At 39.1% G+C, this 49,001-nt stretch carries 42 protein-coding genes; 22 read left to right on the top strand and 20 right to left on the bottom strand.

Annotated features, from left to right (window positions below):
• Positions 1-218 precede the first annotated feature (218 nt).
• Complete coding sequence (gene istA, locus IQ31_RS24650) at positions 219-1,796, top strand: IS21 family transposase (protein WP_232475728.1); 1,578 nt, start codon at positions 219-221, stop codon at positions 1,794-1,796.
• A gap of 39 nt (positions 1,797-1,835) precedes the next feature.
• A complete protein-coding gene (gene istB, locus IQ31_RS24645) occupies positions 1,836-2,552 on the top strand; it encodes an IS21-like element helper ATPase IstB (RefSeq protein ID WP_120333812.1) in 717 nt (238 codons plus the stop codon).
• A gap of 79 nt (positions 2,553-2,631) precedes the next feature.
• Here istB and IQ31_RS24640 read toward each other — a convergent pair whose 3' ends face one another.
• From IQ31_RS24640 to IQ31_RS24630, 3 genes are all read right to left on the bottom strand, one after another.
• The gene (locus IQ31_RS24640) at positions 2,632-3,279 is read right to left on the bottom strand and encodes a hypothetical protein (protein ID WP_145330801.1); all 648 of its coding nucleotides are present in this window, start codon (positions 3,277-3,279) and stop codon (positions 2,632-2,634) included.
• A 6-nt stretch (positions 3,280-3,285) separates the two neighbouring features.
• Positions 3,286-4,449 carry a PepSY-associated TM helix domain-containing protein gene (locus IQ31_RS24635; protein WP_145330799.1) on the bottom strand — a complete coding sequence of 388 codons (1,164 nt, stop codon included), beginning with the start codon at positions 4,447-4,449 and terminating at the stop codon, positions 3,286-3,288.
• 248 nt (positions 4,450-4,697) lie between these two features.
• Positions 4,698-5,273, bottom strand: coding sequence for a GNAT family N-acetyltransferase (locus IQ31_RS24630; RefSeq protein ID WP_145330797.1), 576 nt, complete (start codon positions 5,271-5,273; stop codon positions 4,698-4,700).
• Positions 5,274-5,635: 362 nt separating this feature from the next.
• Here IQ31_RS24630 and IQ31_RS24625 point away from each other — a divergent pair, with 362 nt between their 5' ends.
• Positions 5,636-7,165: a DUF2931 family protein gene (locus tag IQ31_RS24625; RefSeq protein ID WP_145330795.1), complete on the top strand. Its 1,530-nt coding sequence runs from the start codon at positions 5,636-5,638 to the stop codon at positions 7,163-7,165.
• Positions 7,166-7,180: 15 nt separating this feature from the next.
• Here IQ31_RS24625 and IQ31_RS24620 read toward each other — a convergent pair whose 3' ends face one another.
• Positions 7,181-7,672: a GNAT family N-acetyltransferase gene (locus IQ31_RS24620; protein WP_145330793.1), complete on the bottom strand. Its 492-nt coding sequence runs from the start codon at positions 7,670-7,672 to the stop codon at positions 7,181-7,183.
• Positions 7,673-7,952: 280 nt separating this feature from the next.
• Here IQ31_RS24620 and IQ31_RS24615 point away from each other — a divergent pair, with 280 nt between their 5' ends.
• Complete coding sequence (locus IQ31_RS24615; RefSeq protein ID WP_145330791.1) at positions 7,953-9,683, top strand: tetratricopeptide repeat protein; 1,731 nt, start codon at positions 7,953-7,955, stop codon at positions 9,681-9,683.
• A gap of 449 nt (positions 9,684-10,132) precedes the next feature.
• Positions 10,133-10,810, top strand: coding sequence for an ATP-binding cassette domain-containing protein (locus IQ31_RS24610; protein ID WP_145330788.1), 678 nt, complete (start codon positions 10,133-10,135; stop codon positions 10,808-10,810).
• A gap of 58 nt (positions 10,811-10,868) precedes the next feature.
• On the opposite strand, the gene IQ31_RS24605 is transcribed toward IQ31_RS24610, so the two are convergent.
• Complete coding sequence (locus tag IQ31_RS24605) at positions 10,869-11,552, bottom strand: YceI family protein (protein WP_115050093.1); 684 nt, start codon at positions 11,550-11,552, stop codon at positions 10,869-10,871.
• A 308-nt stretch (positions 11,553-11,860) separates the two neighbouring features.
• Between IQ31_RS24605 and IQ31_RS24600 the strand changes: the two genes are divergently transcribed.
• The 3 genes from IQ31_RS24600 (at position 11,861) to IQ31_RS24590 (ending at position 15,616) form a co-directional block, all read left to right on the top strand.
• Positions 11,861-12,244 carry a winged helix-turn-helix transcriptional regulator gene (locus tag IQ31_RS24600; RefSeq protein ID WP_145330786.1) on the top strand — a complete coding sequence of 128 codons (384 nt, stop codon included), beginning with the start codon at positions 11,861-11,863 and terminating at the stop codon, positions 12,242-12,244.
• Between the two features lie 158 nt (positions 12,245-12,402).
• The gene (gene acpA / locus IQ31_RS24595; protein WP_115050095.1) at positions 12,403-13,749 is read left to right on the top strand and encodes an acid phosphatase; all 1,347 of its coding nucleotides are present in this window, start codon (positions 12,403-12,405) and stop codon (positions 13,747-13,749) included.
• A gap of 34 nt (positions 13,750-13,783) precedes the next feature.
• On the top strand, positions 13,784-15,616 hold the full coding sequence (locus IQ31_RS24590; protein WP_145330784.1) for a cytochrome-c peroxidase: 1,833 nt from the start codon (positions 13,784-13,786) through the stop codon (positions 15,614-15,616).
• A 51-nt stretch (positions 15,617-15,667) separates the two neighbouring features.
• Here the strand turns inward: IQ31_RS24590 and IQ31_RS24585 are convergent, their stop codons facing one another.
• The 3 genes from IQ31_RS24585 to IQ31_RS24575 all read right to left on the bottom strand — a co-directional run bounded on the left by IQ31_RS24585 (position 15,668) and on the right by IQ31_RS24575 (position 17,542).
• Positions 15,668-16,252 (bottom strand): hypothetical protein, encoded by a 585-nt coding sequence (locus IQ31_RS24585; protein WP_145330782.1) that lies wholly within the window; start codon positions 16,250-16,252, stop codon positions 15,668-15,670.
• 130 nt (positions 16,253-16,382) lie between these two features.
• The gene (locus IQ31_RS24580) at positions 16,383-16,895 is read right to left on the bottom strand and encodes a GNAT family N-acetyltransferase (protein ID WP_145330780.1); all 513 of its coding nucleotides are present in this window, start codon (positions 16,893-16,895) and stop codon (positions 16,383-16,385) included.
• A gap of 287 nt (positions 16,896-17,182) precedes the next feature.
• Positions 17,183-17,542: a response regulator gene (locus IQ31_RS24575; RefSeq protein WP_115050104.1), complete on the bottom strand. Its 360-nt coding sequence runs from the start codon at positions 17,540-17,542 to the stop codon at positions 17,183-17,185.
• A 210-nt stretch (positions 17,543-17,752) separates the two neighbouring features.
• Between IQ31_RS24575 and IQ31_RS24570 the strand changes: the two genes are divergently transcribed.
• Entirely contained in the window at positions 17,753-18,544 is a 792-nt protein-coding gene (locus IQ31_RS24570) for an NIPSNAP family protein (protein ID WP_145330778.1), read from the top strand.
• 13 nt (positions 18,545-18,557) lie between these two features.
• Here IQ31_RS24570 and IQ31_RS24565 read toward each other — a convergent pair whose 3' ends face one another.
• The 4 genes from IQ31_RS24565 to IQ31_RS24550 all read right to left on the bottom strand — a co-directional run bounded on the left by IQ31_RS24565 (position 18,558) and on the right by IQ31_RS24550 (position 22,418).
• The gene (locus IQ31_RS24565; protein WP_145330776.1) at positions 18,558-18,959 is read right to left on the bottom strand and encodes a hypothetical protein; all 402 of its coding nucleotides are present in this window, start codon (positions 18,957-18,959) and stop codon (positions 18,558-18,560) included.
• Positions 18,960-19,162: 203 nt separating this feature from the next.
• Positions 19,163-20,017, bottom strand: coding sequence for an AraC family transcriptional regulator (locus IQ31_RS24560; RefSeq protein WP_145330774.1), 855 nt, complete (start codon positions 20,015-20,017; stop codon positions 19,163-19,165).
• A gap of 138 nt (positions 20,018-20,155) precedes the next feature.
• Complete coding sequence (locus tag IQ31_RS24555; protein WP_145330772.1) at positions 20,156-20,713, bottom strand: hypothetical protein; 558 nt, start codon at positions 20,711-20,713, stop codon at positions 20,156-20,158.
• 166 nt (positions 20,714-20,879) lie between these two features.
• Complete coding sequence (locus IQ31_RS24550; RefSeq protein WP_145330770.1) at positions 20,880-22,418, bottom strand: ArnT family glycosyltransferase; 1,539 nt, start codon at positions 22,416-22,418, stop codon at positions 20,880-20,882.
• 168 nt (positions 22,419-22,586) lie between these two features.
• On the opposite strand from IQ31_RS24550, the gene IQ31_RS24545 reads away from it, so the two are divergent.
• From IQ31_RS24545 to IQ31_RS24535, 3 genes are all read left to right on the top strand, one after another.
• A complete protein-coding gene (locus IQ31_RS24545) occupies positions 22,587-23,513 on the top strand; it encodes a 2-hydroxyacid dehydrogenase (protein WP_145330767.1) in 927 nt (308 codons plus the stop codon).
• Positions 23,514-23,665: 152 nt separating this feature from the next.
• Positions 23,666-25,735 carry a M48 family metallopeptidase gene (locus IQ31_RS24540; protein WP_145330765.1) on the top strand — a complete coding sequence of 690 codons (2,070 nt, stop codon included), beginning with the start codon at positions 23,666-23,668 and terminating at the stop codon, positions 25,733-25,735.
• Positions 25,736-25,853: 118 nt separating this feature from the next.
• On the top strand, positions 25,854-26,444 hold the full coding sequence (locus IQ31_RS24535) for a dihydrofolate reductase family protein (protein ID WP_145330763.1): 591 nt from the start codon (positions 25,854-25,856) through the stop codon (positions 26,442-26,444).
• Between the two features lie 105 nt (positions 26,445-26,549).
• Here IQ31_RS24535 and IQ31_RS24530 read toward each other — a convergent pair whose 3' ends face one another.
• Positions 26,550-27,047 carry a DinB family protein gene (locus tag IQ31_RS24530; RefSeq protein WP_145330761.1) on the bottom strand — a complete coding sequence of 166 codons (498 nt, stop codon included), beginning with the start codon at positions 27,045-27,047 and terminating at the stop codon, positions 26,550-26,552.
• 370 nt (positions 27,048-27,417) lie between these two features.
• Here IQ31_RS24530 and IQ31_RS24525 point away from each other — a divergent pair, with 370 nt between their 5' ends.
• Positions 27,418-27,990 (top strand): hypothetical protein, encoded by a 573-nt coding sequence (locus IQ31_RS24525; protein WP_115050120.1) that lies wholly within the window; start codon positions 27,418-27,420, stop codon positions 27,988-27,990.
• A 137-nt stretch (positions 27,991-28,127) separates the two neighbouring features.
• Positions 28,128-33,542 (top strand): alpha-2-macroglobulin family protein, encoded by a 5,415-nt coding sequence (locus IQ31_RS24520; protein ID WP_145330759.1) that lies wholly within the window; start codon positions 28,128-28,130, stop codon positions 33,540-33,542.
• Between the two features lie 73 nt (positions 33,543-33,615).
• Here IQ31_RS24520 and IQ31_RS24515 read toward each other — a convergent pair whose 3' ends face one another.
• From IQ31_RS24515 to IQ31_RS24495, 5 genes are all read right to left on the bottom strand, one after another.
• Positions 33,616-35,055 carry a TolC family protein gene (locus IQ31_RS24515; RefSeq protein WP_145330757.1) on the bottom strand — a complete coding sequence of 480 codons (1,440 nt, stop codon included), beginning with the start codon at positions 35,053-35,055 and terminating at the stop codon, positions 33,616-33,618.
• Positions 35,048-38,209 carry an efflux RND transporter permease subunit gene (locus IQ31_RS24510; RefSeq protein WP_088162530.1) on the bottom strand — a complete coding sequence of 1,054 codons (3,162 nt, stop codon included), beginning with the start codon at positions 38,207-38,209 and terminating at the stop codon, positions 35,048-35,050. Before IQ31_RS24510 ends, IQ31_RS24515 begins: the two co-directional genes overlap by 8 nt.
• Before the next feature lie 16 nt (positions 38,210-38,225).
• Complete coding sequence (locus IQ31_RS24505; protein ID WP_145330755.1) at positions 38,226-39,311, bottom strand: efflux RND transporter periplasmic adaptor subunit; 1,086 nt, start codon at positions 39,309-39,311, stop codon at positions 38,226-38,228.
• A 105-nt stretch (positions 39,312-39,416) separates the two neighbouring features.
• Entirely contained in the window at positions 39,417-39,839 is a 423-nt protein-coding gene (locus tag IQ31_RS24500) for a hypothetical protein (protein ID WP_070566908.1), read from the bottom strand.
• 346 nt (positions 39,840-40,185) lie between these two features.
• On the bottom strand, positions 40,186-40,410 hold the full coding sequence (locus tag IQ31_RS24495) for a YdeI/OmpD-associated family protein (protein ID WP_145330753.1): 225 nt from the start codon (positions 40,408-40,410) through the stop codon (positions 40,186-40,188).
• 219 nt (positions 40,411-40,629) lie between these two features.
• Between IQ31_RS24495 and IQ31_RS24490 the strand changes: the two genes are divergently transcribed.
• From IQ31_RS24490 to IQ31_RS24460, 8 genes are all read left to right on the top strand, one after another.
• A complete protein-coding gene (locus IQ31_RS24490) occupies positions 40,630-41,481 on the top strand; it encodes an alcohol dehydrogenase catalytic domain-containing protein (RefSeq protein ID WP_208734384.1) in 852 nt (283 codons plus the stop codon).
• Positions 41,482-41,483: 2 nt separating this feature from the next.
• Positions 41,484-41,657, top strand: coding sequence for a hypothetical protein (locus tag IQ31_RS27760; protein ID WP_208734383.1), 174 nt, complete (start codon positions 41,484-41,486; stop codon positions 41,655-41,657).
• A 223-nt stretch (positions 41,658-41,880) separates the two neighbouring features.
• Entirely contained in the window at positions 41,881-42,732 is an 852-nt protein-coding gene (locus tag IQ31_RS24485) for a universal stress protein (protein ID WP_145330751.1), read from the top strand.
• Positions 42,733-42,929: 197 nt separating this feature from the next.
• Positions 42,930-43,742 carry a glycoside hydrolase family 16 protein gene (locus IQ31_RS24480; RefSeq protein WP_145330749.1) on the top strand — a complete coding sequence of 271 codons (813 nt, stop codon included), beginning with the start codon at positions 42,930-42,932 and terminating at the stop codon, positions 43,740-43,742.
• A gap of 49 nt (positions 43,743-43,791) precedes the next feature.
• Positions 43,792-44,526, top strand: a complete 735-nt coding sequence (locus tag IQ31_RS24475; protein ID WP_145330747.1) for a YoaK family protein — start codon at positions 43,792-43,794, stop codon at positions 44,524-44,526.
• Positions 44,527-44,558: 32 nt separating this feature from the next.
• Positions 44,559-45,398: a helix-turn-helix domain-containing protein gene (locus IQ31_RS24470; RefSeq protein WP_145330745.1), complete on the top strand. Its 840-nt coding sequence runs from the start codon at positions 44,559-44,561 to the stop codon at positions 45,396-45,398.
• A 67-nt stretch (positions 45,399-45,465) separates the two neighbouring features.
• Entirely contained in the window at positions 45,466-46,080 is a 615-nt protein-coding gene (locus tag IQ31_RS24465) for a DUF417 family protein (protein ID WP_145330743.1), read from the top strand.
• A 166-nt stretch (positions 46,081-46,246) separates the two neighbouring features.
• Positions 46,247-46,654 (top strand): hypothetical protein, encoded by a 408-nt coding sequence (locus IQ31_RS24460; protein WP_139145018.1) that lies wholly within the window; start codon positions 46,247-46,249, stop codon positions 46,652-46,654.
• A 51-nt stretch (positions 46,655-46,705) separates the two neighbouring features.
• Here the strand turns inward: IQ31_RS24460 and IQ31_RS24455 are convergent, their stop codons facing one another.
• A complete protein-coding gene (locus IQ31_RS24455; protein WP_145330741.1) occupies positions 46,706-46,888 on the bottom strand; it encodes a DUF6496 domain-containing protein in 183 nt (60 codons plus the stop codon).
• A gap of 110 nt (positions 46,889-46,998) precedes the next feature.
• A complete protein-coding gene (locus IQ31_RS24450; RefSeq protein ID WP_145330739.1) occupies positions 46,999-48,807 on the bottom strand; it encodes a glycoside hydrolase family 2 protein in 1,809 nt (602 codons plus the stop codon).
• Positions 48,808-49,001 lie beyond the last annotated feature (194 nt).

The following is a 49,001-nucleotide window of genomic DNA, read 5'->3' as shown; positions in this document are numbered from 1 at the left end:
TGGATATACTTGAACAAGCTGACCCCTCAAAATTGAAATAGAATTAGGGATGCGTAGTGCGTTTAAAGCTGTTATTCAACTGCCATACTGGCTGATGTTGACCCCCTAATTTATTTTTTCAGTTCATTGCGCTGGAGCATGCTGACCCCTTAGCAAGTAGTTTTTGTTACTTAGTGATCAAACAATTCGGATCACTGATGGCTGGAAAACCAAAACGAATGAGTCAGATAAAGCAATTAATCAGATTGTACCAGAGCGGTAGCGGGATAAAAACAATCGCCCGCATCCTTGGTATGAGCAAGAATACGGTGAAGTCCTATCTCAAAAAGATGGCCGACGGCGGTTTCAATACGGAAGAACTTCTTAAACAGGAGGACCCCCTGTTGGAAAAGTCGTTCTACGCAGGGAATCCTGCTTACAAGGCAGACAAGTTTGAGTACCTAAAAAGCCGTCTTGACTATTATGAAAAAGAACTTAAGCGTACCGGAGTTACCAAGCTGCTGCTCTGGCAGGAATATATAGAAAGTGATCCCACCGGTTATAGCTATCCACAGTTCAACTATCATTTAAGGCAACAGCTTGTCTCGCGCAAGGGCAGCATGGTGCTTGAACATACCGCCGGCGATAAATTATATATTGACTTTTCCGGAAAAAAGCTCCATTATATTGACAGGTCCACTGGGGAGCTGGTCGCCTGTGAAGTATTTGTGGCCTGCCTGCCCTTTTCAGACTATGCGTTTGCAATCGCTGTACCATCTCAGCAGACCCCTGACTTTTTTTATGCACTGAGCAGCTGCCTGGAGTCTCTTGGCGGTGTACCAAAGGCCATTGTCCCCGACAATCTCAAAGCAGCGGTCATCAAGGCCGATAAATATGAGCCGGTCCTGAACCAGTCCATGGAAGACTTTGCCAATCACTACGGCACAGCTGTGGTTCCAGCACGTGCAGGCCGCCCAAAAGACAAATCATTGGTAGAAAATCAGGTAAAAATGATCTATACCCGTGTTTTTGCACCACTGAGAAACAGGCAGTTCTTTGATATCCATACGCTCAATGAAGCCATAAAGGTCTGTATGTTAAAGCACAACCAGACCCGGATGCAGCAAAAGCCATACTGCCGGGAAGAGCGGTTCTTAAGTTCCGAAAAATCAACATTGGGCGAACTTCCCAAAGAACGCTTCGAGCTGAAGAGCTACGCTGAACTCAAAGTTGGAGATAACGGACATATCTACCTGCAGCGCAATAAACACTATTACAGCGTACCCTTCGCTTATATCGGAACAAAGGTAAAGATCATTTACACACGCAATATGCTCTGGATCTATTGTCGGGGCAAACAGATTGCCTCGCACATACGCAGTTACAGGGAAAATGCGTACACCACTCTGGCGACACATTTAAAGTCCGAACATCAGGCGTATAAGAACCGCTCGCATGAAACGTACCTGACAAGGGCAAAAGCACACTCTGCGGAGTTCGCCAGACTTCTGGAGATACTCTTTGAGCGGGCGCATTATCCCGAGCAGTTATTCCGTACCTGTGACGGACTGTTCAGGCTAAAACGGGACTTCCCGGCAGAACAGTTTGACAAAGCATGTAGTTACGTACTAAAAAATAAGCTATATACCTACTACTACTTTAGGAATGTACTTGAAAATGGAACAGCAAACAGTCAGCAGGAAACTTCCGTAAAAAGCTCCCTGCCAGAGCATGCCAATATCAGGGGAAGAGGGTATTATGCAGGCAGCCAGCCGACACTGTTTGATCAGTCAAACGATGGATCCGCAATACAGTGATGAATAGAATAGAATAAAATAAACAAATAATAAAATAAGATGAATATTGAAACACAGATGAGAGCGTTGCGCTTACATGGTATGGAGCGTAACTGGAAAGCATTGAATGAAACCCGCCGCAGTACAGAACTCACCCTTTCCGAAGGACTGTCCCTATTGCTGCAGGCAGAATCAGATGAACGGGATGAAAAAAGGTTTGAGCGTCTCAAACAGAATGCCGGGTTCCGCTATCAGGCTTCCATAGAGGAAATAAACATGGTCGCTACCAGAGGTTTGGACAAGGGATTGATCACTACGCTGGCTACCGGCGAGTACATCAAAAAAGGAGATCCGATACTCATCAGCGGTGCTACGGGCTGTGGGAAGAGCTTCCTCTCTTCAGCATTGGGCCATCATGCCTGCGCACAGGGGTATAAAGTCCTGTACTTTAACCTGCAAAAACTACTTCTAAAGACTAAAATGGCCCGCCTTGAAGGTACACTGCACAAGCTGATGGACAGGATATCAAAAGCAGACCTACTTATTGTCGATGACTTCGGCCTGGTAAATCTAGACCAGCAGCAAAGGCTGGATCTGATGGAAATAATTGAAGATAGACACGCTAAGGCCTCGACAATAATTGCCAGTCAGTTACCTGTGGCCAGCTGGTATGATGTAATCGGTGAAGATACAATTGCAGACGCAATACTCGATAGACTGATCCATGGATCTTACAGAATCGAACTTAAAGGCGAAAGTCTAAGAAAAAAGAAGTAATATTGTCAGGTCATCAGTTGGACTGAAAAAAGCCTTGTTAGAGGGGTCAGTATGTCCAGCGGAGGGGTCAACTTCAACATTATATCCACCAATCTAGCCGGATCATATACATGCCTTTTTGAGTTGCCCGAAAAACTATATTTGCAGCGGTGTCAACTGGAATATTTTTCTCCCAATTCTCCGGGTTAAAGATTCGGATAGTAGACTCTTTCGTCGGGTGTTTACCATAGATGTAAGGTAATATCTGATAAGAATCTTTTTGTGGTATGAGTTGGATATATGGACCTTCCGCTATGATAGGTAAGGTACCCGGCGTGCTGGAGCGTCCATATTCACCGTAAAGATATTCAATGGAACGGATGTTTTTACTGGAATCCTTTGCATTTCTAACGATGACGGGTAACTTGGTATTGATTCCAATAACCTGATAAAATGTGTTTGCTTTGGCGGAAAATGTCCCCTCCCAGCAATCCACTTTTTTTACCAATAACAATGGTGATTCTTGGCCTGAGGTTGCTCGTATTTTGAAGTCAAACAATTTTATGGACTCGAATTCGGTGCCACTTGTACGATGTCTTACACTAAGGTCATCAATATAACCGTAACACACGCGGACTGTTACCAATGAACTGTTTTTAGCAGCTGGTATCACCTCCATCCAAAAGGCACTGGCTTGGCTTTCTGCTCGACTTATCAGAAAGATGAGAAAAATAAGGATAATACGCATGGTAGGCTATGCTATGGTTTGAAGTTGAATTGCTTTCTTCTTTTGGCTTTTTGACGGTTTCTTTTTCTTTCTTTTGTTCAGCCATATCCATATCCCTGTGATGGGGAGAGACGCTGCTAGTGTAACGGCTAAGAATGCAATAATTTTAGAGGGTAGTCCAAATATCGATCCCATATGGATGGGTTTCATCATCCGTTGAACCTGCTGAGCCAATGGTAACTTTTCTAAGGGGTTATTTTTAAGCAGTTGTCCGGATTTGCTGTCAAAGAACGCTTGGTTGATCTGTAATATTGAATTTGAAAAATTTTCCTTGGTTAGGGCAAAAGCTAAATCCTTCTTTTCAGGAAATGTGACAATTATATTTCCTGAGGTAGGATATAGGTTGTTTAGCTGCTGATAGATCGTATCCAGCACGAGGTAATCTGAAAAAGCCAGTTTGTTGGTGTTGCTGATCTTCTCTTTTGTTGATTTTTGGGTTGAACCCAATACTTTATAGAATTGTTTATTGTACCAATCGAAACTCCAGGTCAATCCTGTTAAGGTAAAAATAATTAAAAACAAAGATGCGTAGAAACCGCCGACTGCGTGAAAATCCCAGACCTTTCTTTTGAGAGAGGCTGCCATTTTCATCGTTACACGTTGTCTGAGCATGGATTTATTTTTGGGCCACCAAAGGTAAATACCACTTAGGGCAAGAAAGAGAGCCGCTAGAGCTGAGATTCCCGTTAGGGTACTTCCGATTTTTTCGACGAGAAGAAAACGATGGATATCTAAAGTCTTTTGAAAAAAACGGTCACTCTGCCGACCTTTGGATAATAGTTCTCCAGTATAAGGATTCATATATGCATACCAATATCCGGTCTTTTTTTGCCCATACTGTATGCGGACACTACGGGAAGGGTCTGCTGGAATTTCGATGCGAAACAACTTTTTGTCCGGAAATATGACTTCGGCTTTTTGGGAAATATGTGCAAGGGAAAGACGATTGGTTTGTACGGTTACCTTCTGTTCTTTCGGCCATAAAAGTGGGGTAAGCTCTTTTTCAAAACTCAATAACATTCCTGTAACGCAAACAGCAAAAAAGATTACACCAAATAATAAGCCGAAATAAAGATGGAGTTTTCCAAGTATATTTTTTAGAATATTTTGTTTAGCTCTTTTATTTGTCATAGATGCGCTGTCAATAGGATGAACAGCGCAAAAATACAGTATTATCAGTAATTATTCTAAATAAACGTAAAAAGTTTGATCATGTTGTTAATCGTCCAATCTTCATTATCAGCGTAATACTTCTTCACCTCTTCTGTCAAGAGGTACATCTTTGACCACACGGATTGCGGTATTTCCTAATTCGGAATTTTGTTTTAAGTGGACTGATTATAAGGCCTGAATGGCGATAAATAAGCTAAACACTGTATTTAATCAAGGGAAATATACATGTGGTAATATTCGCCTCCTGCGAAAGGAGTTTTTTTACCAAGCTTAAAACCAATCCTTTCATAGAGCTTTTGCGCATTGGGATTCTTTAGGTCAACGAGCAGACCAACTTGTTTAAAACCATGTTGCTTGGCATGTGTAATCGCATACTGTAAAAGTTGTGTTCCGATACCTTTACCTCGTGCAATGGGAGCAACAGCAATTGAATCGATATAAAATTCGTCACCAGCTGTTTCGGCTTCTGGAATCAAATTATTGTTGTACTGCTCCTTCATGTGATCCAAAATAGGCTGTCTTAATTCAACAAACTGATCAGCATTGTACCCGGTTAAAGAGCCTACAATACGTTCATTATCGTCAATTGCGACAAATGTATGCTCATAACTATAGAGATTACCTTTTTGCCTAAAAAGCTGGGTTAGAAAAAGTACTGCCTCAGTTGGATCTTCTTTTTGAATAAAACGAAATATAATGTCTCCCATCGCCTGGAGCATAATTTCAGGTACAACATGCGAATCACTTTCTTTGGCTTTTCTAATTTTATTATGTTTATCCATGATTTGAAGAATAAAAACGAAGTTAGTAAACTTGATCGACTTTCCTTAGAGGACCTTTGATTGGAGTGTTTTCGAAGAAAATTTGCTATAACGAACGATCTCTTGTTGGAGAGGGGGGAAAGCTGGCCCTTTATTGACTGTGTTTGAAATGGCTCAGGATATCGATCCCGGCGAAAACCGATAAAAGTTAATTAAATACATTCTTGTGAAAAAAATATATTGTCTGCTTTGTGTCGAATATTTGATCAATGTAGTTGAATATCGATCGGCTTATATTCCTAAAACATTTCTTGTTATTTTTGATACCTGTTGGTATCGGTTAGGCGAAATCAACAGAATTTTTTGATTAAAAACATATCACAATGATTTTAAGAGCTACAGTTTCTGCTTTTTTGGTTGCTATCATCAGCCTAATCGCGAGCCTACTTGTACATAATGCAGATTTAAATTTGGTTTATGCTGCATTTTGCTGTTCGCCTTATTTTATTGTTATCACCTTGGTTTATTTCCATTTTAATTTCTTTCGGAAAAAGTTAAAGGTCTTAGAGAAACCAAAATTCGCTTTTGAACTTGGCTATGGTTTTCTTTTTTATTGCTTGTTTTCTTTATTGCTTCCGGTACTTCTTTTTTTATCAACCTTGGGTGATGAATACGAGCATCGGCTTTATGCAGATCTAGGGGGAGTGATTAAGGAAATGTTTCCCTTGATTTTAACACTCAGTATTTTCCTGACATTTTTTAGCGGCGTGATTATTACATGGGCCGTAAAATCCTGGAAATATTTGGTTCCGACTTTCCTTGGATATCTTATTTTGCTACCAATTATATTCGCGTTCTCAACGACAATACGTGAGTTTAATGAACTCAGGGAAGAACGCCTCACGCAAGAAGATAATATCAGAGAAGGACGCTATAAATGGTTCTGTGCGATGAGTAATCCAACAGCTTATCCCGTTCAGTTGTATAAAGGGCGCTTTATCTTTCCGAGAGATGAGGATTACGAGTTTACATTTAGTGGGGGGAATATCGTGAACTATAATGCGGTGTGGGGGCAAGCTGGGGGTGGTACATATGAGCAAGTGATGTCATTGCCTAAGGCATTGGACATTACTTGGTATTCATTTGCTGAAGATGTTTTTTATCGCATGAACGGTCCGATCGATTATGGTAAATTGCGGACGTTATTCAGTACGCCATACCAAGAAAAAGGGGCGACGAAAACTGTTGATGAACATTATAATAAGATTATTTTGGGCTTTGCTCCGGAGGGTGTAGTTGTGATATGGGCCACTGGAACAGGACGTCGTCAGGTCGAAATTGGTCGTTATCAAGCAGAAAAAGTAGTGATCCATGCTACGGATACATCCAAGGATAATGGAGCGTACGGTAATATCTTTAATCAGAAATGGCGCGAACAGGTATTGTCCGATACATCGATTATTCCTTCGGATGTTCAACAAGCTATTGCAAATAAACCTATTCCCTATGGTTATTGGGATAAATTGCGCGCACGGTATTCTTTACAGCCAAAACTTGTTCTGTCTGCCGATATTAAAACATTCGACGCAGACTTTGAATTTTATAATGTAGAGCGTTTTGTCTTTGATGAGGGGCTTCGGGATATGGACATGGCATTTCGAGGTATTCCCAAAGATGTTTATATCAAATGGTATGATCAGCATAATAACCGATGTGCTGTGCGGTTTTTGTTTGATGAAATTGAGACTTTTAAAAACTTTGCCTCATTTTTTTATGACAAAAAGAACATTGGGGCTGTGCTGGAGTTCAATGTTGATACAAAGACTAAAATAGCAACAACGACATTAAGGAATGATACTGAAAGTAAGCTGATTTTGAAAACTGAAGTAATCGACTATGGGGAGCATTTCTAAAATTCGGAAGTAAATCTAAAGATCTTTTTTCATGTTATAGTTTGGTATTTCGACTTCAGTTCGTATTTGGATCTGCTCAGCGATAACTTTAAATCCATTGGCTTCAAAAAAAGGTTTTGCTGTTTTGCTTACGTCTGCGGTTAAAAAAGTGTTTTTATGTTTGGTAGCTTCGGTTTCCAGTGCATTATAAAGTTTTTGTGCAATTCCTTGGCGTTGAAAATCTTTATGGACATACAAGACGTCAATATAATCGCCATGATATAAGGAGGCAAAACCAACAATCTTCTGATTGAGCACAGCTACAATAAAATACTGATCTTCGATTAGCCGATGCCAACGGTCATGATTATTGATGGATGATATCCATGCTACAATTTGCTCGTTATTATAATCATCTGCACACACAGTCTCAATCGTTCCAGAAAATAGGATTAATATTTCTTGTAGATCTTGCAATATTCCTTTTCGGAGAGTTAATCCTATTGTTTTTGTTTGAATTTTGTTCATCTTTTGGGAAAAGTGTTAAATAAAAGACCTGATATTCCAAATCTAGTGGGTTGCAGTGTTGTCAAAAGAAGGCGAAATTTTAATAAAAATGTATAATTATGTTAAAGTTATAAATATTATATTTATAACCGCAAGTAGACGTATCGATTTGTGAGCAATATGTCAGTATTAACCATTTTCTTGGAGTATTTTTCGTGTTAATTTTTAAGAATTATTGAAAATTAATTTGTCGGTTATGCCAATAGGGGAGACGGAGCGCTGAAATTCACCTTTTTTAAGCATGAAAACCATTTTATTTTATTTTTTTGTACTCGTTTCTTTGGTGTTGTCATGCAACCTTAATCATGTACGTGGGCAATCTGTAGCGGAAATATCTGCTATCGAAAACCCTGTTGTCCAACTAGAAGCTGCCCTTCAGTTGCCCATTAGGTTTGACGGTGATACGATAAAGTTGAAAAATGCCTTGGCCCCAATTTTGGAATTGGCAGACAAAAAAAGGAGTGTTGCTTTAAAATGGGTCTATTATATGCGTATGGCCGATGGTTTCTCTATTGCGTTTGATCGTATAAATTTATCATCTGAACGGTATTATCGTTTGGCTGAGCAGTTGCTACGTGTACATCCAGACGCTGAATTAGAAATGTTGGGTTGTGCGCGTGAAGGGTATTACAATTTTATCTATAGACGGGTAAAAGAAGCATTTCCGTTCTTTCTACGAGCGAATGATTTAAAATCTAAAGTTAATATCAAAAAAATCCCCTTGGTAGTCAAGCATTACCAATTTATGGCGAGTTTCTACAGTTATATAGGTGATCAGGCAAATGCTGTTGTTTATTTAGAAGAAGCTCTACCTTTTACCAAGCAGGCTTCACGAGAACGTATCGATCTGATCAATTCAATTGCTGTATATTTGGCAAAGGACTCGCTCAATCACCAAGCTTTTACCTATTTGAATCGCGCAATGGATGAGGCTAAATTGGCAAAAGATTCGGTTTGGATCGGTATTATTTCAGGGAATCTAGCGGATCATGCATGGCGAAAAGGTGAAAAGGAAAAAGCTATTGCGTTGGTCAAGAAAAATATTGAGCTCTCTGTGCGTTATAATGAGCGTAGAGATGCAATGCGGGCAAATCTCAATTTAGCAAGTTGGTATATCGAACGAAAAGAATGGAAATTGGCTGAGCAGTATGTGATGGCCAGTGAGCGTTTAATGGAAGATAAGCCCTATTTTTTAAAATATAAAATGGAATTAGCAAAAACCAAATCCAACATCATGCGGGGATTGGGACGTGGAGGGGATGAGCTAAAGCAATTGCATTTGTATCTGATGCTGAAAGATTCGTTGGAAAAAAGGATGAATGATAAAGAGATCCAGAAAATGCTCTGGCAAAGAGAATCTGAAAAATACAATCGGACTATCCAGGCGACGGAAGAAAAACGGATTCGGACAAAACGGATGTATCAGTTTATAGGCATTGTTCTTATCTTGATTTTTGCCATAGTTGTATTGTTAGTCAATAAGTCGAAAATTAAAATTAAGATGCGGAATACACTGTTGGAGAGAGACCAACTTGCGCTTGCTTATGAAAAACAATTGCTAGATCAGGAGCTACTGATGCTAAGAAATTCTTTGACTGAAACTACCGATAGGATCCGTCAGAACGATGCAACTATTCAGCAGCTCAGAGCGGAGCTTGTAAAGATTTCTGAAACTGATCCGGCATATATGACACAAGTTACGGATAATTTAAATGCGCTTTTGCAATATCACATTATGACAGATGAGCGATGGCAAAAGTTTAAACATGTTTTTAACAAAGTTTATCCAGCTTATCTGACACAAATGAGGCAAACCTATCTAAAGGTTACCGAGAATGACCTCAAGATATTAGCACTGCTCAAATTGGATTTAAGTAATGCGAGTATGAGTGAACTTTTATGTGTTTCGGTAGAAGCAGTTCGTAAGGCAAAACAGCGATTGAAGAAAAAATTGGAGCAAACTGAAGAGTGAGGATATAGAGGTGCTATTCGGTGCATCCGCTGAAGTTAAGGAATGTTAAAAATAATGTTGGGTCATTTCTTTTGGCTATATTCATTTCAGCGTTTAAAACCTGTTTATTACGATAAAGCCAATTATAAAGTAGCTAATATATTTCCCATTGAATTCCATCAAGACGATACGGTTGAGTATAAAATTTTTTAGATTCATTATCCTCTTTAATTTATTTGTGACAGGCTGCATTCTTTTGCAATCGCCACGTTTTATGCTGAATTCCATCGGTATGATATCATTTTATATGTTCATTTTTTGGTTTAAAGTCATTGGTTCTATTATTTCTTTTATTGCCGAATATATTTTTCATCTTCCTAAGAAAGAAGTATTTCTAAAAAATTTGCATATATCTCCCATAAGTCTGCTGATAAGGCTTACTGTAATAGACTTTTTGTTATTTATAATTTATGTTGGAGTCTGAAAATTTATCTAATGAGCTGTTATACATAGATAGTTTATCGTTTAGTCGTGGTGGCGGGAGCATTCTTTCGGGGCTTTATTTGACATGTGCGCAGCATGAAGTAGTCGGAATTTTGGGTAGAAATGGTAGTGGGAAATCTACCCTGATGAACGTCATATTTGGACGTATTAAAGCTGATTTTGCTTTCATGCGTTGCAAAGGTGTCAAATTTGAAAAAGGCTACCAGACAGGAGAGATTACCTATCTCCCTCAGGAAGGTTTTTTGCCTAGAAATTTGCTGCTTTCTGAAGCCCTTCAATTTTTTCAAATAGATGATGTTAATTTACTGGAGATCCCATTGATTCAAGAGAATTTAAATAGGCGATTGAGTAGCCTATCTTTGGGCATGATTCGTTTGTTTGAAACGCTATTGATCATTTATACCAAAGAATCCATCACTTTACTTGATGAGCCCTTTGTCGGTCTTAGCCCTATTTATATTGAACTCATTAAAGAACATATTAAGCTAGTAAAACATCGAAAAGGAATATTGATATCAGATCATTATTTTAGGCAGGTAATGGATTTAAGTGACCGATTATATCTCCTAAAAGATTCACACTTGACCCAGGTCCTGAATGAAGATGAGCTCGTATTTGGAGGTTATTTAAATCAAATAGATTAATCAAGTAGAACCTACTCGATTAATCTATTTACTATAAGCGACTAAACGCTATTGAAAACTATTTCGCATTTTTTGCAGTGACATTAAGTTCAATGTCAACATTTTGTGCAATCATCCAATCTTGTGGATTACCTTCTGTACCGTAAGAAAGACCCCAATCTTGTCTTTGGATCGTAAATTTAGAATAGAATGTTACTTCGTCACCATTGAACGTGATTTTGGCAGGGAAAGTTACATTCACCGTTTTATCTTTGATAGTTAAGTTACCACTCACCGTATTTGTCGCATCAGCAACAACACTTTTTCCTTGCGCTGCATCGAATGGACCAACTTTGGTGATTTCGAATTTTGCAGTTGGATATTTTGCTACGTCAAAGAAATCAGCACTTTTTAAATGTGCATCCAAATCTGATGATTTTTTGCCACCGGATGTTGCAGGATCTACAGAAGCTGTATCTGTCAGAATAGAATTGACATCGATTGTGAAAGTACCACCAGTAACTGCGTTATTTTCAGCTGAAAGTGTTCCTTCACTTTTCAAAACACCATATCTTGGGTTTAAACCGCCTTTATGGTAACCAGTCCATTTTAATGAGCTTTTATCTGCTTCAACAGTGTAAGTCTGTCCTTTTTGTTCAGTTACTTCCTGAGCAGTTGTTGTTGTTGCTTTGTCGCCATTTGTGTTTTGACAAGAAGCTAACAACAGGATAAGGGCTAAACCCGAGATTAATTGTTTTTTCATTTTTAATCGTTTTATTTTTTATATGTTATTTACACTTTACATTTTGCAGCATCAACTGTGCCAATTTGCACCTTCTGATGTTGCCGATACAAAGGTAGATGATAGATAGTTTATTTTTGGTATCAGTTTCCTTAAAGAAACTACTTTCCAAAAAGATAGTGGTCTGTAACTTTATAAATGCGTATTTTTGTAAGAATAAAGAAATCATGTCAGTGGTCCAAGCTTTGCTTGTGTGTTCATTTATCGTTGATCGTATAGGGATAAGGAAGCCTGTGAGGGTGGACAATACATGAATAAAAAATAGTGAAATGAAAAAGGAAGCAACTTTAACGTCGTCAGGTGCATGCAAAACACGCGTGTTGGCCATTAACGATACCATGGAGATTTTGGCAGGAAAATGGAAATTTCATATTATAGGTACCTTATTGTTGGTCGAAAAATTGCGCTTTATGGAACTGCTGCGCGAAGTTGAGGGGATAGGTGCGAAGATGCTGTCTAAAGAACTGCAGGATTTGGAAATGAACCAGCTGATCAGGAGAACAGTATTAAATACCAAACCCCTGACGGTAGAGTATGAGTTGACCGAATGCGGAAAAACTTTGGGTCCAATCATCGATGAGATTACCAAGTGGGGTATAACCTACAGGAGTAAACTTTATACCAAGAATGAGGAAGTGGAAGCTGCGACCTAGTATGTAAACACGCCTTTGTTTTTAGTGATAAGAGGGTGGATGCCTGTAAAGAACCTGATACGTTGGTCGCAAATCCCTTTGATTATAGGTTATGAAAACGATAATAATTGTAAGTTTGTTCTAGAAATTACAGTCTAACCTACTAAAAAGAAGACAGGATGCGGTTACAACACTTACTTTATTTGTCTCTTGGAGTTTTGAGTATCAGCAGTTGCGGAATTACCAAAAACGCCCGACACCAAGAGATTACCTTTGATGAAGGGATCAAAAAGATTAACCATGTGGTTGTTATTTATATGGAAAACCATAGTTTTGACAATCTTTATGGCGAATTCAAGGGAGCAAATGGCATAGCGAATGTCAAAAAGGGGGATTTTTTACAGGTAGACGAGAATGGTAAAGCCTATCAATACCTCCCCGAAATTCCACGTAATAATTCCTTTCCAACCAATCTACCCAATCAATTTTTTAATATAGACCAGTATGTACCTTCGGATAAGGCGACGCCCGATGTTACACACCGTTTTTATCATAATCAATTGCAGATCAATGGTGGAAAAATGGATAAATTTGCACTCTATAATGATTCCAAAGGTTTAGCGATGGGTTATTACAATACAGAGAAGCTACCTTTGTATCCGTTTGCCAAAGCGTATACATTGTGTGATAATTTCTTTCAGAGTGTATTTGGCGGATCCTATTTAAATCATATTTATATGATTTCCGCAGCTATTCCTGTTTGGCCTGATGCACCAAGCTCAATGGTTGCTAAACTCGATGCAAATGGAAAGATGATTAAGGATGGTGTGGTTACGCCAGACGGTTATGCGATCAATCATGTGCTTTCTCGCAACAAACCTTATCCCGCGAAATCTGATACTTCCAAACTATTACCTTCTCAGACCATGCCGACCATTGGCGATCGCCTGACAGCGAAAAATGTAAGTTGGGCTTGGTATTCAGAAGGCTGGGATGATGCTGTTGCCGAACGTAAAAATAATTTTGCTTACAATCATGAGCCTTTTTTATATTTTGCTAATTATGAGGATGGTAAGGAAGGGCGAAAACACATGAAGGATCAAAACGATTTTATTAAAGCCGCAAAAGAAGGAACGCTTCCTAGTGTATCTTTTGTTAAACCAGGTGGAGGCAATGATGAGCATCCTGGAAGTTCGGCGGTCTATTCATCAGAACAACTTGCCGTTAATTTGATCAATGCTGTATTGGAGGGACCGAATGCAAAAGATGCGTTGGTGATTTTGACCTACGATGAATTTGGAGGTTTTTTTGACCACGTTAACCCACCCGTCGTTGACCGCTGGGGACCTGGTAGCCGTATCCCGGCAATTGTCATTGGACCATTTGCTAAGCGTGGTGTAGTGGATCATACGCCGTATGAAACAGTGAGCATCCTTTCATTTATAGAAAAACGCTGGGGAATAGAGCCTCTTGCTGAAAGAGATAGAAAGGCAAATCCCTTTAGAAATGCGCTCGTTTTCAAATAGACGGTTTTTATATCGAGAGATAGGAAATTGAACTATGTGTACAAAGGTTGTCGTTTTTATCTTATTGGTTGTAATAGTATTTACCCTCGGATTTACTACAGGGCAGCCTGTTTATACAAAACAAAAAGAGGGCAATGCCCGTGAGCATCTGATTCAGAAAGAAGTACTGGGTCAGATGCTTTCTTTTAGGACATATATCAAGGATACACTGAATGCCGAAGTGCAGAGAGGTACAGTGGATACGTTACGGCTCAGAAGAGCCTTTTTGAAAACAAGGCTACTTTTTAAAAAGTTTGAATGGGCTTCGGAGTATTTTACTGCAGATCTATCCAGAAGGTTAAATGGACCTCCGGTGGAGGAAGTTGAAAATGCGGATTTGTTGGATCCCTCTTTGGCTAGAGGAGTGGAGCCTATTGGATTGCAGGTGATTGAAGAGCTTATCTATCCCACTTTCGATAATAGCAATAGGCAAAAGCTAATTCGTGAAATCGAACATTTGATAACCAATACGGATTACTTGATTTCCTATTTTGAAGATCATCAATTGGAAGACTGGCGTATTTTAGATGCGACGAAATTGGAGGTGTTTCGGATTATTTCCTTAGGAATTACTGGTTTTGATAATGCGCTTTCTCGAAATAGTATGATCGAGTCTTCCATTGCATTAGGCAGTTTACAGCAAATTCTTTTGCAATATGAAGGTAGAAAAGAAACGCTGGCTTTGATGCTTACAGAGGCGATCAAATACCTGCAACAACACGCGGAATTTGAATCGTTCGATAGGGCACAATTCATTACCCAATTTGCCAACAACATCAGTACGGAGATAGCACAGTTGGAACGTAATCTTCCGGGCCCTAAAATCAGATACAATCGGATGCTTCGGCAAGACGTCAATACGATGTTTGATCTGAATGCATTTAATGTAGATGCCTTTAGCCCGGGGCCTAAATTTCACTTCAGTAATGAAAAGGCCGTATTGGGCGAGAAATTGTTTTATGATGTTGCTTTGTCGGGGACACATACGAGAAGTTGCGCTTCATGCCATCATCCTGATCGCGCATTTACAGATGGGTTGAACTTGCAAGTGGACATTCATGGTTCGGGACGTTTGCTCAAACGCAATACGCCTACTTTGCTCAATGCAGCATTACAGTCCAACTACTTCTATGATATGCGTTCGTTGACGTTGGAAGATCAGATACACGATGTCATTGGTAATAAGCAGGAAATGGACGGCTCGGTAACGGATATCGTTCAATACGTTTCTTCGGATAAAATCTATCGATCATTATTTAATAAAGCATTCAATACAGCGGATGGCCCGATCTCAGCTGAGCAGGTAAGCAATGCACTTGCTTCTTATATTCGTGGCCTGACCAAAATCAATAGCCGATTTGATGATTATATGCGTGGGGATAAGAACGCATTGTCCAAATCGGAAGTGGATGGGTTTAATTTATTTACGGGCAAGGGAAAATGTGCGACCTGTCATTTCCTACCTTTATTCAACGGTGTTACACCGCCCAAATTTATTCAGAGCGAAGTAGAAGTCCTGGGGGTACCAAAATCCCTGAAAGATTCTGTGCTGGATTCAGATTTAGGGTACTATGATATCATTGGTGTTGATTCATATAAATATGCCTTTAAAATACCTTCTGTCCGGAATGTAAAGAAAACTGCTCCCTATATGCACAATGGGATCTATCAGACCTTGGATGAGGTCATGGAATTTTATAATAATGGGGGAGGGGCAGGATTGGGAATCAAATTATCCAATCAGACATTGTCAGATGAAAATTTGCATCTGAGTGAAAAGGAAATGAAAGATATTATTGCGTTTATGGAAAGTCTCGAAAGCCAATAAAATGGCTGGTGGGCTATCTCTTTTAGAATAGTATCGATTGTTTTTGCTGGGCTAAGGAGTTTTATTGAGCCTAAATGAGGGGGCATCAAATTGATTGAGCTCTTGCAGTAACGGTAAGGGATTAATTCTTATCGTAGTTTTTCTTTCTTGTAGATTCTCTTCGGACCCTAGCGCTTTTACCTGTTCAGTTTTTATTCCAGTCAACAAGTTGAATTGGGTTTCAGTCGTTGTATTTTTTCCATCCCAGGTTCCTTTTTCTAGGTAGATCAATTCAAAATTTCCATTGTTGCAACGAAAAGTATAGTTGGCATGTCCATCTGTGATATCGGCTAATATATGAAGCTGACCATTTTCAATAGCGAAGTTGGGCAGCGGAAAATGGGGTTGGATCATCGTCGTTGAAGAGAGGGCCAATCGTAGCTTTCCGTTGGGTTTGGACAGAAATACCTGCGTTTTAATTGGTGTTGCTGTATTTGAAGTGTCCATGGCAAGAACAATTTTATCTGGATAACCATCATGATTTATATCGCCTTCTAGCTCTTGAATTTTTGCTGTAAAACTGTCTTTTGGTACCTTTTTTTGGCCATATAAGGCTAAACTACTTAAAAAGAATATGCTCAAGATTAGTTTTTTCATCCAGTATAAACACAGCATTAAATAAAACATAAATCGATTCAATATACGCATTCAGGATGGAAAAGCTATTATTTTACCCCATCTTGGTTTCTCGGAATTGATTAACAACCAAGTTAGTTTGCCTTACTGACTATAGGAATAGACTATAATACATGGAGTAGCCACTTGTTCCATCGAGCCATTGTACAAGTTCTTTATGACTATAATGAAAACCGGCTTTTTGGATAGCCGCTTTTGAAATTATATTTATTTCACGATGGCTTATAGTCAGTTTTCTTAATTGATTCGCGGAGGCCCACCCTATTCTTATTTTATACAAAAGACTCGATAGACCTAATTTTCTATACTGTGGCTGTATGAAAGACTGACCAAAGTAGGCTTCTTCTTTATTCAGCAACAGCATGCTGGTTATCCCAATCATTTTTTCACTTTCGAAAAGACCAAAAACAATGCGTGGGTATCTTATGCGTTCTGCCCAATCCATATCAGATAGTTCTATTTCAGGAGGAGTACTCCGTCGAAAAAGCGTAGGTTCGGTTTGAATTGACTCGATACGCATCGCTTTATAAAGTGGGGACTCGCGCTCTGTCAGCTGACGTATATGGAATGAACCTGATTGAAATGTTAAAACGGACTCAAACATAGCGTAGTTAATGCTGTCTTAATGATTATTTCTAATACTATAATGCGAAAGTATGTATTATTATTTATACTTCAAATGTGGTATTGCATTCATTCCAAATTGCTGATTCCCGATGATTATGCCGCGACAACTATGCCAATATATGGCTGCAATTGAGTAAGCCACAATTGTATTAAAATAACACATGATCCTATTCGTTTCAATGTGGCCTTATGCGCAAGTAGGGTATCAAAATATAAGTTTCACAAGTAGCATTTCCGTAATGGTACTGAAATATAAGAATAGAACTACAATAGTTCAGCTATTCTATTTTCTAAATCTTCTAGATCAAAAGGCTTGGCGAGATAGCTGTCTGCTCCCGCTTGCAGGGCTAGTGTTTCGATGTCGGTATTAGCGGATAGATAAATTACAGGGATATTGCGATATAAGGGGTGATTTTTGAGCAACCGTGTGGCTTCTACTCCGCCTATTTTGGGTATCCAATTGTCCATCAAAATTAAATCAGGATGTACCTCTTCTACTTTCTCGATAATATCATGAGAAGTTTCAGAGACGGCCATATTATAGCCATTTGTTTCGAGGATTATTGTGCATATTTCAAGGACATGTTTATCATCGTCCAACATCAGTATTGTTTTATTTGACATGTTGCAGCTTTAAAAAAGGTGGAGCTAAATTAAATAAAAAGCCTTAGCAGGAGCATGGGTAAAATACCGATTCTAGTAAGTAGAAATCCCCATTTTTAGGCTTAATGGAAGATAGTTTTTTGTCATGAGACGAATCGTCCGAAGTTTGAACTTTCAAAATTAGTATTATCTTTATGGTATAATCAATAACCCATTTTCATCTTATTGCTCATGAAAAAGAATGCCTTTAACCTATATCGACCTTTCATCTTAGTTTTATTGCTTGTTGCTGTGGGAAGCTATGTAGCTGCGTTTGAGAAAGTAAATCAGGACTATTTTCAGTTGAAAGTGTATCATTATGAAACTGATGAACAGGAGAAAGCCATTGATCAATATCTTGAAATGGCCTATTTACCTACAGTACATCAGATGGGATTTGAGAAAGTTGGTGTCTTTAAACCTGTTGAATATGTTGCTGGTAAAGAAAGACTGGTGTATGTTTTTCTTAGCGCTTCCGATCTGGGGCAATTGGTCGATTTGGAACTGCGTTTGGCTAAAGACCAAAGATTTCAGGACCTGGGTAAGGTTTATCTGGAAGCAAATTACAGCAGGCCACCATTTACGCGGGTGGAGACAATATTGATGAAAGCATTTGCTGCGATGCCTAAAGCAAAGCTGCCTAAATTGTCTGCTGAGAAAAATAAGCGGATTTACGAATTACGGAGCTATGAGGCTGCAACCGAGAAACTGTCAATGAATAAGATAGACATGTTTAACAACGGTGAAATCGATATTTTTAATAAGTTAAATTTTAATGCTGTTTTCTATGGACAAGTAATTGCCGGTAGTACGATGCCCAACCTGATGTATTTGACAGCTTTCGAAAATATGGAAGACAGGAATACACATTGGAAAGATTTTGGACCTTTATACAAACCAATGCAGGATTTACCTCAATACCAGAATAACGTATCTAAAAGTATAAAGGTGCTATTGTTTCCTACGGCATATTCCGATATTTAGAATTCGATTTAATTTATTTTTTTCTAACAAATAAATTAAATCTTTTGCACCAGTCAAAGAAGCTGGACAAAGCCTGTGTATCTAATTTTTCAAAATTGTAAATCTTATGCGGATAAGGCAGAGCATTGGTATAGATGCCTGTGTTTGCTAAAACAAGCATAGGGCCATCGCTGTCAATTTGATCAAAATATTTGCTGATGATTTTATAATGTGTATTAAAAAGTGATTCTACAGCTTCATTGTTCGGAACGAGGGAGATGGTATAGTCGTAATCTGCATGTTGCATCTTTTGGCAATTGCAGATAATATTTTCTCCAAGGGAAACCTCATTTCCACTATCCCAAAGAAAATTGGCGACCTCAAAAAATAAATCGTTTTTAACTTGCCCGACAGGCTCGGCGATGAAATATCTCATTAGCTTTCTCTTTTATTTGCTTTACCTTTTAGAATTCAGTTGATTACAGTAGTTTTATTCCAGTGAAAATCTGCAATTCCTCAAAAAAGATTTTATGCCTTTTGATATTGATGAATTAAGGAACTGGGTTCACTGTATTTTATATTACAAAGAAATATCAATCCAGTGGGGTTTAAAAGAGATAAAAGGTGGTAAGTATTGGACTATTCGAGGTTTTTGTTTCGAAATGTAAGGGCTGTCATACCTGTTACTTTTGAAAATAAGCGCGAAAAATAAGGATAATCATCGTAGCCGAGTGTGGCAGCAACCTCCTTAACGGATTTACTTGAATGGTAGAGCAGCCGTTTTGCTTCCAATACGATACGTTGCTGAATATGGTAGGTAACGGGCTTTCCCGTTGCTTTTTTGATACATTCATTGAGATAAGCCGTTGATATTTTTAATTTTTCGGCATATATTTTTGGCTGTTTGTTTGTGATAAAATCTTTATCCAATAACGCATTGAATTGTTTTGTAATATGCTCTGCTCTGGACTGTGCGTCACTTTTTTTTGATTGTACTAAATACTGCGAAATAATTAGGGCTGCGATCGTATTGCAGCTGTCTTTCATTAACGCAGGATACAGTTTTTCGTGTTTTCTTTCGTTGAGCTTTAAACAGATATCTACCGTTTTCGATAAGATAGTGCATGTTTCTTGGTCAATGTTGATTGGAGCAATCGTATCAATATCTTTCAATGCATTGATGTAATCCGAATTCAGGTTTTCTACACTGATCATTAGGACACTAAACACACTGTAGTCCATTGCGATGCCACGATGCACTTGATAGGGCTGAATGATCATGACAGAAGAAGGACCCAGTTGGTGTTGCTGAAAATCTATTTCGAAGATTCCATTTCCCTCCTCGAGTATAAAAAACAGGTAGAAATCATCGCGATGCGCCTGACTTATTTGGGCTAGTTCTAAATTTTTAACAGCATTCTTTTTTATCAGTATTCCTAAATTAAAATCATTCGGAAATGAATTTAGCGGTATAGTGTTACTTTTTTGCTGCATTTTTCTTGATAATTGATATGTAATGGGTGATCCAACAACTGCATGTCTTAAAAAGATAGTGCTTGTTAAGTAATTGTTATTGCTAAAAGGCTTCCTGTATTTCAACGCCGATTAGTGGATTGGAAAGCATCGTCAAATTTACGCATTTGTCAAGATAGCGAGTATGTTTTTTCTGTATTCGGGATCTTTTTCTCGAAGCTCCAGGATATTGTTTTTTAAATCCAAATTGACATACCACTCGGCATAGAGGTTCTTTTCATTGGCACCGTCGAAGAAAACTTTCGCTTTAATATATTCCTCGTCAAAATGCTCTGGACGACCACTGACAATCAATGCGGTGGAGCCGACACTATCAAGCATCTTAAATGTAGTACTCTCTATTTGAAACAGGCTATTTAAGGCTTTGGTAAAATTGTCGCTCAGTTTACCTATCGAATAAAAATTAACCCCTTCACGATAAAATCTTTTTTTATCAACTTCAGAGTCTACAATTCCCAATTTCATATCCGGGCGAAAGGCAATTGCTAAACCTACCGTCTCTCTCCCCCAAAGCCCCTTTGCCTGAATGATATGATGTTCGTCGTCGTCTTTCCAATATTTTGTTACTTTCAATTGCAAATCCACAAAATCATCGTCTTCGCTGACGTCGATTTGTTTCAAATTACCCTGTCCCTTCAAAAAATTCAAAAATCGCATAAATATCCTATTAATATGGTGTTAAGCTCCCTGTAGTCGCTATGGTGCTGACGGTATATGACGAGCATGACGAAGATGAAAGCTTTGGCTAAGTATATTAAAGATAATAAATATTTCAGATAAAAGAAGCGCCCAGTTAACCTTAAAAGCGTAAAAAATAACTAACTTATAAAGGAAGATTTTTTTCTCTTTTTTCTGATTCTACTTCATTTGAGACTCGTTCATTGATATTAATTTTAGCATTGATAAAAGAGAAGATCGTTGTTCCATGTTCCCGGGCATAGCTATTTGTAATGGAGTCTGCTGCCATTGATCGTGTAAAGAAGGGACTGGTTGTTTTTAGTTCAGTTTCACGCTCCCAACGGTTCTTGACCCGGATCAAATTGCGGTATTTTTTACTCAGATCAAACCAATTGATATAATCGGCATTGAAAGAAACAGCCCTAATCCCCAGTTTGGAATAGTAATTTATAGCACCTGCCTGTCCATAATTGTCGCAAAGAACGAGTGTATTTTGAGGTTGGGGGATCTGACGATAAACGCTATCTACTTTGTGGGCAAGTTCTTTCCAACCTAACATATCGGCAAAGTCTTGTGGAAGTGGGTGTTCTTCACCATCTTCCCAAGTTAACATGCCATATTTACGGTATTTTTCAGGATGTTCTATAAAGTACGATGGATTGTGATTGGGAAAGGCAATGTTGTAGATCGGTAGAAACAAGATGCCTGTTAAAACGATGAAGATAGGCTTAAGAATTTTACCAGTTTTGTTTTCCAGTAGTGATGCAATATAAACCGCTCCGAAGGCAAAATAAATGGGATAAATACCTATCGCATAATAATCCTTGGCTCTTAACAATAAGAAAATACCAATGGTAATAAAAAATGACCAGAAGAATAGGCGATAAGGTTTAAATGGGGGATATTTCAACAAGGCATATAAACCGAAAATTATAACAAGAAAAGTCCCGAAGAAAAACAAAAACTGAGAACGGAAAAAGCTCCACCGATTGACGTGGACGAGTTGCGTTGCCTGAAGCTCTTTAAAATGAGAGAATACCGGAAAATTATTTTGATACTGCCATATTAAATTCGGCAAGATGATAAGTATGGCGATGAGTAAACTACCATATAATTTTCGTTCCGTAAACACTTTCCGTTCGGGCACGAGTGCAAGGGCTGGAACTAAACCTAGAATAAGAAATACGACGTTATATTTATTCAAAAAACCGATAGCAAATACAACAGCAATATAAATTAGCCACTTCGATTGTTGGCTGTCCAAATATCGTATAATGAGGTAGTATATGGAAGTCCAGCACAATACATCCAAAGAATTTGGCTGATATAAGCCATTCAGACGGAAGAGAACGGAAAACATAATACTGCAACTGCCAAATACAAGTGCAAAAAGGTTTCCTTTCAACGCTTCTATAGTTTTCCAGACAATTAGAATTGTTAAGGCTCCGTACAATGCGGGGAAAAATTTGATCCAGAATTCGGAATTTCCGGTTATTTTGATCAGATAGGAGGTCCAGGAGGTCAGAGGCGGAACAGAGAGATAGCCCCAAGCCAGATGATTCGCTTGATCGAGATGTAGAAATTCGTCACGTTGCAATTCGTAAATCGGACTAATCAACTGATATTGAATGATGAATTTTAACAGGATGAGACCAATTAGGATAAATCGATGTTTAAGTGCCATCTAATGTTTGATTATGGTTGTCTTCCGCCAATTTACGATTAAAATAAATTCAAATTAAGTTATTTTAATAATCATCTATTGCTGCGGATCTATGGGGATCGGAGATTTCTGTGAAGAAATCAAATGCTGGCCCATTCTAAAATGTTATTTTCGTATAAAAAAGAGATTATGAGCATAGCTTTGCTGCTGAATACTGCTAGGGCAGAAGAATGGAAGGTCGAGATCACTAAACATTTACCTGATGTTAAGGTGGAGATATATCCCGAAATAGAAAATTATGATGCGGTAGAATTTGCACTTTGTTGGAAGCCTGATGCTAATTACTTTACTCATTTTCCTAATTTAAAAGTTATTCAGTCGGGAGGAGCGGGGATAGATCATTTATTCCCAAATAAGATTCCTTCAACGCTCCATATCTGTAGGATAATAGATCCAATGCTGAAAAGCGATATGTTTGAGCATATTTTGACCTGTTTGATGCATGCAATGAAGAATTTTTCGATGTATGCTACAGCGAAGGAACAACAGCATTGGCAACCACTAGTATATAAATCCATTGGTGAAACCAGTGTAACAATTTTAGGCTTAGGTGAGATTGGAGGCTATGTTGCCGAGAGGCTGGTTCAGTTGGGGTTTCTAGTAAAAGGATGGTCCAATTCCCCTAAAGCGCTTCCAGGGGTAGTTTCTTTCTCGGGACAGGAAGGACTTAGGGCGGCTGTGGAAAATAGTGATTTTGTTGTCAATATTTTACCCCTGACCGATGCCACAAGAGGAATTCTGGATCGTAATCTTTTTGAATTGTGTACGAATGAAACTGTCCTCATAAACGTTGGTAGAGGTGGGCATCTCGTTGAAAATGAGCTACTGGAGGCTATTGATAAAGGGCAGATTGCCCAAGCTTACCTCGATGTCTTTCACCTGGAACCGCTGCCAAAAGATCATCCATTTTGGTCCTGTTCTTCTATTTTTATAACACCGCATGTCGCAAGTCGAACCAATATCAGTTCGTCGGTTTTACAGGTAGTAGACAATTATAAACGAATGATTCGGGGGGAGGCTTTACTGAATGAAGTTTCTTTGGAAAAAGGTTATTAATGATAATATCCCCTTTAAGGGGCTAATGATAATGTACTCTGATGTGTAAATTGGGTATGTTTTTTTGTTTTTGATTTTTTGTAAACTTATAGGCAAATGGATTTTATTTTTTAGATTTATATAGTCAATTATCCTTGCTTTATTAACGGTTTATGAACGTACAAGTATCTACAAACTTTAGAAAACACGCGCGTAAAACAATTTTATCTATTGTTGTTTTTGCGGTTACTTATGTTATTCTGCTACTCTTGGCAATAGGTATTACTGTTGGTTTTACTTTATTGGGACTATTGATGTTCACTGCCAAGCCCATGTTTTTAACCGCAGTATTATGTTTGGGCCTACTCGCTACAGGTCTGACTATACTATTCTTTTTATTAAAATTTGTTTTTGCGTCAACAAAAGTTGATACGGGGCATCTTACACAGATATATGAGAGCGACGAACCACAGTTATTCGCACTTATTCATGAGGTGGTAAAGGAAGTTGACACAAGCTTTCCAAAGAAAATTTTTCTATCGCATGATGTCAATGCATCTGTATTCTATGACTCTAGTTTTTGGAGCATGTTTTTACCCATTAAGAAAAATCTTCAGATTGGTGTGGGGATGGTGAATGCAGTTACTCAACAGGAACTAAAGGCTATTCTTGCACACGAGTTTGGCCACTTCTCACAAAAAAGCATGAAAGTGGGTAGCTATGTTTACCATGTTAATCAGATTATCTACAATATGCTGTATAAGAATGAATCGCTGGATAATATGTTTGGTAAATGGGGTAACATCAGTGGGTACTCTGCTATTTTTATTGGTATATCGATGTTTATTATTCAACAGATTCAGCATATTTTGAAGCATCTTTATGAATATGTAAATCTCAATTATTTGGCGTTATCAAGAGAGATGGAATTTCATGCGGATGAAATTGCGGCACATGTTGCTGGTTCCCAGGCTTTGGCTGACTCGCTCTTACGTTTGGGGTTTGCAAACCATGCACTAAATAATGTACTTACTTTCTATGATAACAAATTTTCTGAAAATATCCGTAGTCGTAATATTTATCCAGAGCATCGTTGTGTCATGCTCTTGTTTGCGGAACGCAATAGATATCAAGTGCGAAATGGCTTTCCCCAGATCGAATTGGCGACTTTAAAAAAATATGATAAATCGAAGTTATATCTTGAAGATCAATGGTCGTCTCATCCATCGGATGAAGATCGGGTAAAAGCATTACAGAAACTTAATATTGTCAAGCAAGAAGCCAACAACGCACCTGCTATTGAATTACTAGCTAATCGTGCTGCCGTAGCAAACCAAATTTCGGATAAGTTGTTTGCGCAGTTACAGTATCAACAGCCCCCATCACTGTTAGAAATAACGTCTTTCAGTGATGATTTTGAAAGTCGAATGAACAAGTATGCTGTTGATCAAAGATTCAATGATTTCTATGACTACAATCATCCTGTGCGAAAAGGTGAAACTCCAATTTTTCAGGAACAGTCAAAGCCGACTTTTGATGAGTTGTTTGCCGATAGTAGAGTTGATACACTGTATGAACTTAATAGTCTAAAAAATGACAAATATGTCGTTGAAGCAATCAGCAAAGGAGAATTAAAATTAAAGTCCTTTGACTATGACGGTATAAAATATCGAGCTGCAGACGCTATCGAATTACTAAAAAAAATTGAAGACACTATTGCAGCTACGGAGCATAAAATTACCGACTACAACCAGCAGATCCATTATTATTTTGCACACTTGGCTGATACGCAGGGGATGTGTGAAGAGTTTGAACGAAGATATGATGATTTTGCTTTTTTCGACAAGAATTATGAGGAGGCACAAGAACTTTATGCTCACATGACGGAGAATACCCGGTTTATATTTCAGACTTTGCCCTTCGCTGATATTGAGGCAAGGTTGCAAGACGTCAAACGTAGGGAAGGAGAATTAAAAAAGAAACTGGCAACGCTTTTGGCACTTCCCGGAAGCAAGGATGAATTGGATGATACGTTGCTTACTTCATTGGACACGTATATCAACAGGGATTTAATATATTTTAATGTAGATCATTATAACGAGGATAATCTTCAAATCCTTTTTAATGCGATATCGGCCTATAAAAAGTTATTGGATGACCAGCATTTCGCGAAGAAAAAGCACTATTTGAATTTTATGCTTACCCTTGAGGAAGGTAAAGGACAGAAAAAAGAACTGTCGTAAATGCCCTTGTATATTGACGGTTTGTCCCCGCTGTACGTCGATTGAAATGGTTTATTTTTGATAGACAGTAACCCAGTTTTGAATTGGATTTGTTTTATTAAATATTAAACTTTTTGTTATGCGGAAATTAATAATGAAAATGTCTATTTCTATCGATGGATTTGTTGCAGGAATCAATGGAGAGACTGACTGGATGTTTAAAAGTGGCGACGATCATTCTAGCGCATGGGTTTTAAATATTTGTGAATCTGCCGGCGTTCATCTAATGGGTCGAAAGACCTTTGAAGTAATGGCTTCCTATTGGCCTGCTTCAACAAATCCTTTTGCGGCAGCAATGAATGAAATCCCTAAAGCTGTCTTTACAAAAAAGGGCTATCATCCCAAAACAGAAGATTTTGCTCACAATGCTAAGCTTCCTGCGAATTCCTCTTGGATGAATGCCCGTGTTTTTGATGCAGGTCTCATTGAAGGAATAAAAGCGCTCAAAGCAGAGGACGGAAGCCCTATCTTGGCACACGGAGGTGCTGAGTTTATGCGAAACCTCATCGAAACGGGCTTAATTGATGAATATCATCTAGTTACACATCCGGTCGCATTGGGAACTGGCTTATCCATATTCAATAGACTTTCTGAATGTCTTGATCTAAAGCTTGTGGATGTTCAAGTTTTTCCTGGGGGTGTGGTTGCACATAGCTATTGTCCAGTGTAAAAAAACTACAAAAGCTGTAAAATAACCCAGCTGTATTGATACCAGATAAAGAATATCATGAAGAAGTGTTATGATATTCTTTACCTTGTATATTCTATTAAGGGCTTAAAAATTCTGCGAATCTGCAGAAGGTCCATAACTCGCTGGCAACGGGATATCATTGAGTCTATAGTAAACACCTAATTGTGCCCTGTGATGTGTAATCTGGTTTAATGAGTGACGAATAGCACCGTATTTGCTCCAGCTTGCCAGTTTATGGCCATCATTTTTAATGGTCCAGCTTGGAATTAAGTCTTCCTCCTTAGCTGTTTCTAAAGCATTTTTTCCGGCTTCGTAATCTTCGTCCAATTTTTTTAAGAGATCATCCCGAGTCACTAGACTTGTTGGCACATAAGCACTTTTGGCAAAGTCAAGTTCTGAAGTCTTTAAAATGGTACTTGGCCATTCGAAAACTTCGACTAAGTGGGTTGCCAGACGCATCATTTTCATACTTTTTTCATGTGGGACATATTCATTCTTGCCTTCAGGGAAAAGTGCAATGAAGTTTTTTGTAATTTGATATTCATTCGCTAATTCTTCTTTTAATTGTGGTAATGTTTCCATGTTTTTTTACTGTAATAATTTAAAATTCGATTAGTTATCCTACTAATAGCTTTTGCTCTGGAATTGTTTTTTCGTTTAGTATTTGTTTTCCTGCTAAGGTTAAACAAAGATATAACCACTATGTGACAGCTATGTGTCAGTATGAATTGGATGAATCATCATTTATGATAAAAATAAAATAGTGGCAGCTCCTGTTATCTCATGTTGTTGAAAACTTGGACTGCAAAGGTTCGAGTATTTGTTTTTTTATAACGTTTATTTAAGCAAGCGCTGCAAATAATAAAGCAGGTCAAGCGAATTGTAAAAAGGGTGAAAATGAGCATATAGACTAAGTATATTTGATTGGTAATTAATTAAATAAAATTGAACGATGGGAAATAAGAAAGCAATATTCACTTTTGTAGGCCTGGTATTGGTTGCAGTACTTGGTATCGGTATATGGGCTTACCGTCTTCTGGGAAATATGGAGGCGGATCAGGAAAAAACAGAACAATTATCTTCCCGAATTTTAGCTGGTTTTGGCGATCATACCGCTATTTATAAATATCCAGTACAATTGTCCGCAGTCGACTGGGGGAAGAGCTGTCTAATTCTTGAAAATGGCGGTGCCGGTGATTTGGGAATAACTTATAAGGAAAAATGGAACGAGGCATTGGGAACAGTAGATAATTATCCCGGTGATGCTGTCAAAGGCATTGTTATGATAGCGATGGACATGCAGGAAAAAGGAGAGTACGTCAATAAGATCGGTCAAAAAGATAAAGCGTATCAGCGCAATTATATTATTAGCTATGTAGATCTCGAAAAGAAGGTAGTCATCGCCCGCGATACCCTATATGGTGAGGAGCCGCCTTTGGTCAATCGTTCCAGCGGTTCGGGAGCTGGTGACTTTCCCTCGGACACTGAAGTTGTAGATTCAATCAAAGGTAGATTGAAATTGTAATTTTTTTTTCTCCGTTTATGGAATTTTGATATTCTTCGCATCCCTGCACGAAAGTTGAAGTGCCGGATGGAAAAATCTAGTACTTGGCTTTAGGTAAATTTATCTATTTTTAAAAGAATTTAGCCAGTATCTTAAACATGAAATGGAAATCAATTGTTGTCTGCTTTTTAGCTGTTCTGTATTCTGTGGTCCTTTGTGGGCAATCGACCTTATTCAATAGTCCGCGTGGATCTTCTGACTATTATATTTATAAACTGAGCCCAGAAGTTTTAAGAAAAATTCACTTGGGAGAGAAGAAATTCGATGAAACTATGCTCAGCGATTTTTTTCTCAAGTATAAGGCCGGAAGTCCACAGCCGACTTTACCTCCTGGTAATTATGTCCAGGTCCGCGCCAGTGGAGCTGATCTCATTTATCAGGAATTGATTAGTGATAACCTATATGTCAAGATTATTCCGGCAGAAATTTTTGCGATTTGTCTATACGATTCTCTGGGAACGATTATAAAAGATGCCCAAGTAAAAGTGAAGGGACGTCGCATGTCATTCGATAAGAAGTTTCATTATTATAAAGCTGCCAATGCAAATAGTGACGATGTCGTCAGTATTGAACATAAGGGTGTCTATCATTACCTGAGTGTAGAACGGAGTTGGCCTTACAAAGACAGGGTTCCATTATGGAAAGGGATCAAAAATAGCTGGCTTAGAACAAAGTTTAAGATTAAGAGACTCTTTCATAAACAAGAAACTGAACAGACAGAAAGCTTTATGGTTTTTAACAAGCCAATGTATAAGCCAAATGAGCAGGTTAAATTTAAAGCTTATCTTGAGGAAGAAAAATGGAAACCTTACCGTGATTCTATTACCGTACGTCTGACAGGTGGATATGGATATGCCAAAGATACCGTTTTGGCTCGACTTGCTCCCTATCGTCCGGGAATGTACAACTTTGCATTTGATTTGAAGGGGCTTGGTCTCATCCTTGATAGGGATTATGGGATTTCTTTGGAATCTACGAAAGCCAAAGACGTCTTGCATCAACAGTCTTTCCGATATGAAGACTATGAGTTAAAAAGCCTAAGCTTTAATATGACGTCCGAAAAGACGAAATATGCTAAAGGAGACAGTGTGCGACTGAAACTAAAAGCTTTAAATGAAAATGAAATGCCCATATATGATGGGAAAGTAGATGTGCGTGTTGTGACAAGTCCACTTTATACACTTGATATAAAATCCAATAAGGTCAATTTTATTCCAGATACATTATGGCAAACGAGCATTTCGCTTGCAGATGTGGCGGAAAAGGAAATTGTATTACCCGATTCAATCTTTCCGGCTGACATAGGTCTTACATTTCGGGTTATTGGCACCTATCTAAGTTCGGATAATGAAAGAATTGAGCGAAGTCTCGACCTTAATATACTCAACAGCGAAAAGGAAATTCGTATTGCTGTAAAAGACGGGCATGCAGAGCTGAAGTATTTCGAAAAAGGTGTTGCGATGCCAACAACTGCTCAGCTAATGATATTAGGTGAACATCGTGAAGTGCTGAAGACTGAAAATTTGAGTTTACCTAATTTGGTTTCTATACCTTGGCAGGCCGAAGAAATTGTTGTCAAGTCGAATGGATTCAGTAAAAACGTTTATCTGGAGGATCAAGAGCAGGCACAACTGAATTATCGGTTTTATCGAACTACGGATTCGGTGATATTGCATGTCAATAATCCCGCTATGATTCCATTTTGGTATCGTGTCTATCGTGCTGGTCGTACGATTGCTTCGGGTTATAATACCAAATTAAAAGGTACATTTTTAGCTCGGGGAAAAGACGGGTATAGCATGGAAATCACCTATCTTTTTGGAGGAAAATCAAAAGTTATCCAGGAAGAATTACCCTATGTGGAGAAGAATTTAAATTTGGCAGTCAACACGGCGACGACAGTTTATCCGGGGCAGAAGGCTGATGTAGAACTTTCGGTTACGGATAAGAATGGTAAACCGTTGAAGGATGTTGATATTACGGCCTATGGTTTTACCTCAAAATTTAGGTCAGCAACCACTCCAAATATTACGATGGGTGGTCTGATGCGAAGGGCAAGAGTCTCACAAAATCTTAATTTCCAGACAGCAGGAGATCTCTACTACCTCAATCCCGTAAGAAAAACCGTTTACGATAACCGGTTGCGGACACAGGTTCCCGTAACCCTGATGGTGGGACCATTTCCAAGGACAGAAATGTATAACGGTGTGTCCAAAATAGGCACGCTCATGGTTGACACAGCGAAAATCGGACGTTTTGAAATTGAGGGAGGCTATCAATACAGTATCTATAAAAATTACCAAAAACAAAAAAGCTGGGATGGCAATCCTTTGCGGATTGATCTGTATGATTTTACGCCAAAGTTAGATTTTCAGGAGAGGGTATGGACCTTGGAGGATATCAAGGCAAACGTAGAACGTACTTTCCAAGAGACGATGCAAAATAGCACGGGACTTGCGCAATTTGCTACGGTGAAGAAAGGAAAAAAAGACGCTATTTTTAAATTGAATTTAATTTTGGGCAATGATGCTGCACAAAAAGGCATTCGACCTGCATTGATCTTTATTGAACCGACGAATGTCGAGGAGAGAATGTATTTTAGACTGTTTTACGGCGGACATCGAAGTTTTGGAGATCTTCCGGTCGGCGATGTTACTTTGCATATTGTAAAGGATGATTCAACTTCTTTTAGTTTACCAATCAAACTCAAAGCCAATGGGATGAATTATCTCAGACTGGATTCTATTCAATGGAGCGATGCATCCCAAGCGGCGAGATTGGCTTACAAACTTGTACGCGATGAAATTATTGTGCGTACCGTGGAAAATCCATTGCAGGATTCTATAAGGCATGGGCAGGAGATTGATCCGCGGTTCTTAAAAATAGACCAGGAAGGTTTTAGAGCGAAAAGAAATAATAATAAGGTCGCCCGGATCTTAGTTTATGATGGTGATACGCCATTAATTGGGGCTAAAGTAAGTGTTTCGGATACAAAAAAACGATATTTCACAAGCTTTGACGGTAGTTTGGAACTTGAGCTCTCCGATGACAAAAATGCTGTTCTTGAGATTGCTGCTTTAGGGTACAATACAGCTACAGTCAAAGTCTCCAGTGGCAAAGATTATTTCGTTGAGTTAAAGCCAAGCGAAAATCAATTGGATGAAGTGGTTGTTGTGGGGTATGGCGTCCAAAAAAGGCAATCATTGACTGCGGCAGTGAAATCGATCAATGCTAGGACGGATGGGGTGACTACGGCTATGCTGCAGGGGGCTGTAGCAGGGATTCGTATTCGTGGCGCTGCTAGTCTGGCCCCCAATGAAAAACCATTGATTTTAGTAGACGGAGTCCCCTTTGAAGGTGATATTTCAAGTCTTGATCCATCGACTATCGCGTCATTGAATGTGATTAAAGATCAATCTATGCTGGGATTATACGGTGCTCGGGCCGCCAACGGCGTGGTGATGGTTCAGATGAAAGCTGGAGCTTCTGCGGCATCGACAGGTGCTGTGGATATGCCCTATTTGGAATCTGGAAATACGATGCGCGTGAACTTCCGCGATGATGCATTTTGGCAGCCAAAGCTAACCACCGATGCTCAGGGAAAAGCTAATTTTGAAGCGACCTATCCGGATGATATTACCAATTGGCGAACATTCTTTATTGCTAAAGGAAGTAAAAATTTCGCCGACATAAAAGAGCTAAATGTCAAATCTTTTAAAGCTGTTTCGGCACATTTGGCGACTCCCCGATTTGCCATCAGGGGTGATCAGTTTTCTGCCATGGGACGGGTTGTCAATTATCTTAGCGACAGCTTACAGCTCTCGCGTACCATCAATAATGGACTAACAACGCAGGAGGCAAAGTTGAAAATTGCGAAGTCCTATCGGGATCCTATATCGGTTATTGCCGATAAGGGGGACAGCATCCAACTTGCTTATTCGATCGGATTGTCAAATGGATATTTTGATGGTGAAAAACGTAGCATTCCGATTTTTGAAAAGGGGCTTGAACAACATGAAGGAGATTTTAAAGTGCTTAACAGTACCGCAGAGTATTTGCTAAAAACTTCTCCTGCGCTAGGCGAAATCACCTTGCATGCCGAAGCAAATTCGCTGGAATTCTTACAACGGGAAATCGAATCTATTGATCGTTACAAATTTCTATGCAATGAGCAGATGGCTTCCAAATTGAGTGCATTACTTTCTAAAAAAGAGCTTACAAAATTGATCGGAAAGCCCTTTACAGAGGATAAGAAAATAAAGGATCTTTTGAAGGAGTTACAGAAAAACAAAAATTCCAATCAGGGCTGGGGCTGGTGGAACAAAAGTGAAACTGTGACCTGGATCAGCAACTATGTGATCGGGGTACTGTTGGATGCCCGAGAAGCAGGATACCAGGTTGAGATCGATACGGAGATCTATGCAGAACGTGAAAAGACCATGTTGAAAAGCAGCTTGGCTTCGCTGGATCTTCTATTGGATAAAGATAAGCTTCACGGGGCCAAAGAGAATTTGTTTGGCTCCCTGATATATCTGCTCCGGCTAGATCCGAAAACCGATTACAAAGATTATTTCTTCGAAATTGATACAAAACTGAAAAGTAAAACCATTAAGGATAAACTGTTGAAATATCTATTGATTTCAAAACTGGGTCTTAAAGATTCACATGCTGCAGACACTGTTCTTAAATATTCCTCAAAGGCTGTCTTAGGTGGGCTTTATTGGACTTCTGGAACTATAACAGATCAGAAAGGCAGATCTTTTATGCGACCTACGGAAACCAATACCGAGAATACACTGTTGGCTTACGGTGTCTTAAAATCAATTGGTGGTCATGATTCGGATTTAGAAAATATCCGTAATTACTTTTTTGCGCAGCGGCAGCAAAACCAATGGTATAATATCTACGAATCTTCGCGTATCATACGAAGTATTCTTCCTGATTTACTGAAAGAGGGTGAGTCTTTCCAGGCACCGGTTATGGTCATCAATGGCAAACGCGTCACTACATTTCCGTATACGCAAAGCTTTAAGTCGGATGAACAGATTAAAGTGAGGAAAGAAGGGACGGGGCCGGCTTTTGTGACAGCCTATCAAAATTTTTGGAATCCAAATCCTGTCATAGAAAAAGAAAAGGGGCTTGCTGTGGCAACTCGATTTAAGGACAATGGTGCTACGGTAGCGGCGCTGAAGGAAGGGAATCCTGTAAAACTTGAAGCAAGCGTAACCTTAACTGGTGAAGCTGAGTATGTGCAGATCGAAGTTCCTATACCGGCGGGATGTTCTTATGAAACCAAAACCAATGGATACTATAGAACCGAGGCGCACCGGGAGCATTTCAAAGATCGTGTAGTCATTTTTTGCAACAAACTGGGGAAAGGTACACATACCTTTGAGATCGAACTTTTACCTCGTTATACCGGGACTTATACAGTCAACCCAGCGAAGGCTGAATTAATGTATTTCCCGACATACTATGGAAACGAGAAAATGAAAGAAATCGTGGTGGAATAAATATGCTTTTACAAAAAAAGGGACTTATCACATGATAAGTCCCCAACATATAAAAACTAAAATTGAAAGTGTGCTATTGATGATCCCATCCACCACCTAGGGATCTGTATATCGCTACGCTTGCTTTGAGTTGGTTGACCTTCTTCTCAACGAGCTCAAATTTGGATTCCAGGGCATCGCGTTGTGTCAGCAGAACCTCCATATAATCTGCGCGGGCGTATTTAAAAAGGTCGTTGGAAATACCGATAGACTCATTTAATGCATCGACTTCCTTGGTCTTAATTTGTAGGCCATTCTCCAGATTTTTAATTTTGGAGAGCTGGTTTGCAACTTCAATATAAGCAGCCAATATAGTCTGCTCATAATGGTAAACAGCCTGAACCTGTCGTGCATTTGCGCTATAATACGCGGCTTTAATTGCCCGTTTGTTGATCAAAGGGGCGGTGAGTTCACCAACGAGGGAAGAGAGAAAGGCTTCCGGTTTGATGAGATAAGTCGGATCAAAAGCTTGAAAACCTACTCCCGCCGCAATGTCCAAAGAAGGGTAAAAGCGGGCTTTGGCCGATTTGATGTCCAGTTTGGACGCTGCAAGTTCATATTCAGCCTGCTTTATATCAGGTCTGTTTTCCAGGAGGTCGGCCGGGATGCCGGCATAAACGGTTTGCGGAACAAGCTTATCAAATGATTGTTGATCCCTTTGAACCGGCTGCGGGAATCTTCCAACAAGGTAGTTTATTCTATTTTCTGTTTCTGTGATCTTCTGCTTGATATCATATTGCATACCTTGGGTTTTCAATATCTGGGCTTCAAATCTTTTGACGGCAAGTTTATTGGATCGCGCATTTTTCTTCAAGTCATTTACGACGACCAATGCATCGTTTTGAATCTTTACATTCTCATTGATAACCAGAAGTTCGTTATCGAGCGCCAGGAGTTCATAATAAGAATCTGCAATTTCAGCGATCAGGTGAGTTACCATAAAGTTTTTGCCTTCCACGCTGGCAAAATACCGTTGCAGCTGCGCTTTGGTCGCATTGTGGAGTTTACCCCAGATATCTGTTTCCCATTGTGCCTGTACACCAACTCCAAAATCAAATAGCGGTTCAGGCATTTCGCGTCCGGGTTCGATTTCTGTATTCTTTTCCATCGCTCCAATGTTTGTGTAGCGACTTACTTTGTCGACCCCCGCACCAACTTTTACACCTACGGAAGGTAGATATTCACCTTTTTTGGCGCTTACCTCATTTTTGGCTATTTCAATTTCCTGAAGCATAATATGTAGCTCCTGGTTGTTTGCTAGTGCCTGACCGATCAGTCCTTGTAGATTGGGATCGCTGAAATAGCTGTTCCATTTGATTTTTCCTGTATTCACGGTGTCGCTGTCAGCATCCCCATAGTTTCCGGGAACGGTTCTATTTTCGGCACGTTGTTTTATTTCCAGTGGTTTGCAGGCTGCAAGACTAAGCAAGAAAAATGCGAAACCTGTATAGTGATATAATCTGTTCTTATTCATAATGTATCATGTCTTCGCTTAATGGTGATTCGTCTTCGGCTTGGATCATTTTTCTTCCGTCAGCCAATTTTGCAAAAATGTAGTAGAGTCCGGGAATGACAATAACGCCAAAGATAGTTCCGACGAGCATACCTCCCAGCGCTGAGGCACCTATGGTATGGTTACCGATAGCTCCGGCACCACTGGCAAAGACAAGTGGTACAAGTCCAGCGATAAATGCAAATGAGGTCATGAGGATAGGTCTGAAACGTGCTCGTGAGCCCTCAATAGCTGCTTCTAATATGCTATCGCCAGCTTGGCGCCTTTTCACGGCAAATTCTACGATAAGCACCGCATTTTTACCCAATAAACCAATAATCATGATCAGTCCGACCTGTGCATAGATGTCATTTTCCAGTCCCATAGCTTTTAATAGGAAGAATGATCCAAATACACCAACTGGTAGCGACAACAATACCGCAAACGGAATGATAAAGCTTTCGTACTGTGCAGCAAGTACAAGATATACGAAGACTAAGACGACTAAAAAGACATAAACGGCTTCGTTTCCACGTTGGGCCTCATCATAGGACAAGCCCTCCCAGGCAACTTTATAGCCATGTGGTAATGTTTGAAGTGCAGTTTCGTTGATTGCCTGAATAGCGTCAGCCGTTGTATACCCATTTGCCGGAAGTCCACGGATGGCGGCCGAATTGTACATGTTGTAGCGCGTGATTTCGTTTGGTCCCTGTGTTTTTTTTAAGGTCATAAAGGCCGAATAAGGAACCATTTGGTCATGATCGTTTTTGACGTAAAGGTTCATGATATCGGAAGGTAGCCTTCTAAATTCTGGTGAAGATTGTACATAGACTTTGAAGAACTGACCGAAACGGATAAAACCCTGCTCATAGGTACTACCGATAAGGATATTGAGGTTGTCCATGGCTTTACCAATGGAAACGCCTTTTTGCATGGCGGCGTTATTGTCAAATACCAATTCGTATTGTGGGTAATTGGCGGCAAAGAATGTAAAGACTCCGGTGAGTTCCTTACGTTTCTTTAGATTAGCGATAAATGCTTTATTTACTTTATCGAAATCTTGGTAATCGGTGGTCCTATTGAGGTCCAGCAGGCGCATGGAGAAACCTCCTGAAGAACCAAACCCTGGAACAGCGGGAGGTTCGAAGAATTCAACCGTTGCACCTAGATTTTTTGATTTTTCTTCAAGTTCTTCCATGATCTCTTTAACGGAGTGTTCACGTTCACCCCAGGTTTTGAGGTTGATAAGACAGGTTCCTGCATTCGATCCACGGCCTTCCGTCATGATTTCATAACCCGCCAGTGATGAGACAGATTCTACCCCATCTACCCCTTGACAGATCTTTTGGAGCTCTCTGGAAAGCTTATTGGTCTGTTCCAATGTTGATCCTGGAGGAGTCTGAATAATGGCATATATTGTGCCTTGGTCCTCGCTCGGTATAAAACCTCCTGGAAGCGTTTTGTTAATGACGAAAATTCCGACACAGAATGCTATTAAGATACCCCATGTAATTACTTTTCGGCTGGCAATTTTACGAAGTAAGGAGGCATACTTGCCCGTTATTTTATCAAAAGTACGGTTAAAAAGGTCGAGCGATTTAGTGAATACATTTGATTTTTTTGGTTTACCATGGTTATTTTTCAGGAGCATCGCGGCAAGCACAGGAGTAAGGGTTAATGCGACTACTGCAGATATCACGATGGAACTCGCCATGGTAATTGAAAACTGACGGTAAAATGTTCCGACAGGGCCTGTCATAAATGAAATGGGGATAAAAACGGCCACCATAACAGCTGTAATAGCGATAATAGCACCTGCGATTTCGCCCATGACTTCTTTTACAGCGCTGTATGGCGATATGGCACTTTCTTCCATTTTGGCATGTACTGCTTCAATGACCACAATGGCATTGTCCACGACAATCCCGATAGCAAGCACCAATGCAAACAAGGTCACTAAGTTGATCGACATACCGAACCATTGGATGACGAAGAATGTACCTATCAGCGAAACGGGCACGGCGATGATTGGAATCAACGTCGAACGCCAATCGCCAAGGAAAATAAACACAACAATGGCAACTAAAATAAAAGCATCGCGTAGGGTATGCATCACCTGTTCGATAGAAGCATCCAAGAATTGGGATACGTCATAACTGATTTTATAGTCTATCCCTGGAGGAAAGTTACCTTTCATCTCAGCAAGTTTTGCCTTCACATCTTTAATAACGTCATTGGCATTACTACCATAATTCTGTTTCAACACAATTGAAGCCGAGGGATGCCCGTCTAAATTGGAATAGATGTCAAAGAACTCACTACCCAATTCGACTTTAGCTACGTCTTTTAACTTGATGTTTTCACCGTCGCCGTTTGCGCGAACGATAATATTGTCGTATTCTTCAGGTGTATTGTATTGCCCTTTATAAGTTAGGACATATTCGAGGGATTGCGCTGCAATACCCGAGCTTTGTCCCAGTCGACCGGGACGGCCGATAATACTTTGTTCTCCTATCGCTTTCATCACTTCATCAACTGATAAGCTATAGGCGCGCATACGATCGGGATTTAACCAGACGCGCATGGCATATCTACGGCTACCTAAGATTTGTGATTTGGCTATACCATGAATACGATTGATTTCAGGAATGATATTTACCGTTGCATAGTTGTACAAGAACTTTTCATCCATGCTTTTATTTGTACTGTAAAGATTCACGTACATCAGCATACTAGGCTGAATTGGATTGACGACGACTCCTTCCTTTTGAACAAGTTCAGGCAATAGTGGCATGACTTGATCCACCCGGGTTTTGACCAGTACTACGGCATCGTTAGGATCTGTTCCAGGATCAAATACGACGTTTACAGTTGCTTCACCGGCACTGGTCGCATCTGTTGCGATATAGCGCATTCCCTGTACACCGTTGATTGCATTCTCCAGTGTAATCAGTGAGGATTTTACAAGTACATCAGCGCTTGCACCAGGATAGGCAATGGAGACCGCCACTGTAGTCGGTGCGATTTTTGGAAATTGCTCAGTAGGAAGTTGCTTTATGGCCAAACCTCCGATAAATAGGATTACAACCGATATGACAATAGCAAATACCGGTCGATGTATTACTTTTTTAAACATAATGCTGCTTTTTTAATTACTCTGCATATAAATCTAAGTTTGACATGACTTTCTCCGGAGTCTGATATTTGGATTCAATAGTCTGGTTTTCCTGTACCATGCGAAGTCCATTCAGCAGAATTTTTTCGTCCTTGCCCAATCCGGAAGAAACAACATAGATATGCGGCAGTTCTGCAGCAACTTTTATTTCTCTTGCTTTTACTTTATTATCTTTTGTAATAACGTAAACATATTTTTTTTCAAGCTCCTCGAATGTAGCTTTCTGAGGTATCATAAGCGCGTTATTATAGGGCGATGTAATGACGATATTGCCTGTCTCGCCATAACGCAATAATCCCTTTGGATTTGGAAAAGTCGCTCTGTAGGCAATATTTCCAGTTTCATTATTGAAGTCTGATTCAATTGTTTCAACAATACCCTCATGACCGAATTCTTTTCCATTGGCCATGTTTAACCGTACATGCAGCGGGTTATTGTCTTGTTTTGCGTCCATTTGATTGAGGTATTCAACTTCGGGTACATTGAAGTAAACCCACATTTTACTGTTGTCGGACAGCTCTGTGATCAACTCACCTTCATCGACAAGACTTCCTTTACGGACATGAAGCTTACCAACGATTCCTGAAAACGGTGCTACGATATCAGTAAATTTGAGATGGGTATTCATAGCGGCTAACTCAGCTTTGGCTTTTTCATATTTTGCTTTTGCCATTTCAGTTTCCTGCGGAGCGACAATATCTTTTTCGGACAGATTTTTGGTGTTCTGATATTCGATTTCAGCATATTTTACCTCTGCTTTAGCACGATTTACATCGGACTCATAGAGGTTGGGCATGATTTTAAAGAGGGGTTGTCCTTTTTGTACAAATTGACCTTCATCGACAAATATCGATTGAATGTAGCCTTTTTCCTGTGCGCGCAATTCAATATGGTTGATCGAACGGATTTGGGCTACATAATCTTTATTGACAATTGTATCTTTGACCAAAGGAGTAGTGACATTGAAAACTGCAGCTTCTTTTTTGTCTTTTTTTTCTGACTGACAGCTTGTCGATAGAATAATAAGGCACAGGCTTATATACATAAAGCTTCTCATGACCATAATAATAGTTTTTTAATTATTTTCGAAAAATTGAACAATAGTGTGACCTGCTTCCAAATGGTTTTGAAAGCTATTTTGATGTTTTTTTAAGAAATTATTAAAAAATCACAGCCTGAATACACTGTAATGGATATATAGGGCGTTTTTTCGTGAAGTAAGCTGGTTGGAATTTGCAAGCGAAACTGCTGTGCGTGTATTGTGAAATTCGGGATGGATATAAGAGACTAGATTTCCAAAACCATCGCCTTTAAGTGCGAATAAGTTAGGGCTATTGGAATCGCTTCCCGTGTCGTCGTTTTCATTATCATTTTCTGAAAAATAAGCCCTTAATTTTTCATGTCGAGGACGTTTAGTTTTGCGAATAACTTTGGTGTCATAATCTTCGCTTTTTACTTGCTTGTTGAAGTGATTGACAGCGTGAAGATTGCAGGAGGGAATATTATTTGGTGTTGGCACATGATACCAGCCAAAACTGATAAGTATTGCGCAAACTACGCCGAACAGATATTGATGGAATTTTCCTTGCATCCTTGAAAGCAAATGTAATTAAACTTTAAAAATGATACAAGTGATTTAGGTATGGAAATTTTAAAGTTTATGTAATATTGTTACAAAGTGTTTAAACTGACAGTGTTTTAGTGGTTAATTGTGTAAAAATTACTCAAATTCCGTTTTTGAAATTGCGTTTAGGTGATATTTTTAAAAAATATGACCTAAATAGCTTTAGTTTTCTTTAATTGGTTGTGTTGTTAGGTGTTTTTCGGGTTGATTTTCGTTGTTTTTTTAGTTTGGCTTAATCTATTCTTTCAATTGAGTAAGAATGGCTTGTAGTATTTTTTGATAAGTAACCACCTTAATATCCAATTGGGCTATTCTAAACGGTTTTTAACGTTTTCTGATTATTTCGTAGCATTTGTATTGCTTTTTCAGCTCTTGTTTTTCGGGTTTGTTCCTGTTTTGCTGATCCAATCCAATCACAATAGCCTTGTTTGTATGATTTGGAAAGTGTTTCAAAAAAAGCATTGGCTTTTTCGTCCGTATCCAACAATTGTTGGAGTTCCATAGGAACGCCTTCAATATGTTCACCTTTTTTTAGCATGTATTTTTATCCTTTGATTCCCGATAAAAATACATAAATATCTTCGAGTTGCCGGCCTTTATTGCATGAATACTTTTGACTTGCCCGTTAGGTAATACGATCAGGGGACTGCAATACTTTTTCTTGGAATAAGACTTACATGTTGCCGCTGTCTTCATATGCGTTGAAACATATATCGTTCTTATTTGTAGTTCTATTAGTCAACAAAAAATTTTCAATATGAAAGCAGTACGTTTTTTTGGGCATAAAGATGTCCGCGTTGTGAATGATCTTGTGAAGCCCGTTCCTAAGGGCGATGAAGTATTACTAAAAATTGGTGGTGCAGGTGTTTGTCATTCTGATCTCCACATTATAGATGAGGGGACCGTTGTAGGTACGGTATTTACCTTGGGACACGAAAATGCGGGCTGGATTGAAGAAGTTGGATCGGATGTAAAAGACTATAAAAAAGGAGACGCGGTACTGGTCTATGGCCCTTGGGGCTGTGGGCACTGTAAACCCTGTCAGCAATCAAAGGAAAATTATTGTGATCACCAGTCTGAAATGGCTTATGGTGGTGGGCTAGGCCTAGATGGTGGGATGGCGGAATATATGCTTGTCCCTTCTTCGCGTTTACTGGTCCCAATTTATGACTTAGATCCAGTCATTGCTGCGCCATTAACGGATGCGGCACTTACTCCTTATTCGGCGATAAAACGTTCGATAGGCAAATTGACAGCAGATGAGTATGTGGTTGTGATCGGAGTTGGAGGTTTGGGCCATGTTGCCTTACAAATACTAAATGAAGTAAGCGCGAGTTCAATTATCGCCTGTGATGTCACCGAAGAAAAACTAGCCTTTGCTAAAGAACTCGGCGCAGCCTATGTGGTTAATTCGAAAGATGCAAATGCAGCCGAACAAATAAATAAGATTACGGGCATTAAAAAAGCTAAAGTAGTGATTGATTTTGTTGGCGCAACATCGACTATAGATCTAGGAACAAAGGTTGTTGGTTTGGATGGTGACCTGACAATTGTTGGATTAGGCGGGGGACACTACCAGTACAATATGTCGGGCTTCCTTTTGGTGTGAGTATGACAAACCCATATTGGGGCTCTCGGGTTGAGCTTATGGAAGTTGTAGGTTTGGCTAGGCAAAGGAAGATTCATATTGAAATTGAGCAGTTTAAGCTTGATCAGGCTAACGAAGTTTATGATCGAATGCGCAGCGGTAAGATCAAAGGAAGGGCTGTACTGATTCCTTCGTAAAAAAAAAGTCTATCTTTTTGGTAGTTTATTTTGGATTTTATTTTTTTGATGCTTATCTTTGTTGTATCATAATTTAGGTTTATAATTGGTTATTTAAGGTTTTCATTCTCCCCGTTTGAAAACCTTTTTTTTAAGTTTCTCTTTTGATTGATTATTAAAAACCTTCTGTCTTCTTTACTGTTGTAATACTAATAATCCGCGCTGATTTATCTGCAAAATATTTATGGACAAAACAATTCTCGTACTCACCGATTTTTCTGAAAACTCATGGACTGCTGTTCAATATGCGGCGAATCTGGCTAAAAAATTTAATTGGACAGTAGAACTTCTGCATATTTATACCATCCCAATAAAAGACAGTGTCCATGCGAAAATGGAGAATATGTTTTTGAAGCCTCAGAAGGAAGAGGCTGAAAGCATGCTCAAGGACTGGCAGATACGTATCGACGATGAATTTTCTGATCTCCGCTGTAAAACCGTAAGTTTGGCCGGCGACTTGGAAAAAACGGTACTAAACTTACTACAAGAAAAAGAATACCATTTTATCGTCATGGGAGCTAAAGGTAAAGGTATGATACAAAAAGCTGTCTTGGGAAGCAATACCTTCGCCCTGATAAAAAAGAGTCCAGTCGGTGTCTTGGCAGTACCCATCACTTTCCAAAAATTTAGGTTACAAAATATCGGATTACTGAGCAATTTTAAAGCGTCCGAATATGATCTACTCGACAGTTTCATCTTACGTGTACCGGAGAAATTTAATCTCAGCCTGTTGCACGTAACACAAAAGTATATCTCTCCAAAACAAGAAGATATTGAAAACTGGAAACAAAAGCTATCCGCCCAATTTTCGTTTAATAAAATTGATTATGTGGAAAAAAATGCGGTCAATCGTTTAGATTACAATATGCCTATACCACGTTGTATCGACTACATGGTGGAAATCGAAGCTATTGATCTTTTACTTGTGTCGTACAGTCCTAAAAGTTTTTTCAAAAGTATATTTTCCCGAAATCTTACGAAAGCAATTTATCGCAACCTGACGGTACCTACTTTTTTTAAGCGTAATTTATATTAATTGCGGGTAATCTCCTCCTGTTTATCACTTTCCATTGGTTGATCGTACACGGTTTAGTAAAGGGAAAATGATTAAACTAAAGTTAGTAGCCGCGATTTTATGATTACTAACTGAGCTTTAAATTGCGTCTCCGATGTGAGGTAATCTATTCATATTTTTCATTAGCTTTATCAATAATTGTATAAAATATAAACATAATGAGCCTTTGGATACTTTCTTTGATCGCAATACTTTCTGCAAGTCCCGATAGTACACATGTAGGAGAATATAAGTTTGCTGAAATGCCCAGTTGGAGTGATGAGTTTGATTACAATGGTCTTCCGGACGCAAAAAAATGGGGATATGATGTAGGCTCCTTGCATAATGGTTGGGGAAATCATGAACTTCAATACTATACAGATGCAAACAGGAAAAATGCAAGTGTGGCAAATGGTGTTTTACGTATTACTGCAATAAAAGAACAATATGAGGGGTTGAACTATACTTCTGCCAGGCTGGTGAGTAAAAACAAGGGCGATTTTCTATATGGTCGATTTGTAGTCCGAGCCAAGGTGCCGAAAGGGAAAGGTACGTGGGCAGCTGCTTGGATGTTGCCGACAGATTGGGGTTACGGAGGATGGCCACATTCGGGAGAAATAGATATCATGGAGCATGTCGGTTATGACGAGAATGCAATACATATTACCGTTCATACAAAGGATTATAATCATTCTATCGGAACTCAAAAAGGAGTGATGAAACGAATTGATCAGGCAACATCGGAGTTTCATAATTATCGGATAGACTGGACCCCTGAGTATATTCGTGGTTTCGTGGATGATGTACAGATCTACAGTTTTCCAAATGAAGGAAAAGGCAATGGCGTGTGGCCATTTGATAAAAGATTTCATTTACTATTGAATCTGGCCGTTGGTGGAGATTGGGGCGGTATGCAAGGCGTCGATAGTAGCACATTTCCTGCAGAGATGGAGGTGGATTATGTCAGGGTATATGATTTACTGAAACCTTAAATGAATCTTGTTTTCATCTATTTTCTCTAATTTATAAAGATTAATTCAAATGTTTAGGCATCAAGGGAGAGGAAGGAATTATATTCATAATTTAAAGTTAGCCTCTATTTTATCTTGTGTTGCGGGTTTGGTCAATATTACAGGTGTTCTTGCCGTTAGCACTTTAACAACGAATGTCACAGGTCACTTCGCATTTTTTTCAGAACAGTTGATTTTAATGAATTACAAGATGGCTTTGATTTATCTGTTATACATTGCTTTCTTTTTAATGGGAGCGTCTGTTTCAGGTTTTATCGTAGAATTAGCCTCAAAAAAGAAATCACATAACGCCTATATTATTCCAATTTGTATCGAGTCTATTATCTTAATTAACGTTGGACTGGTCCCAGCTTTATTTAAAGCAGGGCCAACTTTGCCAACAATAATTTCATTTGCCCTGCTTTTTGCTATGGGACTTCAGAATGCCCTGGTAACGAAGGTGTCACAATCCGTTGTCAGAACGACGCATTTGACCGGATTGTTTACTGATCTTGGTATTGAAATTTCACAGTTGCTTTTTTATAGAGAAATTGTTGAGAAAGTGAAATTACACAAAAGTATTTTTCTTAAGTTGATGATTATTGGTGGTTTTTTTTTCGGGGGAATTATAGGAGGTTTTATGTTTCAATATTTTAAATTGAAAACATTATTGTTACCCGCTACTATGCTTTTGTTTGCCTTATGGTATGACCATATTCTGCTTAAGTTTTATCATTTGAAGCGAAGCTTAAGACCGGATGAATAGGTTCGATTAAATTCATATATTAGCTTAATAACATGAACTATTCCCATATCCTGTTTGAAAAATTAGTATTATCTGCCGGTAGATTCAACATTAGTGAACCATTGTACTGCATTCTTTTATTTGAGAAAGCGACGAGTTTTTCGGTTGATTTGGTGACATACCATGCGGATCCTAAAAGTGTTTTGTTTTTGTCTCCCTATCAGTTGTTTACGATGGATGTGGTGCTGAAAAGTACTTTTAGTGTGCTAAAATTTCACGGCGATTTTTATTGTATAGAATATCATAAAGATGAAGTTGCCTGTAATGGAATTCTATTCAACAACATCTACCAGCAACCTCATGTGTTGCTCTCAGCAGCTATTTATCATGAGATATCAACGATCATGGGAAAAATAGATCAGCTCAAAATGTCGTCGGAATCCTATGATCAGTCATTGAGCAGAACCTATTTACAGCTGATTTTAGCGCTAGCGAGTAGACAAAAGCTACTTTTTAACGACGTACAAAAACCGTCTTGGGCTCATAGAGATATTATTGATGACTTTGAGCAGTTTTTGGAAAAGAATTATAAAGCGCATAAAGAAGTTACCTTTTATGCAGCGAACTACGGTTTAAGTCCAGCCGTTTTTACGAAAAAAATAAAATTGAAATGGGGAAAATCCCCATCAAAGTTGATCCAGGAACGCCTCGTATTGGAAAGTAAAAGACAGCTCCATTTGACGGCCAAAAGTATTAAAGAAATAGCAGCCAATTTGCAGTACAAAGATGAGTTTTATTTCAGTAGATTTTTTAAGAAGATGGTAGGCGTATCTCCTAAGGTATTTCGGAAGCGGGTGGGTTTATCAATTGTTGCCGAAAAGTCTATGTTATAGATCTATTTGTCCATGTTGTGGATTTAAGCCATTGTTTAGTTTTGCATGGTATTAAACAAACTACGTTATGGAGAAAATAATAAAGCTATTGGCAAAGTCACAATATATCTTTACAAACTTTGCTAGAATTTCAATTTTTATTGTGATGGCATGGATTGGAGGATTAAAAGCATTTCAATATGAAGCTGATGGTATAGTTCCTTTTGTTATTAATAGTCCGGCAATGTGTTTTTTTTATCATAATACGGAAAAACGGGTGTTGGATAAAAACGGAGAGCTAATACCGGAATACCAGTTGTTTAAAAATCCGGAAGGTCGTGTCGTAAAGAAAAATATTGCATGGCACCAAGAAAATGGAACTTATATTTTTTCTTATATACTTGGCTTTGTAATTGTTTCAATTGGTCTGATGATATTTTTAGGTATCTGGTATCCTAAAATCGGAATTTTGGGAGCATTGTGTACAGTGCTTATGTCATTGGTTACACTTTCTTTCTTGATAACAACTCCAGAAGCGTTTGTGCCAAAGCTAGATGGGGATTTCCCGTCACCTAATTATGGTTTTCCTTATTTATCCGCGGCAGGTAGATTAGTCCTGAAAGATGTAATTATGCTTGCAGCAGCATTGATCATTGCAGCAGAAAGTGCCAGCCGTCTGATAAAAAAAACGAATATAAAATAGAGACAGGTAGTTTTTGTATGTGATTTAGCAGAAGGTTGTTTGCTGGAGGCGATAACTACTCAGGGTAAATCCACCAACTTTTGGAAGGTATCTTTGATGCCAGCTGTATTTTGGCAGCATCTTTGTGTCTCGTCGTTAAACTATATTGAGTTATACCACGAACGATATGAAAATAATACGAACGACCCTTCCATTTCTTCTGTTTAGTTTCATCCTTTTAGTTGGATGCAACAATAATCAACAGATCAGGATGATTGATAAAGATGGGAACACACATTTGTTGACAAGAGAAGGTGATCGAAAAGGAGAATTGGGACTGCAGCGTATCATCGCTCGTGGCAATGATACAGTAATAACGATTGATGGTGCAGGTCATAAAATGATATGGACAGCTTCAGATGTGACCAATATTGATACAACAAAGATTCAATATTATCTCAAAAAGAGAAATGGAAGCAGTGTTCATATTTATACACCCGTCGATGTAAATCAAAATTTTATAGATGTCGAGGATAGTCAAAATGTTTTGTCAGATCCTTATGATGGTACAGACAAGAAAAAATCTCTACTGTAGATTGCCGCATGAAAAAGCATAATTTGGGCTAAAGAGAAAATCCTAGCAAGTTTACTTGCTAGGATTTTTTTTGGGTACTTTGGCACCTTCCTTTTTGGCTTCGGAGAGGCCGATGGCAATCGCCTGTTTTCGTGATGTTACCTTTTTTCCGCTACCAGATTTTAATTTTCCCGCTTTCATTTCGTGCATCGTCTTTTCAACTTTCTCAGATGCTTTTTCTGAATATTTTGCCATAATAGTGTTACACCTTGATCTGTTATTAAACACTTCTGCAAAAAGAACAGCTGTTTCAGTTGAATCGTTTGAAAATTCTTTGAGAGCGAAATAGCGAACATCTGTATTCGCTAATTCAATTCATTTCCAGCTTTAATCACGGCTTGGTTGACGGCTTTTATTCTTTCAAGAACCATTTTTTGTATTTTACGGTCGTAAGTCAATAGACCATTGACTTCATGTTCCACATCGGTAGTTTGCGTATAAATAGCAACACTCAGTCCTTTGTATCGGAGCAATTGTTCGACATTATCCATTAGGAATATATAACGGTCTGTGAGTGCCTCTATAGTGGGTTCGTAGGCATAGGCATTGTTTTCGACAGGCCACATGTGACCGCGGACAAATAAGCCTACGCCACCAAACTCTCCAAGGGAAGCTGCCCGTTTCGAATCCGGTTCTGAGGCACCCTTGGGGCCAACATAGATATGGGTGTCAACAAAATCTCCATTTCCGGGATCACCATAAGCTTTTTGGTAAGATGGATTGTTGTTAAATCCCGAATTACCGTTCACTAAACGTGAAGGGTCATATTGTTTGGTCCAGTCGGTAATATTGCGTACATCGAAAGCGCCCCAGTTTTCGTTAAAAGGAACCCAGGCGATAATGGATGGGGAGTTGTAGTGGTCGTCAATGATGGCCTTGTATTCATCACGAAATGCTTTTCGATAAATCGTAGTGTCTTCATCGGGATACCAAAGGCAGGGCATATCTTGCCACACGAGCAGTCCCATTTTATCTGCCCAATAATAGAACCGTTGGGGTTCGGTTTTCATATGCTTACGAATAAGGTTATAGCCAGCTTTTTTGGTAAACTCGATGTCATATTTGAGAGCTTCTTCCGTAGGTGCTGTTAGAATACCATCGGGCCAGTACCCCTGATCCAGAAGACCGAGCTGCATCACAAATTTATCATTCAATAGCGGCCTTACAATTCCGTTTACCTTACCAAGTTTAATATCACGCATACCAAAATAACTCTTAACCTCGTCGATGATTTCTCCATTCTTCCCATGTATACTTAATTTTAAATCGTATAAAAAGGGGGAGTCAGGAGACCAAAGTTTTGGATTTTCTACCGGGATATTAAATTCCATGCCCGACTGAATTACCGTTTTTGAAATTTCTTTTCCTTCTGAAGAAACGATGGCCGTAACTTTTGCCTTCGCTGTGCTAGTGACCTGTATTTTTAGTTGTTTTTCTGCTACTTGAGGTAACAATTTGATGCCCTGTATATGGTTTTTGCTTACTGGTTCCATCCACACAGTTTGCCATATGCCAGAAGAAAATGTATAGTCGCCTCGAGGTCCATTTTTACCCGAAGGATACTTACCGTCGTTCTTGTCATGCGCTGCAACGACAATGTTATTTGGACCGGCCTTTAAAAACTCAGTGATGTTGATCCAGAAGGAGTCGTAGCCACCTGAATGAGTACCAGCTTTTTTCCCATTTACAAATATGGTCGCGTCGTGATCCACTGCACCAAAATGGAGTATAATATCTTTCCCTTTCCAATGATTAGGTAGCTCGAAATTTTTACGATACCACAGATTAATTTCTTGTTTGCGTTGTATTCCGGATAAATAGGACTCTGGACAATAGGGGACAAGAATGCTTTCTCGGTTGTGGTCAAAGGAAATGGGGACAGCAGGATTTAGTGCATTCGGAGCATCCTTTCCACCTATATAATCCCATTTACCGTTGAGACATAGCCATTCATTCCTTTCCATTTGGGGACGTGGATATTCGGAAAGTGGGATTTCTGTTTGCTTGGCTATTGCTGTCCATGGGGTTGAAAGCTGTGGCTGTTGTGCCAAAGCATTAAGCCAACCGAAGAGCGATAGTGCCAGCACAAAAATTGAGGTTTTGGTTTTTATCATGGTATACTTCTTGGTTTTTCAGAATATGAATATAAGTATACTAAAAAGATTTAGTGAATTATAAACGAAATGTTACTACTGGGGCTTTCGATATTGGGCTTGGTTGGTTGGTTGGTTGGTTGGTTGGTTGGTTGGTTGGTTGGTTGGTTGGTTGGTTGGTTGGTTGGTTGGTTGGTTGGTTGGTTGGTTGGTTG

The sequence above is a fragment of the Sphingobacterium siyangense genome, from assembly GCF_007830445.1.
Classification (GTDB): Bacteria; Bacteroidota; Bacteroidia; order Sphingobacteriales; family Sphingobacteriaceae; genus Sphingobacterium; species Sphingobacterium siyangense.
Note: the sequence above shows the minus strand (reverse complement) of the source record. Positions and strands in the feature narration are given on the sequence as shown.

Bases quoted from the DNA above. Each gene is read 5' to 3' on its own strand.
- istA (WP_232475728.1), top strand. From the start codon at position 219: ATGAGTCAGATAAAGCAATTAATCAGATTGTACCAGAGCGGTAGCGGG.
- istB (WP_120333812.1), top strand. From the start codon at position 1,836: ATGAATATTGAAACACAGATGAGAGCGTTGCGCTTACATGGTATGGAG.
- IQ31_RS24640 (WP_145330801.1), bottom strand. From the start codon at position 3,279: ATGCGTATTATCCTTATTTTTCTCATCTTTCTGATAAGTCGAGCAGAA.
- IQ31_RS24635 (WP_145330799.1), bottom strand. From the start codon at position 4,449: ATGACAAATAAAAGAGCTAAACAAAATATTCTAAAAAATATACTTGGA.
- IQ31_RS24630 (WP_145330797.1), bottom strand. From the start codon at position 5,273: ATGGATAAACATAATAAAATTAGAAAAGCCAAAGAAAGTGATTCGCAT.
- IQ31_RS24625 (WP_145330795.1), top strand. From the start codon at position 5,636: ATGATTTTAAGAGCTACAGTTTCTGCTTTTTTGGTTGCTATCATCAGC.
- IQ31_RS24620 (WP_145330793.1), bottom strand. From the start codon at position 7,672: ATGAACAAAATTCAAACAAAAACAATAGGATTAACTCTCCGAAAAGGA.
- IQ31_RS24615 (WP_145330791.1), top strand. From the start codon at position 7,953: ATGAAAACCATTTTATTTTATTTTTTTGTACTCGTTTCTTTGGTGTTG.
- IQ31_RS24610 (WP_145330788.1), top strand. From the start codon at position 10,133: ATGTTGGAGTCTGAAAATTTATCTAATGAGCTGTTATACATAGATAGT.
- IQ31_RS24605 (WP_115050093.1), bottom strand. From the start codon at position 11,552: ATGAAAAAACAATTAATCTCGGGTTTAGCCCTTATCCTGTTGTTAGCT.
- IQ31_RS24600 (WP_145330786.1), top strand. From the start codon at position 11,861: ATGAAAAAGGAAGCAACTTTAACGTCGTCAGGTGCATGCAAAACACGC.
- acpA (WP_115050095.1), top strand. From the start codon at position 12,403: ATGCGGTTACAACACTTACTTTATTTGTCTCTTGGAGTTTTGAGTATC.
- IQ31_RS24590 (WP_145330784.1), top strand. From the start codon at position 13,784: ATGTGTACAAAGGTTGTCGTTTTTATCTTATTGGTTGTAATAGTATTT.
- IQ31_RS24585 (WP_145330782.1), bottom strand. From the start codon at position 16,252: ATGAAAAAACTAATCTTGAGCATATTCTTTTTAAGTAGTTTAGCCTTA.
- IQ31_RS24580 (WP_145330780.1), bottom strand. From the start codon at position 16,895: ATGTTTGAGTCCGTTTTAACATTTCAATCAGGTTCATTCCATATACGT.
- IQ31_RS24575 (WP_115050104.1), bottom strand. From the start codon at position 17,542: ATGTCAAATAAAACAATACTGATGTTGGACGATGATAAACATGTCCTT.
- IQ31_RS24570 (WP_145330778.1), top strand. From the start codon at position 17,753: ATGAAAAAGAATGCCTTTAACCTATATCGACCTTTCATCTTAGTTTTA.
- IQ31_RS24565 (WP_145330776.1), bottom strand. From the start codon at position 18,959: ATGAGATATTTCATCGCCGAGCCTGTCGGGCAAGTTAAAAACGATTTA.
- IQ31_RS24560 (WP_145330774.1), bottom strand. From the start codon at position 20,017: ATGCAGCAAAAAAGTAACACTATACCGCTAAATTCATTTCCGAATGAT.
- IQ31_RS24555 (WP_145330772.1), bottom strand. From the start codon at position 20,713: ATGCGATTTTTGAATTTTTTGAAGGGACAGGGTAATTTGAAACAAATC.
- IQ31_RS24550 (WP_145330770.1), bottom strand. From the start codon at position 22,418: ATGGCACTTAAACATCGATTTATCCTAATTGGTCTCATCCTGTTAAAA.
- IQ31_RS24545 (WP_145330767.1), top strand. From the start codon at position 22,587: ATGAGCATAGCTTTGCTGCTGAATACTGCTAGGGCAGAAGAATGGAAG.
- IQ31_RS24540 (WP_145330765.1), top strand. From the start codon at position 23,666: ATGAACGTACAAGTATCTACAAACTTTAGAAAACACGCGCGTAAAACA.
- IQ31_RS24535 (WP_145330763.1), top strand. From the start codon at position 25,854: ATGCGGAAATTAATAATGAAAATGTCTATTTCTATCGATGGATTTGTT.
- IQ31_RS24530 (WP_145330761.1), bottom strand. From the start codon at position 27,047: ATGGAAACATTACCACAATTAAAAGAAGAATTAGCGAATGAATATCAA.
- IQ31_RS24525 (WP_115050120.1), top strand. From the start codon at position 27,418: ATGGGAAATAAGAAAGCAATATTCACTTTTGTAGGCCTGGTATTGGTT.
- IQ31_RS24520 (WP_145330759.1), top strand. From the start codon at position 28,128: ATGAAATGGAAATCAATTGTTGTCTGCTTTTTAGCTGTTCTGTATTCT.
- IQ31_RS24515 (WP_145330757.1), bottom strand. From the start codon at position 35,055: ATGAATAAGAACAGATTATATCACTATACAGGTTTCGCATTTTTCTTG.
- IQ31_RS24510 (WP_088162530.1), bottom strand. From the start codon at position 38,209: ATGTTTAAAAAAGTAATACATCGACCGGTATTTGCTATTGTCATATCG.
- IQ31_RS24505 (WP_145330755.1), bottom strand. From the start codon at position 39,311: ATGGTCATGAGAAGCTTTATGTATATAAGCCTGTGCCTTATTATTCTA.
- IQ31_RS24500 (WP_070566908.1), bottom strand. From the start codon at position 39,839: ATGCAAGGAAAATTCCATCAATATCTGTTCGGCGTAGTTTGCGCAATA.
- IQ31_RS24495 (WP_145330753.1), bottom strand. From the start codon at position 40,410: ATGCTAAAAAAAGGTGAACATATTGAAGGCGTTCCTATGGAACTCCAA.
- IQ31_RS24490 (WP_208734384.1), top strand. From the start codon at position 40,630: ATGAAAGCAGTACGTTTTTTTGGGCATAAAGATGTCCGCGTTGTGAAT.
- IQ31_RS27760 (WP_208734383.1), top strand. From the start codon at position 41,484: ATGACAAACCCATATTGGGGCTCTCGGGTTGAGCTTATGGAAGTTGTA.
- IQ31_RS24485 (WP_145330751.1), top strand. From the start codon at position 41,881: ATGGACAAAACAATTCTCGTACTCACCGATTTTTCTGAAAACTCATGG.
- IQ31_RS24480 (WP_145330749.1), top strand. From the start codon at position 42,930: ATGAGCCTTTGGATACTTTCTTTGATCGCAATACTTTCTGCAAGTCCC.
- IQ31_RS24475 (WP_145330747.1), top strand. From the start codon at position 43,792: ATGTTTAGGCATCAAGGGAGAGGAAGGAATTATATTCATAATTTAAAG.
- IQ31_RS24470 (WP_145330745.1), top strand. From the start codon at position 44,559: ATGAACTATTCCCATATCCTGTTTGAAAAATTAGTATTATCTGCCGGT.
- IQ31_RS24465 (WP_145330743.1), top strand. From the start codon at position 45,466: ATGGAGAAAATAATAAAGCTATTGGCAAAGTCACAATATATCTTTACA.
- IQ31_RS24460 (WP_139145018.1), top strand. From the start codon at position 46,247: ATGAAAATAATACGAACGACCCTTCCATTTCTTCTGTTTAGTTTCATC.
- IQ31_RS24455 (WP_145330741.1), bottom strand. From the start codon at position 46,888: ATGGCAAAATATTCAGAAAAAGCATCTGAGAAAGTTGAAAAGACGATG.
- IQ31_RS24450 (WP_145330739.1), bottom strand. From the start codon at position 48,807: ATGATAAAAACCAAAACCTCAATTTTTGTGCTGGCACTATCGCTCTTC.